The sequence below is a fragment of the Haloferax sp. ATCC BAA-644 genome (assembly GCF_000336975.1).
Classification (GTDB): domain Archaea; phylum Halobacteriota; class Halobacteria; order Halobacteriales; family Haloferacaceae; genus Haloferax; species Haloferax volcanii.
This window is the reverse complement of record NZ_AOLF01000034.1, coordinates 1-55983: the sequence shown is the minus strand read 5'-3', so window position 1 is coordinate 55983 and position 55983 is coordinate 1. Positions and strand designations below refer to the sequence as shown.

The following is a 55983-nucleotide window of genomic DNA, read 5'->3' as shown; positions in this document are numbered from 1 at the left end:
GACGAGCTCCTCACGTTCGGCCTCGGCCTCTTCAACGATGTCGTCGGCCTCCTGCTCGGCCGTTTTGATTCGTTCGAGAACCTCTTGTCTCGGCATACTCGTATCACAGGAACGTTGCACAAGCGCTGTATAAGGTGTTTGCGGAAAGTCTGTGACAGACGCTCGGAAAACGCGACGATTTACCCCCTCGAACGCCGACCGGCGCGGCGAATCCGCACCGTTATCATCGGCGAGTTCTAATCCCGGCGCGATGGGAGTCCTCGAAAACAAAGCGCGGGCCCGCCTGTTCTACAAGTACCTCTCGAAGGTGTACGACCGGGTGAACCCGTTCATCTGGAACGAGGAGATGCGCGACGAGGCGCTGGAGATGCTCGACATCCAGCAGGGCGACCGCGTCCTCGACGTGGGCTGTGGCACCGGCTTCGGAACCGAGGGACTGCTCCGCTACACCGACGACGTCCACGGTCTCGACCAGAGCATCCACCAGATGCAGAAGGCGTGGGAGAAGTTCGGCAAGCGCGACGAGGTCCGGTTCTACCGCGGGGACGCCGAGCGGCTCCCCTTCGCTGAGGACTCGTTCGACGTTATCTGGTCGTCCGGCTCCATCGAGTACTGGCCGAACCCGGTCACCGCGCTCGAAGAGTTCCGCCGCGTGGTGAAACCGGGGAGCAAGGTGCTCGTCGTCGGCCCCGACGACCCGAAATCCGGCGTCTTCCAGAAGCTTGCGGACGCCATCATGCTGTTTTACGACGAGGAGGAGGCCGACCGGATGTTCGAGGCCGCCGGCTTCGTCGACATCGAACACCACATCCTCCAACGCCAGCCGGGGAGCCCGCGGGCCATCGTCACCATCGCGCGCGCACCCGAGGAATAATCGCTGACCGCCGCGGTCGGCTCGTCGTCGCGACCGACTCACGACGCCGTCGCTTCGAGCGCCGCGACCGGCGTGTCGCCGTCGAAGACGCGGACGGTCACCGTCGCACCCGGCTCGATAGTCGGGTCGTTCGTCCCCGCGAGTTCGAGGGTCGCCGTCTCACCGACGGTCCACCGGGGGTCGGCCGCGGCGTTGAACGGGCCGGTCGGACCGGGTTGGAACCCGCTGGCCGAGAAGAATGGCACGGGCGGTTGGTGCGCGAGCGACTCACCGTCCACCGAGATACGAACCGCGAGCGAGTCCACGTCGAGCGGCGCGCCGCCCTCGTGAGTCAGCGACAGCGTGTCACCCGAGACCCCGAGCGACAGCGCCGTGGGTCGAGTCGGCGTCGGCGAGGCGTCGGCCGCGTCGAACGCCGCCGCGCCAACAGCGGCCGCGATGACGACCACGAGACCGATGAGGAGCACGCTCCCGATGAGTACTGACGAGCCGCGGGTCGAGCGGCGGAACTGACGAGGCATCGAGACGGGGTGGTCCCGTCATGGGATAAGAAGCTCCGGTCAGCTGACCGTCGGAGAACCGACCGTTGGCGAGTCGCCGGGTGCGCCTTGCGGGACCCTCCGGGAGGGGCCGGGCGACTCGGTCGATTCGGTCGGCGTCGACGTGACCGTCGGGGACGTGTCGTTTTCCGTGGCGGTTGGGTTCGCCGCGAGGGGGGGCGTGGGCGTCGGATCAGCCGTGAGCACGACCGCCGAGTTGCCCTTGATGACCGTGACGGTGTAGGGCGCTGACGGCGAGACGGTCCAGAGCGTCCCGTCGGAGCCGGTGTGACCCAACAGCGTGCTCTCCTGGCTGGCTTCGAGTCCAATCGTGACGTTCGCGTCGACCGGGTCGCCCGTCTCGCTTTCGTTCAACTGGATGCGGAGCGGTCCGCCGGGGTAGGTCCGGTCGACGGTGAGCGCCAGCCCGTCTCTGACCCCGGTGGCGGTGGCGGTGGTCGAAATCGACCTGAGGGGACGCGTCTGGGACTCCTTGAACACGCGTCCGCTTCCGGTGTCAACGTACGCCGTCAACTGTCCGTAGTTGTAGTTGATTCGCACGCGGTGGCTGTCGCCGGCACTGATGACGTTGGTCCCGTTCTGTGCGGTGCGGCTGGAGTAGATGGTCGGGTAGTTCTCCGCGACGATGTCGAGCGCCTCCTCGTAGGTGACCGTGCGCTGGTCGCGGTCGCGGAGGTCCGCGCGGTAGGCCTCGCGGACGTACTCGCCGTCGGCGACGACGCTGAGGACGACCCCGGTCTCGCTCGTCCGCACGGAGAACCGCGCGGCGTCGGCCTCGCCGGTCATGACCGCGACCGCGTGCGTCCGAACGGGGCCGGTGAACGTGTCGAGTTCGCGTTCGAGCGCCGCGAGCCGCCCGGAGCTAATCGAGAAGTCCGACGTTCGGCTCGTGACGTCACGGAGGGCGACGCGCCGCTCGTTGAGCGCCCGCGCCTCGGCGTCGATTCGCGCGAGTTCGATGAGGAGCTCTCGCGCGGTGAGGTTGTCGTCGTTGAACCGTTCGATGACGGAGCGCTGTGCGCTCTGGAGCGCGATTGCGCGCTGCTCGATGCCGTTTAGCTCGTCGAGGATGAGCTGTTGTCGGGTGCTGTCGTCGCTCGCGGACTCGATGCGCTCGATAGACGCCCCCGTCTGAATCCGCCCGCCGGCCCTGAGCGCGGAGAAGTCGAGAGAGGGACCGAGGTCGACGTGGTGGGCTTCGACCGTCGACCGGACCAGCTCCGACGACGGGATATCGAGGACGTGAATCGTCTCGTTGGACGGCGACTCGACCTGTGCGTGGGTCGCCCCATCGAGCGCCGGCGAGTGGGACGAGCCGTCGGTCGGACCGACCGCGCCGAGCACCGGCGACGCCACGAGGAGCATGACGACGACGAGTGGGAGGGCCTTCATCGCCGTGAGGGTACACGGGGGCAGTACTAAAATGACCCTCTTGCTGCTGTCGACGACGGCGACGACGGGGGCGTCTCTCGACGGCGTCTGACGCTGTTGAATCGATGGAAAGCGTTTTCATCGCCGGACGAAACGGATTTACGTATATGCGGAGCGCCGCCCTCATCGTTGCCCTCCTCACCATCGTCGCCGGCGTCGCAGTCCCAGTGACGGCCACGGACGTGGCCGCGGCCGGCACGCAGAGCGCGGACGCGGTCGCCGGCGTTCCCGACACCGATGTCACCGATTCGAGCGCGGACGCGGACGAGACAGCGACGCTCGCGAAGCTCGGCCGCGGACCGCTCGCCGCCCAACAGACGACGCTCGAACGGTCACCGGAGACGGAGATCTCGATTCAACTACGCGCTGATCGCTCCGCGAACTGGCGGGTCGAGACGCGCTACGAGCTCGAGACGCAAAACGAGACCGCGGCGTTCGAGGAGTTCGCACGGGAGTACGAGCAGGGAACCGCCGACGCCGGTCCCGACGCGGCGTTCTTCGAACGCGTCAGTCAGACGGCCGCCGGGCAGACCGGCCGGTCGATGGCGGTTCAGAACGCGACGACGAGAGGCTACGTCGAAAACGAGACCGGCGTCCTCGTGTTGACGTTCACGTGGACGGACTTCGCGGAACAGACCAGCGAGGGGCTGCGCGTCGGCGACGCCTTCTCGGCCGGTGACGACGGGACGTGGCTCACGTCGCTTCGGTCGAATCAGAACCTCACGATTCAGACGCCGCCGGGGTACGCCGTCAGCGACACGGACATCCCGCTCGAGAACAACGCCGTCGTCGTCGAGGGGCCGCGAACCTTCGAGTCGACCGAGCAGTTGAGCGTGACGTACGTCTCGACGGGCCCGGAACAGACGATTCCGTGGACGCTCGTCGGCGGCGGTGCGGTCGTCCTCGCGGTGCTCGTGGCCGGCGTCGTCCTGTTCACACGGCGGGGGCCGAGCGGGGCGGAGCCGGCCGGAGCGTCGGTGAGCTCCGAACCGCGACGGGAGCCGACGCCGGAGCCGGCCGACGAGTCCGCACCGGACGACGACGACGGTGAGGAGCGCGACGAGGTCGACGTCGACCTCGACCTGCTTTCGGACGAAGAGCGGGTCGAACTCCTCTTGGAACGGAGCGGCGGGCGGATGAAGCAGGCGAACATCGTCAAGGAGACCGGCTGGTCCGACGCCAAGGTCTCACAGCTCCTGTCGGCGATGGCCGACGAGGAGCGCGTCGAGAAGCTGCGTCTCGGCCGCGAGAACCTCATCTCGCTGCCCGACGAGGACGAAGACGAGGAGTAATCGGGCGACGGCGTCGCGGACGGCCGCGGTGCGAAAACGTTTATTCGCCCCGGTCGGTAGTGAACGTTGATGAAAATTCTCGTAACCGTCAAGGAGGTAGCCGAGGTCGAAGAGGACTTCGAGCTCGACGGGCTCCGCGTGGCGGACCAGTACCTCGACTACGACCTCAACGAGTGGGACGAGTACGCGGTCGAGGAAGCCGTCCAAATCGCCGAGGAGAGCGACGACGACGTGGAGGTCGTCGCCGTCACCATCGGCCCCGAGCGGTCCGAAGAGACCATCCGCATGGCGCTCGCCAAGGGCGTCGACCGCGCGGTCCGCGTGTGGGACGACGCGCTCGACGGTGTGGACCTGCTCGACGTGGCCGCGAAGACGCGCCTCCTCTCGGCGGTCGTCGAAGACGAGGACCCCGACCTCGTCCTGACGGGCGTGCAGGCCAACGACGACAGCTTCGGCGCGACCGGCGTCTCGCTCGCCTCGGCAATCGGCTTCGAGTGGGCCGCGGTCGTGAACGCCCTCGACCTCGACGCCGACGGCGGCGTGGCGAACGTCCGCCGCGAACTCGAAGGCGGCGTGGAGGAGCTCACCGAGGTCGACCTCCCCGCGGTCCTCACCATCCAGACGGGTATCAACGAACCCCGGTACGCGAGTCTGCGCGGGATTCGACAGGCCCAATCGAAAGAAATCAAGCCGCTCGCGCTCTCCGACCTCGGCCTCGACGCCGCGGCGGTCGAATCCGACCTCGTCCTGACGGACGTGTACGAGCCGGAGACCGAGTCCGACGCGACCTACTTCGAGGGTGACGCCGGGGAGCAGGCCGCCGACCTTGCGACCGTCCTCCGCGAGAAGGGGGTGGGCGCGCAATGAGCGACGTGCTCGCCGTCGTCGAGCACCGCCGCGGAAGCCTCCGCGACGTGTCGTTCGAACTCGTGACGGCCGGGAGCGACCTCGTCAGCGACACCGGCGGCGACCTCCACCTCGCAATCATCGGCGGCGACGTGGACGCCTTCGCCGAGGAGCTTTCGCTCGCCGGCGTGGACGCGATTCACACCGTCGCCGAGGGCGACGAGTTCAACCACGACGTGTCCGTGCAGGCCGTCGAAGCGCTCGCCGGGGAACTCGACCCCACGTACGTCCTCATGGGCAACACGGTCAACGGTCTCGACTACGCCCCCGCGGTCGCAGAGCGCCTCGGCCGCCCGCTCGTGACCGACGCCATCGGGCTGGAGAACGACGGCGGTCTCGTCGTCACCCGCGAGATGTACGCCTCGAAGGTCGAATCGACCGTGGAAGTCGACGCCGACCGCGCCGCGGTCACCGTCCGTCCGGGCGAGTGGGACGCCGCCGAGGAGCCGGGCGAGCCCGCCATCGAGGCGTTCTCGTTCGACCTCGATGAGTCTCGCGTGCGCTCGCGCGTGACCGGGTTCGAAGAGGTCGGCAGCGGCGACGTGGACATCGCCGACGCCGACGTGCTCGTCTCGGTCGGCCGCGGCATCGAAGAAGAAGAGAACATCGAGCTCGTGCAGGACCTCGCCGACGCGCTCGGCGCGACGCTGTCGTCGTCGCGGCCCATCGTCGACAACGGCTGGCTCCCCAAGGACCGGCAGGTCGGCCAGTCCGGGAAGGTCGTCACGCCGAAGTTCTACATCGCAGTCGGCATCTCCGGCGCGGTCCAGCACGTCGCCGGGATGAAGGGCGCCGAGAACATCGTCGCCATCAACACCGACCCCGACGCGCCCATCTTCGACATCGCCGACTACGGCATCGTCGGTGACCTCTTCGACGTGGTACCGGAGCTCATCGAGCAGTTCGAGTAAGTACCCGGCCGTTTTTTGGTCCAGATTTTTGCGGACGCGAACTCGTGAGCGTCCGGAAAAAGGTGGTCGTACGTGGTACCGGAGCTCATCGAGCAGTTCGAATAGAACCGTTTGCGCTGCGGGCGGCCCGAGGCCGCCCTCGGCAAAAGCGTCACCAAAAACGCTCCTCGCTCACGGCACGGGACAGCGTGGACGAACGTGAAACGCCCGGCGTGAGAGAACGCGAAAGGGCACACAATCTCGACCTCGCTGACGGGTCAGGAACCGCCGACGGCGACCGCCTCCGCGCTCGGTTTTCGGAAATCCGGTACGTACTTCCCTACCCAACCCTACGAACCGACAATGGAATACCTGGAGCGCCGGGTCACGATGGTAAACGACCGCCTCGAGGAGGTCGTCTCGGCGGTCGAGCCGTCGGAACTCGCCGACCAACTCGACCACGTCGCTCTCGCGGGGGGCAAGCGCGTCCGCCCCGCCGTGACCATCCTCGCCTGCGAGGCCGTCGGTGGCACCCCCGAAGACGCCGTCGACTTCGCGGTCGGCGTCGAACTCGTCCACAACGCCTCGCTCGTCGTCGACGACATCATCGACCGGTCTGACATCCGCCGCGGCACGCCGAGCGCGTGGGCCGAGTACGGCTACGGCCCGGCCATCATCGCCTCCGACGGCCTGCTCGGGGAGGCGTTCGCCCTCCTGTCGTCGTCCGACCGCGCCACCCGCATCGTCGCCGAATCGATGGTCGAACTCGGCGAGGGCGAGGCGACCGAACTGGTCGCGGTCCCCTCGAACGAAGCCGAGTACATGCAGCTCGCTCACCGCAAGACGGGCGCGCTGTTCCGCGCTGCCGCCGAACTCGGCGCGGTCGCCGCGGGCGGCGACGCCCACGTCGTCGAGGCGTTCGGTGACTACGCGGCCCGCGTCGGCGTCGCCTTCCAGATTCGCGACGACGTGCTCGACGCCACCGCCGACGCGGAAGAACTGGGCAAGCCCACGGGACAGGACGCCGAGATGGGCCGGCCGTCGCTCGTGCAGGTGACCGACCTGACCCCCGAGGAAGCGAACCGCCGGGCCCGCAAGCAGGCCGACGAGGCGCTTTCGGCCCTCGAGTCCTCGGGCGTCGACGACTCGGAGCCCCTGGAGTACCTCCGCGACCTCGCGGAGTTCGTCATCGTCCGCGAGAGCTGAGGAGTCGAGCGGAAACACAGTCTGCGGGGAACGCCGATTACGCCGGTTGCTCGTTTTCGCCGTCGGAGCCGGTCGGGTAGCGCGACTCCGCCACCGCGAACGTGAGCGTGCTCAGCACGCCGAGGAGCGTGCCGACCGTGAGCGCGACGGCGAGCCCGGGGAGGTAGAACTTCTGGACGCCGACGACGCCCTCGGGGAGGAAAAACCCGGAGAGCGCGTACAGTACGATGGCGATGGCGAGCACGTAGAACGGCGCGTTGAGATAGCGCCACTTGAAGCGGTCGTGGAGGTACTCGTCCGTCACCTGCCCGAGGCTGCTGGTGATGCCGGCGGCGGCGAACCACTCGACCGCGCCGTGGACGAGCGTGGCGAGGACGAGCCCCGCCGGGGGGTCGCCCGCGACGCTCTCCGAGACGGTTTCGAGGAGTTCGACCCCGCGGACGCCGCCGACGACGAGGAGCGCCGCGGCGGCGACGTAGGTGATGATGGTGACGCGGCCGGCGTAGAGGACGTTCCGCGCGCGGTTGGCCGCCTCGTCGACGGCTGATTCGAGGCCGAGCCCGCGAAACAGCGTGTACAGCCCGAGGAGCGCCGAGATGAGGCCGAGGACGACCGCGCCGGGCACGTCGAAGAAGCTGGCGATGGTGACGAAGGGGTAGATGAGAAGCAGGATGCCGAGCGGGACGAGGATGGTCCCGCGGGTCTCGGGGTCGGCGAGCACCTGCTTCATCGTGTAGTACATCGATTCGAGGTTCTGGGCCTGCCTGACGACGACCCGGCGAACCCCGTCGATGGGGACGCGCGAGCGGATGACCGGCAGGACCGACTCGTCCTGTGCGCCGTCGGTGATGACGATGGCGTGGACTGGCTCGCCGGTCGAGAGGCTCGCGAGGACGGTGTCTATCTCGTCGCCGATGGCGCGGTTCGCCTTCACGTCGCTGCCTTCCAACCCGGTGACCGCCGCGACTTCGACCTCCTCGTCCTCCGATTCGAGGAGTTCGTCGTGGACCTGAATGCCCTGAAAGAGGACGTTCACGTCGGAGTCCTCCGGGTCCGCGGTGGCCAGCGCCACCGCGGCGTCCTCGACGCGCTGTCGGCCGACGACGGGCGTCGACAGACCCGTCTTGCGGCCGAGGTCGTCGTCGAGGTCGACACAGAGGACCAAGAGCATCGTTGACTCCTATGCCACGGGGATATATCTGCTTTCGGGGGAGCGGTCGCGGTGGCGCGGTCCGTCGGTCTCACCGAGCGAGCGGTCGGCCTCGGGCGCGCGGTCGCGACCCGCCCGTGAGCCGCGGCGCTCACTCCGCCGCGCCGGCCTCACCGACGGGGTCGAAAAGCACCTCGAAGCGCGCGCCGGCCGCGCCGTCGACGGCCCGAACCGCCCAGCCGTGGGAGTCGGCAATCTGCCGGACGATGCCGAGTCCGAGGCCGTTTCCGTCGCCGTCTTTGGTCGAAAAGCCGGCGTCGAAGACGCGGTCGCGAATCGACGCCGGGATGCCGGGCCCGTTGTCCTCGACGAAAAAGCCGCGGCGCGACGGAAGCGCGCCGACGCGAATCACGAGGTCGGTCGGCTCGTCGCCGCGGTCGGCCGCGCCGGCGCGGCCGTTTCGAGCGTGCTGCAGCGCGTTCCGAAACAGGTTCTCGAAGAGGCGCGTCGTCCGGCTCTCGTCGGCTTCGACCACCGGAAGCTCGCCGATTTCACAGCGGACGCGGTCGGCGTTCGACGAGCACATTTCCCAGCCGGTGGCCGCGGCGTCGGCCAGCGAGACCTCCGTCGCGTCGAGGACGGAGCGTTCGTCGCGGGCGAGAGACAGCACGTCTTCGACCACGTCGGTGATGCGTCGGTGGGCGCGCTCGACGTGGTCGAGGTGGCTGTCGTCGTCGAGTTCGCGGGCGAGTTCGAGCCGGCCCTGTGCGACCGCCAGCGGCCCGCGGATGTCGTGCGAGAGGACGCGGGCGAAGGCGTCGAGCCGGGCGTTCTGCTGGGCGAGTTCGCGCTCGTGGCTGATGCGTTCCGTGAGGTCGGAAATCACGCCGAGGATGTTCGTCACGTCGCCGTTCTCACCGAGGAGCGGGACCGCGCGGGCGGTGGCCCAGTGGATACGCTCGCTCCCCTCGGGAACGAAACGGAACTCGAACTCGTACTGGTCGTCGACGGCACCGTCTCGGATGTCGACGAACATCTCGTCGATAGCCCGCGTCAGTTGGTCTCGGTCGTCGACGTGGATGAGGTCGAGGAACGAGTTCGGGTCATCGTAGAGAAGCGACACGTCGCGTCCCCAGACGCTCTCGAACTGGTCGTTGATGTAGACGATGTCGAACTCGGTGGGCTCCGAGATGAACACCATATCCGGGAGCGACGAGATGATTTGGCTGGTGAGGCGCTCGGACCGTCTGAGGAGTCGTTCGGACTCCAGTCGGGCCGTGACGTCCATCGCGGTCCCGACGACGACCGGCTCGCCGTCGACCGTCGTCCGCTGGCCGGTGATTTCCAGCGCGGTCAGCTCGTCGGCGTAATCCCGGACGCGGACGGTGTACGACATCGATTCGACGCTGCCGTGGGACCTGTTTCGCAGGCTCTCTTCGACGATGGCGCGGTCTTCTTCGACGACGAACTCGGTGATGGGTCGGCCGACCACCTCGTCCGTGTCGTAGCCGAGCAAGTTCGAGAGATACTCGTTGACGAACGCGACCCGGCCGTCGCGTATCACGTACAGGCCGACGAGCGACTGCTCGGCGACGACGCGGAGCCACGCGTGCAGTTCGTCGAGTTCGGTCGACTGGCGGGCCGCGGCGACCGCCTTCGAGATGCGGTGGGCGAGCACCGCGATTTGAGCGTCGGTCGGTCGCTTGTCGACCACGTCGGCGACGCCGGCGGCGACCGCCTCGCGGACCGCCTTCTCGGAGTCGAGCCGGGTGAACAGAATCACGGGCGGCGGGTTCGGCAGCTCGCGGACGCGGAGCAGCGTATCGAGACCGGCGGTGTCGTCGAACTCGGTGACGATACAGTCGAACGGCGTCTCGGCGTGCATCGCGAGCGCCACGGTCGGCGCGTCGACCGCCGCGACATCGAGGCGGTCGCGGGCGTCGAGCGCCGACGCCGTGTCCGCGGCCGTCTCGGTGTCGTCGACGAGGAGCACCCGTACTGGGGGCTCAACACGAACGACGGGACCGAGAGACATGAGATGGTGTCAGTCACAGACAATAATAATCGTACCGGCGAATCCGGGGAGCAACCGACCGAAGTCGGACGCCTTTTGACGATGCGCCAAGTAGGTGTCCGTAATCGAATGATCTCGAAGGGATGCGAACAGTGCGCCATGGGCGGGAAGATGGTCCTGTTCGTCTACGGGTACTGCGACCAGCGCGATTGTTTCTACTGCCCGCTCGGCGAGAATCGCAAGAACGTCACCGACGTGTACGCCAACGAGCGGAAAGTCGAGTCCGACGCCGACGTCATCGAGGAGGCGAAACGCATGGACGCGCTCGGGTCGTCCATCACCGGCGGCGAACCGCAGGAGGCGCTCGACAAGACCTGCCGATACATCTCGCTTCTCAAAGACGAGTTCGGTGAGGACCACCACATCCACCTCTATACGGGAATCACGGGCGGCCGCGAGAACATGCGTCGTCTCGCCGAGGCCGGTCTCGACGAGATTCGCTTCCATCCGCCGCTCGAGCTCTGGGGCGATATGCACGGCACCGAGTGGGAAGATATCCTCTACATCGCCCGCGAGGAGGGCCTCACCCCGGCGTTCGAGATTCCGGGCATCCGCGCCGAACGGGAGTTCCTCGAGTTCCTCGACGAGGGGGCCGCGGAGTTCTGCAACATCAACGAGTTCGAGATGTCCGACGGGAACTACCGCCGGATGCAGGAGAAGGGCTACGAACTGCAAGACGGTCACATGTCGGCGGTCGACGGCTCGAAGGAGGCCATCCTCGACGAGATGGGCGACCACGAGCGCGTCTACTTCTGCACCTCCGTGTTCAAGGACGCCGCCCAGCACAGAAATCGCCTGAAGCGCATGGCCCGCAACCTCCGCCGCCCCTTCGACGAGGTGACGGACGACGGCACGCTCGTCTACGGCAAGACCTACACGCCCGCCGAGCGGTTCATCGAACTCGGCGTCCCCGACGAGTTCTACAGCATCAAGTCGAACCACGTCGAGGTCGCGTGGTGGCTCCTCGAAGAGATGATCGAAGACGGCGACGTGGACGACGGCGAAATCGTCGAGCAGTACCCGACCTACGACGGCACGGTCGTCGAGCGGACGCCGCTGGCCTGAGTTCCGGTGTTTTTGGTCCAGATTTTTGCGGAGTGAGCGAACGCGAACTCCGGAAAAAGGTGGGATGGAACCGTGGTCGAGCGGACGCCGCTGGCCTGAAGTCTGCGTCGTTTTTCCAGATATGTCCGGAGGTTCACGCGCCCGTCACGACCGAAAGCGGTGAGGCTGCCCCCGGTTTCTCGCGAGCGCGACGGACAGACTCGGCGTGAGTGCCGCGGCGACAGCCGCGGCCGTGGTCGGCCCGAGAGGGAGACCCGTCGCGACGCCGGCGGCCGCGACCGCGACGCCGACGAACACGCCCGCGGCGATGCCGGCGCGCTGTTGGCGGTGTGTCGGCCTGAATCCGCGGGCGTCGGCGTAGAGCGCGCCCGAGAGTCCGAGAACGAACCCGAGGAGCGCGCTCGTCGTCCCGAGGCGCGGGGCGAGCGCGAGAAACGCCGCGCCGACGACCGCGCAGCAGGCGAGTGACTGGACCGGAGACAGGGGGTTCACGTCCGCGCCGAACCGGACCGCGTAGGCGACGGGCGGAAGCGACACCACGACGGCGGCGAACACGCCGTCGAGCGGTTCGACCGTCGCGCGTTCGAGGACGGCGGTCGCCGCGGTCAGGAGGCCGATGGCTACGCCGAGGCCGAGGACGACCCGCGGCGGCAGCGCCTCGGAGGGGTCGTCAGACCGGAGGACGCCGAAGGCGGCGAAGGGGTAACAGACGGCGGCACCGAACAGGAGCGGGCGAAACAGCGCGCCCGAGAGAACCGCCGCGGAGACGGTCGCAGAGAGGCCGAGGAAGACGCCGATAAGGAGTGCGAACTCGGGGACGCGTGCTGCCATACCGCGGGGTTCGAGCGCGCGACGGAAAGCGTTTCGGCGGGCGACGGGCTACCCGCAAGCGTTTAGAGTGCCCCTAGTGTACCTCCCCGCATGTCCGACTGTCCACTCGCGGACGACTGCCCGAGCTTCTCAGAACGAATCGCGGGCATGGGGTGCCAGTACTACGGCGACCGCGGCGGCGCGGAGTGGTGCGACCACTACGAGCGCCCCATCTCCGAGCTCAAACAGCAGCCGGTCAAGCCGGGCGAGGAGGTCATCGTCACCGTCGAGGACATCCACGAGAGCGGTGCCGGCGTCGGGCGGACCGAAGACGGCTTCATCGTCTTCGTGGACGGGCTCCTGCCGGACGCGCGCGCCATCGTCCGCATCGACCGGGTGAAGGGGAGCCACGCCCGCGCGAAGAAAATCGTCGAGCGCCTGCCGCTCGACCCCGAAGCCGAGGGGAACGAGGCGGGCGAGACGAGCGGGACGGGCGAGTCAACCGGCGCGGACGCCAAATCGAAGGGAAGCGGTCGCGACGGTCCGAAGCGCCCCGAGGCGCTCGGCAGCCGAGACAACTTCTGGGGCGAGTAACGCCGAGTCGGCGGCGGCGTCCCGTGGACAGTCAGCCTGCTGTATCTTTTTTCACCCCCGAGACCTACCCCGAGGTATGAGCGACGCCGGACGCGACGACGAGACGGTCCCCGACGTAGACCAACTGCTCGACAGGGCGGGGTTCGACCCGGACGCGAGCGTCCTCACGCGAAGGCAAGCGGAGGTGCTCGCGCTGCGCGAGCGTGGGGTCCGCCAGTCGACTATCGCTGACTTCCTCGGCACCTCGCGCGCGAACGTCTCCAGCATCGAAGCCAGCGCCCGCGCCAACGTCGAGAAGGCCCGCGAGACGGTGACGTTCGTGGACGCGCTCACCGCGCCGGTCCGCGTCGAGGTCCCGACCGGAAGCGACCTCTACGACGTTCCCAAGCAGGTGTACGACGCCTGCGACGAGGCGGGCGTGAAGGTGAACCAGACCGCGCCGGACCTGATGAAAATCGTCTCCGACGCGGCCGGCGACGCGGTGGAGGGGAGAGAAATCAAAGAACAGCTGTTCGTCGGCGTCACGAGCGACGGCCGCGTCCGCGTCCGCAGACACGCCGACGGTGTCTGAGCCGTACAGCGTACAGCGCGCAGCCGACCGCACCGACCCGCCGTTCTGACGGCCCCGGTTCGCCACACGTCGTGCCGCGAGGCCCACGCTTTTGCTCGCGGCGGTCGTCGCCCCGGACATGGAACTCGGACTCGACGGCGACACGGTCGTCGTCACGGCGAGCTCGGCCGGTCTCGGGCGCGCGAGCGCCGCGGCGCTGGCCGACGAAGGAGCGAACGTCGTCGTCTGCGGGCGCGACTCCGAGCGCCTCGCGGCGACCGAATCGGAACTGAACGACCTCGACGGCGACGTGCTCGGCGTCGAGACCGACATCACGAACAAGGGAGACGTGGAGGCGCTAGTCGAGGCTGCCGTCGAGGAGTTCGGCGGCGTCGACCACGTCGTTACCTCGGCCGGCGGCGTGCCGCCGGGCGGCTTCGCCGACCTGACCGAACGGGAGTGGTACGGCGCGTTCGACATGCTCGTCATGAGCGCCGTCTGGACCGTGCGGGCGGCGCGGCCGCACCTCGAAGCGAGCGACGCGGGGACGATTACCTGCATCACCTCCACCTCCGTCAAGGAGGTCATCGACGACCTCATCCTCTCGAACGCGGTCCGCCGCGGCGTCATCGGCCTCGTGAAGTCGCTGTCGCGCGAACTCGCGCCGGGCGTGCGGGTGAACGCGGTGCTACCGGGCGCACACGAAACGAGCCGCATCGAGGAACTGGTCGAGGCGGCCGTCGAGCGCGGCGACCACGACACCTACGAGGAGGGCCTCGACTCGTGGTCCGACGGGATTCCGCTGGGCCGCGTCGGCGACCCGCGAGAACTCGGTGACGTGGTCGCGTTCCTCGCCAGCGACCGCGCGAGTTTCGTCACCGGGGCCTGCGTCCCGGTGGATGGCGGCCGACTGCGGAGCGCCTGACGCGGCGCTCGGCCCGTCTCAGAACGCGTCGCGGTCGCGGAGGACCGAGACCGCGTCGCGGACTCTCTGCGCTTGTTCTTTCGGCACGACGAGCACCCGGTCGTCCCACGCGACGACCGCGAGGTCGGAGACGCCGACGAGCGAGACGGTCGCGCCGTCGGTGGCGACGACGTTGTCCGCGGCGTCCACGAACACCGGGTCGTCCCCGAGCGCGACGTTGCCGTCCCCGTCGGCGGCGACGATTCGTTCGAGGGCGTCCCACGAGCCGAGGTCGTCCCACTCGAAGCCGACCGGCACGACCGCCGCGTCGGCGGCGCGCTCCATCACCGCGTAGTCGATGCTGACGCCCTCGACCGCTTCGAAGCCGGCGTCCGCGTCGCCGTCGTCGAGGGCGTCGAGGAGGGGCGCGAGCGGCGAGTCGCGCGCGGCGGAACACAGCGCCTCGGGCGTCCACGCGAACATCCCGGCGTTCCAGAGGTAGCCCTCGTCGACGTAGCGGGCGGCCGTCTCGGCGTCCGGTTTCTCGTGGAACGCGGCGAGGTCACGGGCGTCGCCGCGGTTCGCGCCGGGTTCGATGTAGCCGTAGCCGGTCTCCGGGCGAGTGGGTTCGACGCCGAAGGCGACGAGGGAGTCGGTGTCGGCGGCGACGCGCGCCCCGCGGGTCATCGCCTCCGCGAAGCCGTCGCCGACGTGGTGGTCGCTCGGGAGGACGACCACGACTGGGTCGTCGTACGATGCGGCGATGCGGTGGGTCGCGTAGACGAGCGCCGGGCCGGTGTCCTTGGCCGCGGGCTCGACCACGACCTCGGCGTCGGGCGCGTGGTCAGCGATGTCGTCCGCGAACGCCGGCCGCGTCGAGACGACGACGTGGTCGGCGAAGTCGGCGCGGGTGACGGTCTCCGCGAGCAGCGAGCGGTCGCCGCCGAGCGGGAGGAACTGCTTGGGCCGGTCGCTCCGGCTCGCGGGGTACAGGCGGGTGCCGGTGCCGCCGGCGAGGACGAGCGCGACGAGTGGGCGGTCCATACGGGCCGGTGGCGCCACAGCCTCAAAACCGTACCACGTCGCGCTCGCCTCGCTCCCCCGCGTCGCCTACCACGTCTCGACCATCCCCTCGCGGATGTCCTCGACGCAGCCCTGACAGTCGGGGTGGTCGGGGTCGAAGCAGGCGGGCCGGCCCTTCCCGTCGACGGCGACGGCGCGGCGCTCGGCGTGGCGGCGACAGACGAGTTTCGCACGGCCCTCGGCGTCCCGCGGGAGCGACTTCGCCGGGGGCGAGTCACGACCGTCTCGGTAGGCGCGCTTGGCCTCCTCGTAGCGCTTGCCGGCCGAGCGGGCGGCGCTGCGGATGATGCTTTCGAGGCGGTCGTCCATGGTGTCGAATGCGTCCCCGCGGCTATCAATTCCTCGCTCGGTGCGACGGTTCTGGCGCGCTCTCCGGCGTGACGTTCACTTTCACTCCGGCTCAGACATTTTTATATGAATACGCATCCAACCTCGATATGCCTCCCAATGGAAACCAAGGTGGAGGCGAGGTAGACCATGACTGATTTGCGAACCCACGCGGCTGAGATAGCCGACCAGTTCTCGGACCACCTAGACGTGTCCGCGGACGAAGTCGAAGAACGATTAGAGAGCCTCGTCAGCGAGTACCGCGTCCCCGTCGACGAAGCGCGGCGGAGCGTCGTCAACAGTTACCTCGACGAGGCCGGTATCGAGCGCGACGAGCTCGCCGGCGGCGCCGGCGGGAACGAACAGACCCTGCTCAACGACATCGACGAGGACGAGCAGTGGGTCGACGTCCGCGCGAAGGTCGTCGAACTCTGGGAACCCCGGAGCGAGTCCGTCGCGCAGGTCGGCCTGCTCGGCGACGACTCCGGGCGGATGAAGTTCATCGCCTTCACCACGTCCGAACTCCCCGAACTCGAAGAGGGGAAGTCGTACGCGCTCGGCAACGTCGTCACCGACGAGTACCAGGGCAACTTCTCCGTGAAGCTCAACCGGACGACGAGCATCACCGAACTCGACGAAGAAATCGAAGTCGGCGACGACTCGACCAGCGTCGAGGGCGCGCTCGTGGACATCCAGTCGGGGAGCGGCCTCATCAAGCGCTGTCCGGAGGAGGGCTGTACGCGCGTCCTCCAGAACGGGCGCTGTTCCGAACACGGCAGCGTCGAAGGCGAGTTCGACCTCCGAATCAAGGCCGTCGTCGACGACGGCGACGAGGTCCACGAAGTCATCTTCAACCGGGAGATGACGGAGGAGCTGACCGGTATCGAACTGGACGAGGCGAAGCAGATGGCCATGGACGCCCTCGACACCACCATCGTCGAAGAGGAGATGCGCGGTGACCTCGTGGGGTTCTACTACCGCGTCACCGGCCCGACGCTGGGTCGGTACGTGCTCGCCAACGAAGTCGAGCGGCTGCGCGAGCCGGCGGACGCAGAAGAACTGCTCATCAAAGCGAGGTCGATGTAAATGAGTTCCAACGAAATCCCCACCCGAGAGGTCGCCCGGCGCGTCTTCGCACAGGAGTTCAACGACGCCGGTTACACGTTCAAAGAGTCGGACGACGAGCGCGCGCCCGTCTATCTGCTGCTTCCGACGGGCGAGAGCGCCAACCGCGTCTTCCTCGTCGGCACGCTGACCGAGAAGGAAGACGTCGGCGAGGACAACGAGTACTGGCGCGGTCGCATCGTCGACCCGACGGGGACGTTCTTCGTCTACGCCGGTCAGTACCAGCCCGAGGCCGCCAGCGCGCTTCGCGACCTCGACGCGCCCGCCTACGTCGCGGTCGTCGGCAAGCCGCGGACGTACGAGACCGACGACGGCAGTATCAACGTCTCCGTCCGACCCGAGTCCATCACCGAGGTCGACGCCGCCACGCGCGACCGCTGGGTGACCGAGACCGCGGACAAGACGCTCGACCGCATCGCGGCGTTCGACGACGAGGGCGACGAGTACGCGCGGATGGCCCGCGAGCACTACGACCTCGACCCCGAGGAGTACAAGCGCGCCGCCATCGCCGCGCTCGAGAGCCTCGAACAGGCCGACGAACTGAGCGCGTAAGCGGGCGTCTCGCTCCGTTTCGTGCGCGTCGGCACTGAACGACGACCGACGACGACCGACGGCCGAGTTCCACCGTCACACGCCCCTTTTTGCGACGACTCACGACGCCCGGGACCCCTCGTCTGACGAACCATTAAGTGGCCTCACCACGGACCGACCAATATCATGGGCAACAAGAACAAGACCATCTCGTTTCGCGTCAACGAGGACGCGTTCGAGACCCTTCGGGAGATAGCCGAGGAGCGGGACATCTCCCTGTCCGCCGTCTTCCGCGACTACGTGGACACGTTAGTTGCCCACGACGGTCAGGTGCAGGTCGTCCCCAAACACGAACTCGAAAAGCTGCGCGAGGGCGAAGACGAGTCGTTCCCCCCGACCGTGGAGGTCCCCAAGAGCTTCATCCGCGAGCACGAGCGCCTCGAACTGGAGGCCGAACACCTCCGCGAGCAGCTCGAAGAGCACAAGGGCTACGTGAACTACCTGCGCGAGCAGGTCGAAAACGACCACGACGACGTGGAGGAGGTCATCCAACTGGAAGACCTCGATACGGGCGACGAGCCGTCGTTCCGCCTCGGCTAAGCGCCGTCGTCTCCGCCGCGGCGTCCGCGCCCACCGAGTTCAGCGAGGACCGACGAGGTCCTGCTTCGCCCGCCGCGCCTCGTCCTGCATCTCTCTGTCTCCTTCCACGTCCGCGAGCGCCTCGACCGATTCGAGCGTCCGGACCGAGTCGTCGAGGAACGAAAGCACGTCGCCGGGGTAGGCGTACACCATGTAGTCGTCTGTCATCACGTCCACGATGGCGTCGGGGCCGAGGCCCTGCGCGCGGAGTTCGAGCAGGTACTCGATGAACTGGCGCTCGGGGTAGCCGGTGTAGATGTCGTCGGAGTTCTCGCAGTCGAGGAAGTCCTGCGCGAAGTCGAGCAGGCGGTCGCGGGTGGCGTCGTCCACCTTGGCGAGTCCCTCGCCGGAGTAGAGGATTTCGAGGGTCGCACCGCTGAAGACGCGCTTGGGGATGTTCGTATCCAGTTGCGAGACGATTTGGCGGTGGTTTTTGAGATAGATCTTGTCGGTGATAGCCACTGCTATCCGCGACTTCGGGCCACCGCGGCAAAAGCGTCCCGCTCGCCGTCGCGGAGGGGCCGATGGGGATGACCTCTGTTACGTACTGTCATTCCGAGGCCGTAGCGTAACGTATTTTAGTCGTAGCGGATTAGGAAGGATTGCAGCGTGTCCGGGTTGGGGTAGTGGACTATCCTTCAGCCTTGTGGAGGCTGAGACGCGGGTTCAATTCTCGCACCTGGACCTCTTCTTTACATTTCGACCGGTGAGCGCCGCGTCGCGTGCGCGAACCTGTATCTCGAAATGTACTGTGACGGGCGACTGCGAGAATTGAGCCAGGGAGCAACTTGTTGCGACCGAGGTTCAATTCTCGCACCTGGACCTCTTCTTTACATTCTCACTCTTTCGAGCTGTGCTCGCGCCAGCGAGCACCGCGAGTACCATCGAGAATGTGCGAAGTCGAACCCGAGAGAATTGAACCGGGGAGCGAAGTGAGCGAGAGCGAACGAAGCGACCGAGGTTCACGCGAGCGAAGCGAGCGTGAGCACGTGAGGGGCCACCTCGCGCCGTTCAGTCCTCACACTTGGACCGCTTCTCTCAATTTCGACCGGTGAGCGACGTAATCGAGACGTGAGCATCTCCAATCGCCCACCAGACCCAAGTGTGTCACACACTAACATCAATTGTGGGATGAGAACCCAACTCCGCGCGGACAACTCGGTGTTCGACCGCATCCGCGACGCGATACTCAACCGCGGCGACCCGGAGGACAACGAAGACCCCGTCGGTCCCACGGTTCCGGCGGGTTGACCAGCCGGCCCACGGGTCGTCGCCGGTCCACCTCGCTTTTCCGCGCTCGAACCGCCGAGAGCGACGCGACGCGACCCGTCGTGACTGCGCCCGTCGCCGACATCCCGAAGGGAACGCCGGAAACGGGCAGGTCTTTCGTCTGGAAGTACTAGCACTCAGCCATGCAGATCGCCATCCTCACCGTGGGCAACGAACTGCTGGCGGGAGACATCGAGAACACGAACGCGACGTGGTTAGCTCGGCGGCTCAGCGAGGGTGGGGCGACGGTGGCGCGGATTCAGACGGTCCCCGACGACCACGGGGTCATCGCCGAGACGGTCGCTGACTGGGCGGCCGCCTTCGACGCGGTCCTCGTCACGGGCGGCCTCGGCGGGACGCCGGACGACATCACGATGGAGGCCGTCGCCGCCGGTCTCGACCGGGCGTTCGTCGTCAACGAGGAGGCCGCGGCGCAGGTCGAATCGACCATCGCTGCGATTCTCGAACACCGGTCCGACATCGACTTCGACCTCGAACCGGAGTGGTACGCCTCGATGCCCGCCGACGCCGAGGTGCTCCCGAACGAGGAGGGGCTCGCGCCCGGCTGTCGGGCGGGGAACGTCTACGTCTTACCGGGCATCCCCACGGAGATGAAGCCGATGTTCGAGTCCATCGCCGAGCGATTCGCCGGCGACGTTCGGTCACGGGTGGTCTACGCCGACGCGCCGGAGGGGGCCGTCGCCCGCGAACTCGGCGTCGTCACCGAGCGCTTCGGCGTGGGCGTCGGGAGCTATCCCAACAGCGGCGGGCCGACGCGAATCAAGCTCACCGGCGGCGACCCGGCGGCGCTCGACGAGGCAATGGCGTGGTTCCGGGCGAACGCGACGGTCGACCTCTACGAGAGCGAAGCCGCGGTCGAGGCGGCGCGCGAGGCGGAGACGGGCGGCGAAGAACGAAGTCAAATCGGCCGCGACGACGGGCGGTTGGGCAGCCACGACGGCGAGTAATCGAGCCAGCGATGCGGGTCAGCGAAGCTGTGCGAGGCCGGCGTCGGAGCGGGGCATGGCGTCGAGCGACCCGCGACTGCGGATGATGTTGAAGGCGGTGACGAGGTCCGACCGGGAGACGAGGCCGACGAGTTCCCCCGCCTCGTCGACGACCGGGAGGCGGCCCACGCCGCGTTCCTGCATGAGGGCGATGGCGTCCATCGCGTCGGCGTCGGGGGTGATGGTCGCCAGTTCGTCGCTCATGATGTCGTCGACGCGGAAGGCGTCGCGTTCGACCTCCTTGACGCCGCGGGCGTCGTCGAGGGTGACCATGCCGACGAGGTCGCCGTTTCTGAGCACCGGGTAGCCCGTGTGGCGCTCGACGAACATGCGTTCGAGGAGTTCCGCGACGGAGGTCTTCTCGTCGACCACGTCGAGGTTATCGCGGCCGGTCATGATGTCGCGGACGACCACGTCTTGGAACGTCGCCTTGAGGACCGTCTGTTGGGCCTCGCCGGACGCGCCCATGTAGATGAAGAAGGCGAGCGCGACGAGAAACAGGTTGAAAAACAGGCCGAACAGGCCGAGCAGGAACGCGAACACCTTGCCGACCTCGGCGGCCATCTGCGTCGCTTTCGCGTGCGGGCGGTTCCGTGCGAGGAGCGCCCGGAGGACGCGCCCGCCGTCCATCGGGAAGCCGGGGAGCATGTTGAACACGGCGAGAGAAACGTTCACCAGCGCGAGGTAGCCGAGGACGAACTGCGCGGGGGCCTGCGACTCGGGGAGCAACAGGAAGCCGGCGTAGGAGACGACGCCGATGGCGACCGAGACGACCGGGCCGGCGACGGCGATGGTGAACTCCTGTTTCCAGTCCTCGGGTATCTCCTTGAACCGGGCGACGCCGCCGAAGAGCCAGAGCGTGATGGACTCGATTTCGTAGCCGTAGCGCATGGCGACGAGCGAGTGGCCGAACTCGTGGAGCAGGACGCCGGCGAACAGCCCGATGGCGGCCGCGCTCCCGAGTACCCACTGCATCGACCCCGCGGAGATGGCCGCGCCGTCGATGGTCGAGCCGAAGAGGTCGTTGACGATGAGCGCGAGATTCGTCACGTCCGAGCCGATGAGCCACGCGAAAAGCGGGAGAACGATGAGGAACGTGAGGTCCAACTTTATCGGGATGCCGAAGACGCTACCGATGCGGATTCCTCGCATACCCGTAGTAGCCGCGGGGGGGCCTTAAGCAGTCAGGGCGGAGAGACGGGGAAATGCTTACGCGGGCGGGCAATCGACGGGGAGATATGAGCGATTCCCGACCGGAGCCGGTGGTCAAGCGGGGCGCGGACATCGAGTACGAGGCGGTCGGCGCGGCCGACGGGATGTCGAAGGGCGTCCTCGTCTCCGAGGCCGACGGCGCGCCGAACTTCGCCATCCGGCGGTTCGTCCTCGATTCGGGCGCGTCGGTGCCGAAACACACCAACGAGGTCGAACACGAGCAGTACGTCCTCTCGGGCCGGTACGTCGTCGGCATCGGGGACGAGGAGTACGAGGTCGAAGCCGGCGACTCGCTTCTGATTCCCGCCGGCGTCGTCCACTGGTACCGAAACGAGTCCGACGAGGAAGGGGCGTTCCTCTGTGCGGTCCCCAACGGCGACGACGCCATCGAACTCGCCGACGACGCCGACGCCTGAGCGCGGTTGGAGACTGGTGGTCGCAGAGGCCGAGGCAACGAGGCCGCGTGCGGGTCGCTGTCGAACCCGAGCGGTCGCAGGCGAATCCCTGAAATACCACGTCGCCGTAGCAGCCACCGTGTCTAAACAGGTCACCCGCGTCGACACGCTGTTTCTCCACCAGACGGGAGACGACTACCTCGTCGTCGCCCGCCGGGACGGAAAGCGGGTGCTCCGCGGCAAGCTCGAACTCAAAGAGACGAACGCGGGGCCCCGCCCCCTGCGCTTTCTGGTGACGCGGAAGGGAGAGGATTCGCCGCGCGACCCGAGCCAGTTCGTCGAACTCGCCCGGTCGGCCGCCCGCATCCGCATCTCGCAGCAGACGCCGAAGGACGGCCGCGACGAGCTAAAGGAGATGCTCGACGGCTACCAGCTTGAGGCGCTGACGGTGCGGACCTGCCGCCGCTGCGCCGTCAACGGCCGGTACTCGCCCATCACCGACGACACGGCCATCAAGGCCGAACACGAGCACATCTGCCGCGACTGTGCCGTCCAAGAGCTGGAGGGCGAGCTCTCATTCGCGGGCGGCCTCACGCAGGCGGCCCAAGAGCGCCTGGAGGAACTCCTGTACGAGACGGGCGACCTGACCCGTATCACGAACCTACTGCAAGGCGAGTTGGACCCCGACCTGACGAAGTTCGACACTATCAGCGCGACGACGGAGGACGTGGAGTTGGTCGAGACGAGCACGCTCGACCTCCACCCGAACCTGAAGTCGATGCTGACCGAGCGCTTCGACACCCTGCTCCCCGTCCAGAGCCTCGCCATCGACAACGGCCTGCTCGACGGCGACGACCAACTCGTGGTGAGCGCGACGGCGACCGGGAAGACGCTCGTCGGCGAACTCGCCGGTATCAACCGGATGCTGAACGACGACGGGAAGATGCTGTTTCTCGTCCCGCTCGTCGCGCTCGCCAACCAGAAACACGAGGACTTCAAGGAGCGCTACGGCCACCTCGGCAAGGTGACCATCCGCGTCGGCGCGAGCCGAATCAACGACGACGGCAACCGCTTCGACCCGAACGCCGACGTCATCGTCGGCACCTACGAGGGCATCGACCACGCGCTCCGGACCGGGAAGGACCTCGGGGACATCGGCACGGTCGTCATCGACGAGGTCCACACCCTGAAAGAAGAAGAGCGGGGCCACCGCCTCGACGGGATGATAGCCCGCCTGAAACACTACTGCGAGTCCCGCGCGAAGCGCCGCGAGGGCTACGGCGGCGCGCAGTGGATTTACCTCTCTGCGACCGTCGGCAACCCGAAGTGGCTCGCACAGAACCTCCGGGCGAACCTCGTCGAGTACGAGGACCGCCCCGTCCCCATCGAGCGCCACGTCACCTTCGCCGACGGCCAAGAGAAGCCGCGCATCGAGAACCGCCTCGTGCGACAGGCGTTCGACTCGAAGTCCTCGAAGGGCTACCGCGGCCAGACCATCATCTTCACCAACTCGCGGCGGCGGTGTCACGAAATCGCCCGGAAGATGGACTACAACGCCGCCGCGTACCACGCCGGCCTCGACTACGGCCAGCGAAAGCGCGTGGAGCGGCAGTTCGCCAATCAGGACCTCGCGGCCGTCGTGACGACCGCCGCGCTCGCCGCCGGCGTCGACTTCCCGGCGTCGCAGGTCATCTTCGACACGCTGGCGATGGGCATCGAGTGGCTCTCCGTCCAGGAGTTCAGCCAGATGCTCGGCCGCGCCGGCCGACCCGACTACCACGACAAGGGCGTCGTCTACCTGCTCGTCGAACCCGACGCGAGCTATCACAACACGATGGAGATGACCGAGGACGAGGTGGCGTTCAAGCTCCTCAAAGGCGAGATGGAGGAGGTCAGGACGGTGTACGACCAGTCGTCGGCGGTCGAGGAGACGCTGGCGAACATCGTCGTCGCCGGCACGAAGGCCAAGGCGCTCAACAACCGCATGCTCGGGGAGTTGCCGACGACCCACGCGGTCGGGAAGCTCTTGGAGTGGGGCTTCATCGACGGCCTCGACCCGACGCCGCTCGGCCTCGCCGTGACCCGGCAGTTCCTCTCGCCGAAGGAGGCGTTCGCCATCCTCGACGGCATCCGAAAGGGGTCGTCGCCGTACGAAATCGTCGCCGACCTCGAACTCGACGAGGAAGGCCGGTAGCGACGACGTGCTCGGCCGAGAGACAGTCCGAATCCCGCACGCTTTTTGGCCGCCGACGCGTCGGTGACCGCGTGGTAGCGATAACGCCGGACATCCTCGTCGTCTTCGCCGTCATCCTCGTCGCGTTGGCGTTCTTCGCGACCGAGCCCGTCCCGGTCGACGTGACGGCCATCGGCGTGATGGTGTCGCTGATGCTGATTCAGCCCGCCTCCGAGGCGCTCGCCTCGGCGGGGCTGCTCGGCGCGCCGATCATCCTGTTCGAGTCGTACCCCGGCGACGCCCTCTCGGGGTTCGCCAACACGGCGACGCTGACCGTCCTGGCGATGTTCATCCTCAGCGAGGGCGTCCAGCGGACCGGTATCATCCAACTGCTGGGCGCGAAGATATCGACGTTCACCGGCGACAGCGAACTCCGACAGCTCGGCGCGACCGTCGGCGTCGTCGGCCCCATCTCCGGCTTCATCAACAACACCGCCGCGGTCGCCATCCTGCTCCCGATGGTGACCGACCTCGCGGAGCGCGGGCGGACCTCGCCGTCGAAGCTGCTCTTGCCGCTGTCGTACGCCTCGATGTTCGGCGGCATGCTGACGCTCATCGGTACGTCGACCAACATCCTCGCCAGCGACGTCTACTCGCGCATCACGGGCGAAGCGCCCTTCTCGATGTTCGAGTTCACCGCGCTCGGCGCGGTGGTCATGGCCGTCGGCGTCGTCTACCTCATGACAATCGGCCGGCGGCTCACCCCGGAACGAATCGAACCCCGACGCGACCTCACCGAGGAGTTCGAGATGGCGGAGTACCTGACCGAGGTCGTCGTCCGCGAGGACTCTCCGCTCGTCGGCCAGCAGGTCCAGCGGGCGCTCGTCGAGACGGAGTTCGACGTCGACCTCCTCCAACTCATCCGCGGCGAGAGCGTCTTCCTCGAACCGCTCGGCCCGAAGGAGATTCAGCCGGGCGACGTGTTCACCCTGCGAACTGACCGCAACACGCTCGTCGAACTGCTCGACGTGGAGGGGCTCGACCTCGTGCCGGCGACCGTCACCGAAGACGAACTCGAACTCGCCGACCGCGGCCAGAACCTCGTCGAAGTCGTCGTCGCGCCGGGGTCGGCGCTGGTCGGTGAGTCGCTCGCCTCGGCGAGTTTCAGACAGCGGTACGACGCGACCGTGCTCGCGCTCCGCCGCGGCGGCGAACTCATCCGCCGGCGGATGGACAACCTCCCCCTCCGCGTCGGCGACACGCTGCTCGTGCAGGCGACCGTCGAGAGCATCGAGCGCCTCGACAACAACCGCAACTTCATCGTCGCCCAGGAAATCGAGCGCCACGACTACCGCGAGTCGAAGATTCCGGTGGCCGTCGGCATCGTCGCCGGCGTCGTCGCGCTCGCCGCGCTCGGCTTCCTGCCCATCGTCGTCGCCGCGCTCCTCGGCGCGCTCGCCATGGTCGCCACGAAATGTCTCCGCCCGACCGAACTGTACGACGCCGTCCAGTGGGACGTTATCTTCCTGCTCGCCGGCGTCATCCCGCTCGGCATCGCCATGGAGAACTCCGGGGCCGCCGGACTCCTCGCCGAACTGGTCGTGATGACCGGCGACTACCTCCCGCTTATCGCGGTCCTCGGCGTGTTCTACTTCGTGACGGCGCTCCTGACGAACGTCATCTCGAACAACGCGAGCGTCGTGCTCATGATTCCGGTCGCCATCGAGGCCGCGACGACGCTCGGCGCCGACCCGTTCTCGTTCGTCCTCGCGGTCATGTTCGCGGCGTCGACGGCCTTTATGACCCCCGTCGGCTACCAGACGAACCTGTTCGTCTACGGTCCCGGCGGCTACAAGTTCACGGACTACATCCGCGTCGGCGGCCCGCTCCAGTTGCTTCTCGGCGTGGTGACGACTATCGGCGTCGCGTACTTCTTCCCCCTGACCTGACGGGGCGGAACGAAACCCTTTACTCCGCGACGGGGAGAGTCGTATGTGCGGGACCGTGGGTTAGCCTGGTATACTTCGGGCCTTGGGTGCCCGTGACCCCGGTTCAAATCCGGGCGGTCCCATACCCATTAAGGCTGAATCGGCCGTTCTTGCCGGTTCTAACGGCCGTTTGAGGTGGTTGGCATGATGCTACTCGAGNCCGGGCGGTCCCATACCCATTAAGGCTGAATCGGCCGTTCTTGCCGGTTCTAACGGCCGTTTGAGGTGGTTGGCATGATGCTACTCGAGTCCCAGAGCGACGCGAGTAGCTGTCGGTACTGCGGGTCACACGTCACCCGCGACTTCCGTCGAGTCTACGGCGATTCCGACAACCACGTTCACCGCTGTCGCGAGTGTGACACGCTCATTCGTCTGCAAGGCGGGTCGGCCGCTGGTCTCTCCGTCTCTGTTCCAGACCCACAGCAGGCGTGCGGTCGTCACGGCGGTAATCTGGAGCGGTGGCAATGACGGTTCTCTGTCCGTCCTGCAGTCGTGAGAGTGACTGCATCTTCCGCTGTGAGTACTGCGGCCACGATCTCGCAGAGGAGGACCGGCGGTGAGTTCCGTTGCGAGCGCGCCCCACGAGACGCGCGGTAATCTCCTCTATGGTGAGTACGGGTCATCACCGTACTGGGCAGTCCGCCAGCTGTACAACCACATCGACGGCGGTATCTCGAAGATCGAAGTAGAGGTGCCCCGCCTCGAGGAGGATGGAACCGAGACGTGGGAAGTCTCGATGGGCTTCCACCAGTCGGGGCTCTCTCCACGCGAAGCAGACACGGTGAACTCGCTTCTCGAGTACGACATCAACGCCTACGGCAAGGGAGAGCGGAAGCTTCCGGTCTGCGTACAGCCGCGCCTCGCGTGGTCCGACGAGAACCGACCGGATAGCGTCCCTGCGGCGCTCGGTCCCGCGACGAACGTGAAACTGCAGAACGTCGTCAACCTCGAGTTAGACGAGATTCCGCACGTCTTCAAGTGGGTGATGCGGCGGGTGTGCGAGAAAGTCGGCTTCGACTGGTCACGCAAGTACTTCGCCGAAGAACCGCACGAGTTCTCGACGATAACTCAGCACGAGCGCTACCTGCGAATCGACCGCGATCAGGCGAAGAAACTCATCAGGCGCGACGGCGTCTTCATGCGTCTGTTCATGCTCTCGGCCGATATCGAAGGCTCACACGTCGTCTACGATTCGAACAACGAGGACGTAGTCGGCTACAACCACCAGCTCCGACTCGACCGCTCGGCTATTGCTGATCTCTTCCCGAACAGCCAGCACCGTCCTCGAGGGCTTCAGCTGAAGCACTATCACCCGAAGCACGTTCGCGAGAGCGCTAACGGTGACCCGCTGTACCACCCGAAACTCGGTGCGCTGTACAAGAAAAATCTGAATCGAGATCAGGCTGTCGCGTGGAGCGACCGGCACGATCTGGTTGGCGACCTGGAAGAGAAATTGCTGAACGTCCTGGCGTGGGCGGACATCCCGACTCGGCCGGGGATGTGGTTCGTCTCGGACGACCACTTCAACGCGGTCGCGTCCGACCGGACTATCGCGCTGTGGGATGACCCGACGCCGCAGATCGAAGCGTCCCAAGAGTCGATCATCATGCGCACACTCTCGAGACTCGCTGATTCAGACAGGGACGTACTCAAGCACCTCGCAGTAACCGATGGAGGCACGCCTGTCGGAGAACTCGAGGATGGGACCGGTTGGTCTTCCACGACGATCTACCGCGTCCTCCGACGACTCTCGGGACTCCTCGAGAACGACGGCGGAGTCGTGAAGTGGGTCTCTTCGAAGATCGCGCAGGAAGTGCGCGAGCTGGTGTCCATCGCGGACGACGTGGTAGACTCGGTCGCCGGGCGGATCGAGAACGTTCTGAACGTCGACCCACGCGACCTGGAGCGGTCTGGTCGTGCCCTGCAGAACTGGCTGAACCGCTACGGCGCGGAAGTCGTCGCCAGAATGGACGACCGCGACGACCGCGTGCGGATTCGTATCCGGACGGTACTCACTCAGTCAAAGAACTCCGCGGCGACGGGCGAGTACCTGCCCGACGTGCTCGAGGAAGGATACAGCGCGTGGTGTGACGCCGGACTCGACTCTCGGCGGTTCCTTAACGCGATCATCACCTACGACCGAGCGTACGGTCCTGTCCAGAACACGGTCGCTCAGAAGCACCTGTAGCAGGTGGCCTTCTGAGTGGCAACGCTCTCGGTCGGGTCCCTCTTTTATATACTACTCTCCGATTTTCGCCCGAACCCTGTTTTCGGGTGGAGTCTCGATTCTCCGCGAGCGGCCGCGCTCGAGGAGATCGGGCGGGTGCTGTTTTCGTCCGGTGGGACAGCCCCCTTAGGTAGTGTGACTAACGTCACAACTGTAGAAAAATAACCCTCCGTCTCCGCAACTCCAGGTGATGCAGATGAAATGTCGCTCCGTTTTTGGAATCAAATGAGACTACAGTACTTCAGGGTATATCCGGAAGTTATCGAGATACTTGTCTCTGATAATAGTATGTAGTTCGCGACCATGGTCAAGGTCCTCAATGTTCTCAACTTTCACATACCCTAGACGGCTGTTACCAGAAACAGTCACTTTGTACACGCGTTTTTTATACTCAAACTTTCCAGTTATCCCACGAGTGAACCAGCCCTCATCACGGAGTTCGTTTACTTGATCATCATCGAAGATATCTGTAATCCCCTCGAAGTCTGCTCTTTTGATTGGATGTTCGTCATCAGTTTGAGGGTTATACATCTGTACTTCGGTGATTTCGATCAGGACTGGATCTTCAGAACTCTTACTCATCGTAATCCCTCTCTGTTTTGAATGAGTCGATGAAGGACCGGACGATCTCTTCAGCATCGTCTTCGACAAGGTTCAGATTGCCAGTTGTGTCTACATCAAGAACAGTTAATTCATCAATTGTTTTCTTAGCCTTGCCAACTAGTGCTGGTTGTGTGGTCCGAATGATGACTAACCTTCGTTCGGGAACGAAAGTCATCGGGATTCTCTTTTGGTTTGGCAAATCTTCGATCTCAAGGTCTTCAGTAATAGTGACATCTGATGTGTAATAATAGTAAGATGCACGAACATGCCCTTTCTTGTCAATCCGATACTGAAAGCCTTCCCGCCGGCTAGAGTCGTCACTTACAACTAGATTAGAGTCTAAGCTGCCAGTAATCAGATCTGTTGTTATCTCTTCTGGCTCCAAAATATCAAGATACGCCTCAGATATCTCCTCGATATCTCCCTCTACTGCTTCCTTTGTGATTCTGAGAAATTCTTCAAAGGAGGTGTCATCCCATTCTTGCTGACCATATTCCTCCTGCCCCCTCTCCCACCGAGAGAATTTCTTGGACTCACCGGTAAAGTCAGAGTGAATCTTTTTCATGGTCTCCAGAGTGCAATTTGGCTTAATGTAGTTACCAATCACCCTGATCGCTTTTGGCCCATATGATGTCATTCTCTCTAACTGAGCGAGGAATCCGCACCATATAAATCATGTCACTCAAGAGTATACATATTGTGGAGATATTGAATAGACTACCTATCGGTGGGAGTACCCAAACCACGGATGAGATCAAGGTAGAGCTGACAAATAAATTAGATAGCGAGGATCTAAAGCGGATTGAAAATATACAATTAGCTACAGCGACACTAATATTATCTGGCTACATCGCTACTCTAAACAAGAATATCCAACTGATAACAGAATATGAGACGTATATTAGACTATTTGTCTTACTCTCTTCGTTATTTCTATTGTTAAAAATAATATCTACCACATTGTCACCATTTATTGACAGAGATATAATTGAGATACTTGACAAGATTATATTGCCATTCACATTCATGTTTGTTATCTCGGGGGGTGCGTTGATCATCATCCTTTCTTGGCTCCCACAGATTATTCTTAATTTTATATCTCCAATTACTATTATTATGCCAAAAGTTGTCAGCGGATTGCAAAGCACAATGTTCAATATTGGCCTACTACTACTATCTGCTATAGCGAGCGTATGCTATGCGTACAAAGCTGCTACCAAAATGTCTGCACTCAATTCGAAGGTACCAGACGTTGAATTCACCCTCACTAGCGGAGGTAGTGGCGATCAGATTCCGATTCGGATCACTAACAATACCAGTAGCCCGATCTCAAAGTCAGACATCAAGCTCCGAGCAATCGCTGGTGCAGAATTGGAATTAGATATTGAAGGTGCGAAACGTCTTGAGGAGAATATTTGGGAACCCCGACTAGGGTTGATGCCCGGGAAAAGTTCTAACCTAAACCTATCTATTAGTAAATCAGACTCCGACAGAAGTATAACAGAAAGAGAGGCCATTGTAGAGATATTATTCCACGGGGACGTAGAACAAACGCATCACATTAGGCTGAAAGGCTGAGAAGACCTTCCAGACCGAACATATGCAATAATAAGGCTTGGTTGAAGCCGATCTTTTCTTAATCGTAACAGGCGCAATAGTGAACGAGGTGAGGCACGACAGGATAACAACTAACGAAAAATTAGACGTGGATGGATCTTCACCTGTTTCGATCCACGGTGCCCACCTGCACTATAGAAGTTGAGTCGCAGATTCCCTGCTTCAACCGACCGAGTATCCACAACCTGTATCCCACGCCCACGCGCCTTGTATGGTACGAAAACATAGAGCCCGTCTGCTTGGACGAGTCGCTTGTGATACTGCTCGAAGATTCTGAACCGACCTTCCGTTCCATCCCCACGGTTCAGCATCGTCGCTTTCGTTTCCACCGGGCGGCCGTCTGATGTTCTGGCATCGTGCCAGCTCGTATGTGTCGACTTGAGGCCGTAACGACGAACTGCCACCTCTTCCGCAAGTCGGCCATAGTGTGCCGCCTTTCGAGAACGATTCATCGGACAACCATCTCGGTGAACATCTGACGAACCACCGCGATAGCAGCGACCGACCCTACCGAAAGAGTAAGCAAGTCAAGATTCGTTTTGCTTGGCCTTTGACCCACCACGTCTTCGCGCCGATCTCCTCGAGGACCGAGAGCAATTTTCTGGTTCAACCGGGACCGGACCACCACCGGGGGCAGCCAGCGGCGCATCAGTAGATAAGTAATTATACGCCGTTCGGGGGGTCGATGGTGGTGGCGACTACCCAAAGTCACCGCCGTCACTCGAAATCGCCTTCCGGACCGCTTACGATGTCTCGATGATCGCCACGTTTCCACTCGCGGACGCGATTCCCAACCCATGAATCTCCGAAGCTGACGAGTTCGGCCGCGTCAGGATAGCTCATCCCGTTTTCTTCATCCCACGGCTTGCACGCTTTGATCACGGTCGCCACGGCAGACTCCCATCGAATCTGGTTCGGGTCTGGCGAGTCGTCCTGGTCGTCACCGTCGTCGTCGAGCGTCACCGAGAAGTGAGACGCTTCGTGTTCATCGTACTTCTCGCGCGTATCCGTGACGCCGGTGAACTCGGCGGCTTCCTCGAACGAGTCTGCACCACCCTCGGAATCGAGGAAGACAACGCGGCCGGGGTCGCTCCGAGTCGGTTTGACGAACGCGCCCGATGCCAGTCGACGAATCTCGGCGGCGGTGTCCTTTCTCGTGTGTCCGATCAACAGAACCGAGCCGCGTTTCGCGTAGGTATCGCCGTCTTCCTTCTTGCGGACGTACTTCAGCGATTTCACGAACTCGTCGGTGATCGCTGCTTCAGCCCCTCGAGACGTGAGCGACTGCCCCGCCTCGTCAATGAGCTGTAGCACTTGTCCATCAGTCGAACCCATCGCGTCGAGCATCGAACCGGAAGATGTCGTCACTCGGTCTGCGCCGTCCCACGCGACATTAGCGAGGACGGTGCCGCCCGTGAGGGAACCGAACACGCGCGCCACGTCGAGCGCGAATGCGGTCTTCCCTGCGCCCGGCGGACCGAGAACGAGATAGATCGCTCCTTCGTCGGCGAGTCGTTTCGCCGCCTCGACGATAGCCTCGGAGCCGTCCCGTTTCTGGTTAGTGAGCCCGACCATACCCTGCAGTTGCGAGACGTTCCCCTCGCGGTACGCACGGTCGGCCATCGACGTTGCGGCCGACCGGACGACGTGCCGACCGACGTGAGTCTCGAGAAAGTTCTTGCCGCGCTCCTCGTAGATCGAGCAGTAGCGATTCAGAAAGTCGAGCACATCGGGATCGTCGATCATCCCGGCGAACTCACGAATGTACTCGTTGCTCTTGTCGCGAAGCGCGCCCCGAAGGAACTCGCGGCCCTGTGCCGCTGCGTAGACCGCCGAATCACCCTGCTTGCGTCCGCTCATCGGTGACCACCGTCGTTAACGAGCGGGTCAGTAGGAACGGGCTCGAGCGCATCATCGGGGAGGTCGTCGTCAAGAACCATCCCGAGACCATCGCCCCAGTCACCCTGATTGTCGTCCTGGTCGCTCGCGGCCTCGAGGAGATCACGGAGGTCACCGTTCTGCAGTCGGCCGGGACGGAGTTCTTCGGGGAGTTCGGAGGTGATGATCTCGTCGACCGTCGGCTGGTCGGTGATCATCGGTGCCGATGGGTCGAGCGCGGCGTTCTGTGCCTCCATCGTATCGTGCTTCACTCTCCTGACGATAGCCGGAAGCGCCTGTCTGAGTTCTTGACCTCTCCGCGCCGCCGGTTCGAGATCGCCGCGAAGCTCTCCAACTACGTCGAGAACGTCGTCCGTATCGTGCCGCCCCACGAGTGACGAACCGGGGAGGGAACGCCGCCACGTACCAACTGCGACGTTCGAGGATGCATCATACGCGTAGCACTCGTACACATCGCCGTGAGCCTGCTCGTGTGGATACAGCGGTCCCCATTCGACCTGCATCTCTGCGAACTTGTCCGGAGACAGAGACCAGCACGCCAACGGATCGTCGTTGTTCGCGTTCACCTGTACGAGACGCACCCGAGGTGGGTCGGGGAGGAGATCGTTGATCTTCCCCGTCGCGAACAACGCACCGATTCCAGCGATGACGAGACCGGACGCGGCGAGTGGTGCCCACGCGGGGAATTGATACCCGCCGAAGTAGGCGAGGACAGCGCCCACAGCACCGAGCTTCACCCAGTCGTTCACCATTCCCGCTCAACCTCCAACTGCTTCTCGTCGCGCTTCTTGCGAACCCACAGGAAGGTTCCACCGGCCGCGGCGACCGCCGTCGACGCGAGGAGCGTCTGGACCGTTCCGTACTCAACGGGCGGGTTTCCAGTCTTGATCGCGTCGGAGCGGATAGCAACGATTCCGTCTGCGTTCGACGAAGAGACGGTGATTGCCGACGCGTCGCCGACCGATTCGGCACGGAACGTGACGGTCGTTGTTCCGGGGGTCAAGGTCATGTGTCGGACGCGGGCTTTCCCGGCTGCCGCTCCCTCTCCCTCGGAGAGGATTCGAGAGAGTTCACCAGCGTCAGTGATGGCGATCCGCGTCGGGACGTCAGCCTCGACGACGAGTGAGAACGTCCCGTTCGAGAACGACCACGATTTGATTCGCGTCGTCGGAGAGAGTTCGATAGTCTGAGTTGCTTTGGGCGTAGTCGACGGCGCGGTGGTCGTCGTGGAGTTCGTTGATTCTTGCGCGGCAACCGTGCCGACGAGTGCGGGCGATACAACTGCCATGAGAGTGATAAGCGCGATGATGGTTCTGCGCATGAGTGTGAAAGGTTGGGAGAGTAGTCGGAGCGGTCAGTTCCGGGTAGCGACGAGGATGAGCGCAACGATCGCGCCGGCGATGATAAGGCGGTCCTCGGTTCCGATTCCGATTCCACCGCCACCACCGGCATCGCCGGCCTGTTCGTACTCTTGGCGAAGGTCACGAAGCCGGTCAATTTCGTCCGCGAGGGCGCTCGCGTTCGTCGAGTCGTAGGTGTACGTCTCGACTTGCGTCGCGTTCAACTCCTCGCCGGTCTGCGTGTTGACCGCCTGCGTGATGGTGAATGTCTCACCGTAATCCGCGAGATTGACGATACTGCCGTTCCCGTCGGTCTGCTGGACGGCCATATAGAACGCACCCGTGAAGTTCGAGACGGTGTACGTCTGACCGGTGACCCAGCCACCAGCAGGCGCGTCGTCGCCTGTGTAGTAGAGCGTCCCGTTCAGCGTCGTCCCGTCACCCGTCTCGATAGTGTGCGAGGCATTGATGTCTCCCGACGCACCGAGCGACGCGAGTTGCACAGCGGCAAACGAGTAGTACCCCGTCGAGTTGTAGTCGGTCGCCGCTTGCGAGGCAATCGTCGTCGGGTCGAGGATGTCGCTCGTGTTGATGTCGCCCGCTTGGTACTGCGCGTACGCGTCATCAGCGTACTGGCCGACATTCGCCTGAATCTGGTCGGATTGGTTGTACGTGTTGTCGAGGATGTCGGCGTAGGCATTCGCACTGAGAACGTGAGTCGTCGACCCGGTATCCGGGTCTTCGGCCTGAATAGACCCCATAGTAGTGATACCGGGGTCGGCCGTCGAGCGTGGCATAATCGTCGTCTCAGGGGCCACGTGGTAATCTCCATTCGACGAGTAGTCCATCGCTCGCAACGTCATCGACGACCCGTCTGAGAGCGTGTACGTCTTGTTGTCCCACTCTTTGATGTACGCGTAGCCGTCTGGAGTGAGGGCAAGTCCGCTTTCCGTGTGGAGGTAGCCGAGCGTGTACGTCTTCGCGTTCCAATCAGCAATCACGTTCCGCTGAACGCCGGTGTAGTAGTCCGCGATTGTCTGATTGGCCGCGACTTTCGCCTGACTGACCGTCGAGCCGTTGTTAAGCTCGTTAACGATAGTGATTTTCGCCTTCGACCACGCGACCGACCGCGTGTCTTCGAGGAAGTTACTCGTCGTCGTCGTGTACGATTCGGAGGCGTCCTTAACACCGAGAGCCGACGCGTACGCGTCCGTCTTCGAGATGTTTTCATAGTCGATTTGGTCACCAGACTCCCAGCGACAGCCGGTATCAGCACCGGTCAGCGTGTTGAACGCCGCGCCGAGCAGAGGGTTGGTGAGGTTACAGTCTACCCACTCCGCCGAGGCATCGCCGACAGGCGACGCGCCCGGCACAACGCCGGTTGTGGCCGCGGTCGTGACCAGCAGGCCGACAGCGATGAGAGTCGAACCCTTCCGACACACGATCTTGACCCGACCAGTGTCGAGCGTGCCGAGCCGAACAACATCGCCGAACGAGAGCCGAAGCGCGACGAAGAAGACGGAGAGCACGGCGAGAACCGAGGCCACGGGCACGTCGCCGTGGACCCCGGCGAGGTAGGCAGAGCCGACGCCGAGACCGACGGCGGCGTAAGTCGTTGCGAGTCGGAGCATCGGTTAGTCCTCCTTGAGAGCAAGATAGCCGCCGATTCCGACGACTGCAATCGCACCGATTCCGATACCACCGGACGAGCCACCGAGGAAGCCACCACCGGACGAGACCGCCGCGACCGTCCCCACGTCGAGGGCAGACGAGTCAGTCGCCGATACAGTTCCGAGCACTTCGACGCGGTAGGTCGAGACGTTCGTCGGGTCGAGGGCGTCGAACTCGTAGAGTTCGGTCGTCCCGTCCGCTGCAGAGATCTGCACGCGGTCGACTTCGGTCTCGTTACCGTCAGCGTCGACTTCGAAGACCGCGACTTCGACGGGTTCGGAGGCGGTCGCGGTGTCGTTGTCCAACTCGACGTAGAGGCTCCGCGTGTCGTTGGTCACGTCGATGGTCTGGTTTGCGAGCGTGTCGTTGCCGACGCTCGTGAAGTTGGCCGAGTCAGTCGTCACGGTCGCCGCGCCGAGACCCACGAAGGCGATTGCAGCGACGGCCACGACCAGGAGGCCGACGAGCGCGAGGGTTGCGCGACCGCGCCTCACGACTCGAACACCTCAACGAGGCCGAGCTTGTCCGCGATGACGACACCACCGGCCGCACCGACGGCGATAAGTCCGGTTTCGAGGCTTCCACCGAGCAGATCCGACAAAAGTGTGATGTCAGTCGCGGCCGACAGGCCGGCATCGAGCGAACCGACGCCCGCACCGATGATTGCGACCGTTTCGAGATCGAAGTCGTCGAGATCAAGGTTCATAGCATCCACCCGATCGCCATCTGCGCGGTGAGACTCACAGCGACGTAGCCGACGCCCCAGAGGTCCTGCGACTGCACGAACGAGCTCACGTCACCGAAGAAAACCCACCCGACCAGCAGACCGACCGAGGCGACGATGCTGTAGTAGTAGTAGTTGTCGAGCTCCTGCGCCTGCTGGTGCAGGTTGGACAACTCGGCGTTGTCGTTCGTGAGGATGGTGACGCCGAGCGCGACCAACGTGAGAAGCGTCGCCAACGTCACGTCGTTGCCCGCGAGTTGGAACGCCACGTCCGAGAGCGTCACGTCGAACAGCGACCACGATGCGATTCCTGCCATTGCCGTCGTCCCGATGAACGTCGCGACGAGTGCCGCGGCGTCTTCCGGGTCGAACTCCATTACGGACATGATACGAAGACGGCGGCTACCCGTCGTGCAATAACATTCAGGAATTCCGGAGGATTTGGTGCGTGGTCCTATTGAGATTCTCACCCCGTCCGAAGGATTAAGTACAGGCGGGTGGCCGACCGCGGTAGCGATGTTCAGAAAACTTCGAAATCACGACGGGACACCGCTGATCGCGCTGGATAAAAATGAGTTAGAGATGGGTGGTGTTCTCGAGGACGGTACAGCACCGGAGGGGAAACAGATGCACGTACAGCGTCTCGACGAAGGCGTGTACGTGGTTCGGAACGTGACGGACGGCGGAATCGCAGAGCTCCCTGAATCGATTCCACACCGATGACGGTTACAGCGTCCGTTCGATCCACTCGCACCACGAGTGGAAGTCCTTCGCGCCGGACTGCTTGGCGATGGACTGGAGCGTTCCGGTCGGGATGTCTGACTTCATCGGTACGGTTACCGTTCGAACTTCGTCAGTCTCGGGATGTTCGTACCGCAGCTGAACGTGGCTCCCGGTTCGGCCAGCGGGTTCGAAGTCATGACGGGTTAACGCCTTCACGACTTCCCGGCCGGAGAAGGTCGTTCGCGCCACGTTACTGCATGAAGTCCGGAAGCTCTCGGTCGTCGAACTCGTCAGGATCGAGTCCCAACTCCTCGAGGTCTTCGTCCGTGACGGGTTCGCCACCCCCCTCGTGCAGCAGAAGTGCCTCCGAGAGCATCCGAAGTGCCTCAGACTTCGTCTCGCCGAAGGATGCGATCCCCGTCTCGATGTCTCGGGCGGTGATACTGCCGTCATCCTCGTGGATGAACTCGACGCCCTCCTCGCCGTTATCATCACGGGTCGCACTAGCCATACTGAATTCGAATCGGTCTCAGAGGATAAGCGTTCGGACGGCGAGTAGCCCCGTGCAGACCCCTTCTCAATCTCGCCCCCACGGGGTCAGGCGTGAATGTATACGGCATCCTCGATGTATGCACCTTCACCGCCGTCAACGGCGAGTACCGTGCATAGATTCAGACCGATTCAACCAGGTGCCTGACGCGGTCGCAGTCACGGGTCACCCAGAGTATAAGAAGAATCGACGCTCGTTCACTCGAGATGCACGCAAATCGACCCCCGGAGCATACGGTAGTTCATAAATGACCAAGCGTACCAGCCTGAAGTTGACCGACGAACGGCAGCTGTTGTTCGACAAAGCGAGCGAGATCGTGGCGCGAGATGCGTCGGACGACCCGCCGCGGAGTGACGTGATCGACGCGGCGCTCACACACTTGATCGAGAGCTACGAAAATCTCGAGGACGTTCGGGATTCGTACCCGCCGCAGACGGTGAAGGACTGTTGCAATACGTCGGTGTTGGGGATGCGGTATCGGACGAGTTTGGAGAGTCAGTGGCGATAATTCACTAATCACCAAGTTGCTCTTCTTCCCAGCACAAAGACCAACAATGCCAATAACGAGGCACCAATAAACGCCTCAGATGCGGCTACGTAACGAGAGAAACCGTGTGGTTGTAAATCCCCGTACCCTAGTGTCGTGAAAGTAACTACACTAAAGTATAGACTTGTGAGCCAACTATCGACTGGAACAGCTGGTGTTAGTGTAAACAGTGTCTCTAACTTCCATTCATACTTCATCACACCATTCGAAGTCTTGATCCCCCATATCGGATATATCAATGTATAGAATAATGTTACAAAAGCCAATGAAAAGATCACATTCCAGGGTCCTTCTCCGTATCCAATAACCAATCTCGACATCTCTGACTTTATTGTCTCACGCCGGTTCATTTTTGATAAGTCAGTTTGACTACCCTCAGCCATGTCGTTTCGAGCGCTTAATTCTGAGTACTCTCCTTCACTTTCCGTATTCTCTCGGCCCAAAACATAGGATCCGGATATTAACCGAATCAGGTATTTCAATTTTGTTTCTAAGAACGCAGAGATACCAGAACGTTCTGAGTTAACGATACCACAGTACTGGATCCAACGTGATCTTCTTTGAATGTCTTTTTCTTTGATATAGTATTCCTGAGCATCGTCCGTCAGTGCATTATTTTCACAGAGTCGAGAAAGTGTTCGATAAACCCAGGCAGCTTTCTGAGCGATTTCGGCGGCGTTTCTTTGGTGGTTCGTTCCTTTTAGCCTCTTCTCATAGAGACATTCATCATCAAACTCTGTCCCGTGGTCGACTATTGCATCTGCCAAAACTGCTGAGTGTATTTCTGAGTTCTCTAACTTTGCTTCTTGTAGATTTGCTTTTGAAAAAGATGCCCGTTCAAAATTTGAATCAAAAATGTCTGCATCAAATAGATATGAGTTTTCAAAATCTGCGTTTTCGAACTCAATATTCTCCCACTTAATATGGCCTAGGTCTGAATTTGTGAAATCACTCCCATGGAGCATGAGACCTCTAAACTCGGTTTCACTAAGATCTGCGAAACTGAAATCTGCCCCAATCAGCGATTTACAAAGACGGCTATTATTATTGAACTTGGACCCACTAAAATTTGCTTCCTCAAAGTTAGCCCCAACGAAATTCGCCCCCGAACAGTCAGATTTAGCGAAGTTGGTAAGCTCCCCAAGAGGCGAATTGATGTCAATGTCGGCATCGACAAATCTCGTGTGATGTAGTCTTGATTTACTAAAATCGACGTTATTTAATTCAGCGTTTGAAAAATCGCATCCGACTAGTATTCCTCTTTCAAAAGTTGAATTGTCTATTCTTGACTCATGAAAACTCGAGAAATAGATTTCATAGCCATCAAGATCCAAATCCCTGAAAGTGTAACCTCCAATTTTTGCTTCGAATATTGGAATTTCTTTTGAAAATGTAAGCTCTTCTCTGATTATTTTTGTATTGTAGTTAGACTCAGAATGTAGTGGACAGAATTTGTCATCTCCTTTTGTGGGTCTGCAGCAAGAATGCTCTCCAATTAATTTTCCGTTGAACACTGCTACTTTGAACTCATCACCATCTGGCGTTCTATGTCGATTGAGTTCACCAATCGATTGGAATTCCTCAGAGAATTGGTCTTGCCATGTAAACGAGTAACAACAACGCTGTCCAGTCATGTTTTCACTACCTGATCCCAGAGGGACATCCCACGGTGACCTGTGTGTTAACTATAGCATATGTTTATAAAATCACCCTTACTGTTGGCTTTGTGAAGGCTTATTATGGATGGAGAGTCAATCTGGGAGTAGAGTGAGTGCTCTCAGCTACGTGAATTCAAGGCGGGATCTTAAAGACGCCCTCCATGAGCGAATGGTGAATTCATATGGTTCTGTTGCTGAAGAAAAGCAACTGGAAGAGGGCCAGAATTATCTAAAAACCTATCTAATTGAATCTAACCGCGATATCTATGCACCGGGGTCAAAAGAGATTGGTGATACAAAGTTCATTGTTGAGGACACGCGAGACCACGGATTCCTGAAATTAAAAACACATGGGGAACAAAACACCGCCTATCTGTTTGTAGATCGTCTTTCGGACCGATTTTGGGCGATTCACAGTTTAGAAAAGTCGACCACAACCGACTCACTAGTTGATAGCCTCATATTTCCACGATTTACGGATTTAGACCACCCTTGGCTTTCCAACCAATTCTTGGAGAACTTCATTAACTTACCCAAAAACAATTTCAGATCTTTTTCTCTAAAATATGAAGACGAATTCCATGAAATTGTTGGAAATCAGTCCGGTGTGAAAGGCTTGTCAATGCGTCTTTGGGGAGATACAGCCAATCAAGTACTCTCTACTTTGAGAGCTGATGAGAATATTAGTGGATCTACTACTCTATCTAATGTTGGGGTCGAGAGAGACTTTGGCGGACGCACCCTAATTAGTGATATCACTTACCAGTCAAAATTCACGGCCAGAGGTGAATCCGTGGAGGGCCATTTCAAACAGGTCAGGGAGGTAATGGATCGATACCAAAAACTACTAGATACTATTGAACAAGACTACAGCATCTCATATGAGAGTCGTGGGGGAGGGCTGCATATCTCAGGCCGCCCGATAGTTTTAGATTTTGGTAGAGAAATAACGAACTTGGACGGATTTGTTGATGAGTTATTCTCGTCGAAAAAACCATTTCGGCTTTGGGGAATCAAATCGAAGAAAGAAGAAGATTACTACACTATCGCAGGTGTCGATATGCATACCGGCGACAAAATAAATTTCGAGATATCTCCTCATTGGATGAGGATTTATCTCCCAGAGGAAAGTTGTGGTAATGTTGTCCTCAGATTGTATACAAATATTCAACATTACTTCGACTCAAAAGCCGAGCTGAAGGGAGGGGACAATGATCGAATTATCTGAAAAAACTCGTCTGATAAATATCTGTCTCGGATTTGTGAGAGATATTGGTCACTGGCCTTCATTCTTGAAGGACTCAACATATGATTTAGAGATCATACATCCCGAATTTTTGAATGAGTCTGGTGACACCGTTCGCCCCGACTTACTTCTGTCGTCTGGATACGACCAACATGTTTTAGTGACAGAAGTCGCCGAAAATGGGATCTCTGATGACTTGCAAGAAAAGTACTCCAAAATAGCTTCTGAAGATCTTCTGATGGAGGTTGAGAACCTCCGCCCGGATTCTCTTTCGCATGAGATATTCTATCTTGGCGGTGAGTCTGCAGAACAGAGCTTAGCGAACCAGGATCTCAATGATGCCGTCTTAATTGTCGTTGGCAATCGATATGAAAGACATAACAAATTTGATCAATCCGGATTGAATAACAATGTGAAATCAGGGAGACTACCAAATAACAAGCCCCCAGAGCACTTCTATCCATTCTCGCCAGATGACGATCGATACTACATTGCAAAGTTTTTGAGTCAAGAGCTAGTTCACTTTGCATCTCGAAACCCCAGAGACGGAATTGAATTTGATGTTGATGAGTTATTGGAAAATAGTTGTAAATCATGGGACTACATACGGGACAAAGAAAAAGAAAAGCTGAGAAGAAAAGCAAACGGCGTTTTAAAAATGTTTGATGAAATGAATCTTGATGAAAATATAAAGAAGCTTGACGATAGGCGGTATTTTGTTAGGAGTAGTCAGGCTCTACAAGAAAAATGTCAGAAGGTTGTCTCAAAGCTTGAGAACGATGCGACCTTAGATGACTATAACGGTATCTCTTCCACTAAGTAAATCAGACAACTCCTGACCAATAATCTGGTCTCACTTTGTCTGGCGGCCTCGGCTTCGGATTCGGCCGAATCAACCCGGCATTCACCTTCCCTTCAAGATACAACTGCCCCCAGACCGTGATTTCGAACATATCGGCGCTCCGCTCGTCGATGAACGGCGACGCCAACCCCGCATGGCACAGTACACGACACCGTTCTCGAATCTGGTGAAGCGTCGTCTCACGGCCGATCTCCCAATGGATCGTCTCCGGGGATCCCCAGCCGTGCTCGTGGAGATACTCAAGGATTCGGTCATCCCAGATCGTCATCCAGTCACCTGACTTCCGCATCTCAGAGTGAGTCACGCGGACGCAGAGCCCTCTTCACCATTCTCGCCGTTCAGTTCTTCAGCGCTGAGTTCTCCTTCGAGATAGCTTTCGCCGGTGGCTGTGATGACGTAGACGCCATTCCCGAGGTGCTGGAGTAGCCCTTTCTCGTTGAGCTTCGAGAGCCGCCGTGAGAGCGACGAACGAGACACCTGGAAGTACTCGGTGTCTTTCATCGCGGCGGCGCTCGCCGACTCGTGTTCCCGTGCCCACTCGAGGATTCGGTCGTCCCATATCGTCATCCACGATGCAGACTTTCTCATTACGTGTACGTATACGCTGGTTCGGTCTATTGCCGACGAATCGTGCTTTAGCAATCCAAACATCTGTTCTCAAACTAACGGTGCATTTATGCACAGTTAGTGTTATGGTAGACTCACGGAACCCTGAGAGAGACCGTCGGCTAGAGATGATTTTTGTAGGCCCTGAGGGCGGTGGGTCCAGCACCGCTCTCAGGAAGGGTCCGTCAATAGCCATGACGGAAACCAAAGTCGCGGGTGTTACCACCCGCATAGCGACCGATGCAGCACAGTTTGATAAGGGCGACGAGTCCACGTGTGAGATCTGTCTCCTCCGCCCGGCGGTCGGCGTCGATGCCGAGACTCGCCTGAGCGTCTGCCGGGAGTGCGCGGCGCTGGAGGTCGACAGATGAGCCACTCCGCGTGCAGGCGTCCCTGCCGCGCGTGTGACAGACTCCGCGATCTCGACGACGATGGTCATTGTTCTGAGTGCCGCCGCGTCGAACGTCAGCTCGTGACCGACGGCGGGCAAGCCGATTCTAATCGTCCTGCGTTCATCGACCCACTAACCGAGTGGGTTGAGTGTCACTTCTGCGGGCGGGTTCTGGAGCCGACACAGTACGACGGCTTCGATCTCTCGACCGAAGACGAGTATTATCCGCGAATGGTTCCGGTCTGTCCTGAACACAGCGGAGGATGCAGATGACGTACTACCCGACGTGTGCGGTCTGTCGGATGGAAGTCGACCCGTCTGAAGACTACGTCTCTGTCGAAGCCGAATATCGGTTCACGGCCGACCGGAACGATGTCGACGACTACTACCTGCACCAGCGATGCGCCATGTCAATCTTCGATGGATGGAGTGAGCCATGAACGGACCCTCGGAACTCAAACCACGTGAGGCCGTGCGTCGGTATCTTGACCGTCGCGGGACGGAACTCTCGGAGTCGAGCATCAAGACCTACAAGTACCGTCTGAAGCTCTGGGTCGAATGGTGTGAGGACCGGAATATCGAGCGCGTCTCTGACCTAAACGGGTGGACGTTCGAGCAGTTCGAGGCCTTTCGCGCCGGTCAGGGTATCGCCTCACCCACTCTCCACGGCGAGATGGAGACGCTGCTCGGGTTCATCGAGTACCTCGAGCGCATCGAGGCGGTCGAGGACGGTCTCTCGAAGAAGGTCCACGTACCGAGTGTCCCGATGTCGGAGCGGTCGCGAGACACGATGTTGGTTCCCGACGACGCGCTTCGATTGCTTCGGTACTACCGGTCACACAGTAGCGTCCGCGGGACTCGGTTCCACGCGGTTCTCGAACTCGCGTGGCATACCGGCGCTCGTCTTGGTGCCCTTCGCGGGCTCGATCTGCGCGACTACTACCCCGATGAGCAGTACGTCGAGTTCGTCCACCGGCCGGAGTCCGAGACGCCGCTGAAGAATCAGATGAATGGTGAACGTACGGTTTCGCTTTTGCCGGAGGTCGTCGAGTCGCTGAACACCTACATCGAGAAGTTCCGGCCGGCCGGCCACGACGACTTCGGTCGCTCGCCGTTGTTCGTGACGCATCACGGGACTCGTATCTCGAAGAACGGCTTTCGGGGGTGGATGTATCAGGCGACCCAGCCGTGTGTTGCTGGTCCGTGCCCGCACGAGTACGAGAAAGATTCCTGCGAGTTCGCGGGGTCATACACGCAGGGTAGCAAGTGTCCGTCTTCTCGATCACCACACCACATTCGGACGGGTTCAATTACGTGGCACAGAGATCGCGGATTCCCTGCAGAGGTGACTGCGGAGCGCGTGAATGCGTCTCAGGAAGTTATTGAACAACATTACGACAAAGCGTCCCAGCGCGAACGGATGGAGCTGCGCCGCCGTCCTCACCTGGACAAACTACGGATTGAATGAGTCATGAGTAGGAATATCTCAGTTCGACCGATAGAGGTAGTGGAGAGTCGGCTACTGATGGGTAAGGACAGCCCGGGCGGTCCCATNATTGAATGAGTCATGAGTAGGAATATCTCAGTTCGACCGATAGAGGTAGTGGAGAGTCGGCTACTGATGGGTAAGGACAGCCCGGGCGGTCCCATCCTCTTATAAAAGAATCAGCCCCTGAGAGACCGGTATTCGGGGGTATCGTCCCGCACCTAGTGAGCGGTTGCTGGGGGTGGTCGCGAGGAGCCGCACCATCGAACTCGAACCGCCGATCTGCGAGTTCTGTGGGTGCTACACCACCGACCTCGATCAGCAGTGCCCGGCTCTGGACGGGGGGAGGTGCTACCCATGAGCCGAGAAGGGCCACGGCTCGACTGGGATTCTCTGTTATGGGAAACCCGCGGGTATCTCGGTATCGGTGACGACGACCCAGTCTTACTCGACGAGCTTCGCGAGACAGCCGAGGCAAACGGATGGTCGGAGCGGGAGTTCCGCGAGGCGCATCGCGACAGCGAGCAGTTGGTAAACGTCGGGACACTCGACGAGCCGCGAGTCGTACTCGACGATACGGTCAGCGATACTAACGGCGAGGAACCCAATACCGGGAACGATACCTCAGGGGTCGATACCGAGAAACCCGCCACGAATAGGGCAAACAATGGCGAGATACCCGAGAACGTCGAACTCGACACGCCACCCGAGATCGAGCCAGGCGTATTCCCCGAAGACCTGAAAGCTGTCGCGCAGTGGCTGACGTGGCTGGCCAACCACTGACGAAGCTCGCAACCGCCTCCGAAATCGCATCTTCCAGGCGATGCGTCGCGGAGAGGAAGTCGTCATCGACGCTCCGACCGCCCTTGGCAAGACGTACACAGTCGCCACCGAGCCGTGGTTGGACCACAGCGATGTCACTGATGACTCTCCCGTCGTACATTTCTCCGAGACACGAGAGGCCCGTGATGACGCAGCCGAGAGCAGTCGAAACGTGAATAGCGTCACCGAAGCAACGCTGAAAAGGCGAAAAGAACGGTGTCCCGTCGCCCGGGGAGATCACGACCCAGCCGAAGATGACGACGAGGAAGATCCGGGGGTCGTCATTACGATGGACGGCACTCCTGCCTCGGCATGGTTCGATGCGGTGTGTGATGGACGCGGCGTCCCGTTCTCGACTGTACACGCCTACCTCACTGAGCGGAACGACCAAGGCACTGAGCCGCCGTGCTGTGAGGGCGACGCTGAGTGTCCGGCCAAGAGCCAGTGGAACGGCGTACCTCGCGAGGACGAAGCCGGTGAGACGACCGTCGACGTCGTCCACGCGACGCAACCCAAGAGAAACTCGACTACAAACCGAGTCGGGAGTAGTACCTGGAGAACGCCGATGCACACACCGTCGCGCCAGCTCTCGCCGAGGCGATTTGGTACGCGCTTCGCGACGAGCCAGACGCTAACGGTCGACGGTCAGCCAGCGTCTCCCACAATCCCCCGCGCCTTGACGGGAGCGTCCACGAGGACGATGGCTGGAATCAGGTGTGGGTAACCGTGGTTCTCGGCGAGGACAACCGTGTGCGTACCGTCCGTGCTGCGCCGGATCTCTCGCTCGCCCGGTGTGTGATCGGTCTCGATGCTCATCTGAGCGCACCGCTGTGGCAGCGGAACACGAGGCCCGGGTTGAAATCCCGGCGTAAAGGTGATCACGGTCAGCGGGACTGTCTCTGGTTCCAGACCGATCCTCGTGGGACTGAAGCTGATTCACACGGCCGAGTGCCAGAACTATTTTAACTTTCAGGGCGGGGGGGTAGCTGACGGCCGAAAAGTCAAATTCATTCTCTCAATACGTGTGTGACCAAAACGGTTATGTGAGTCTGGGAAACAATATGGAAGTAGACAGGATGAGAAGATAATACCTTGCCCACGGGGGCCAGTTACTGGCATAACTGGCCCAGACCCTGGGTATGGCGGAGCACAACTCCGACAACAAATTCGAACGCAGATATACAATAGCAAGCCGTCGTGATAGAAACTTCGATCCAGACGAACGCACGGATGCGATTGCAGCATTCTGTCAATTGTGTGTACCAACACACGTTACAGCCGTACTCAATTGAGTTATCACGACGGCTGGTGCGGTCCCAGATTGTTCTGGGATCCAGTGTATTCCTGCATTCATGAAAACAACATAATCAAAAGGTGCGACTATTACTCCGGCTGCGAGCCCGTAGTGACGCAGCCTACGATAAGACGTATCACCACAAACTTCGAGGCCGAATCTGGGGCGCTCTGGAGGACTCGAAGTACGACAAGTACCACGACGCAAACCGCCCGGTGGGGTTCACCTACAGCAACCCATTCCCTCCGGGAGACATGCGGGAGAATGACGAGCGAACCCTCCTGATCGCAGCACCACAGGAGGATCTCCTCGCCGAAGTCGCACAGGATCTGATCGCCGATCGAGAACTAAACATCGGTGAAATGCCGTTCCACATCGACGAGCTGACCAGCCTTTCACCTGACGTTGGTGAGCCTGGTTCGGAGGGGACGATCGAGTCGGGAACCGGGATGCTTGTCCGCATTCCACCGTGGCGAGCAGAAGAGTACGGCATCGATCACGAGGGTGACGAGGCGACGTTTTGGCGGCCGAAGCACACGATGGAGCCGCTGAAGACCCAACTCGAGAACAATCTGGACCAGAAACACGATCTGTTCTGTCCAGAATACCTCCCGGGCCCCTCCGAGACGGACTACGATCTGTTCACCGACTATGAGCTGATCAAGACCTTCGCAATCCCGGTTACGGTCTCACAGAATCAAGAGATGACCTACGTGCTGAGCAAGTGGCGGCTCGGCTACACGGTGCGAGACGACGACCACCGTCGGCACCTGAACCTTGCCCTCGATACGGGTCTTGCCGAGCGCAATGCACTGGGATTCGGATTCATCAACATCAGGGACCATGACGGATAACGACGCCGCAGCCACTGCCGTGAGTAGGTTGCAGAGTCGCATCCCAGCGTCGCTATACGAGGTCGCGTGGCAGTACTCGCTGTTCGACTGGTACGATGCGACCCAGTCTGATGCGATCGACTGGGACCTCGCCCCGGAGCATCTAGCTTACCTGACGCCACGCGCCAAGAGCGGGCTCTTCGGAGAGGACGACAGCCTCGTCACGGTGTTCGTCGACCTGTCCGACCCGACGTCGCCAGCGCTCCGCGACGACGCCGACGGAGGGCCAGTCACGCTCGGGACATACACCGAATCCAAGCGGTTCCGAGTCGGTCATGCCTACCCTCAGAGCAAGACGAGCAACATGACAGACTACTCGATAACGACTCACAAGGGGGCAGACGCGCACCATATCGCGGGGCTTCGTGACGACGCGTGGGGGACGAACAACATTCAGGACCGGTTCACCAGCTGGGCCCAGAGCGAGTTCGCGGAAGCCGTCCGTAGCGAGGCAGACGACGAAGACGCAGCCATTCTCAAGGGGCTTGCAGCACTCGGTAACGACGACGACGCGATGGACAGCCTCGCAGACGCGTTCCTCGATTTGGTCGAGAGTGAAGACGAAGAGATTGATGCCCTGATCACCGTTGCCGTACTCTTTCCGGGCACTGACGACTACAAGTATCCCGGCGAGATCGGCGTGCTCAACGACGTGATGCGAGCGAAGAAGGCCGATCGTCTCGAGAGTATCTCGGTTGAGGAGGCAAGCGGTGAGGGAACTGGCTACGTCACCGGGAAGAGCAACACCGTAACTGGTGGTTCGCCCGGGCTCTTCGGGATGTACGGGAAGAAACAGCGGGAGCACTTCTCCAACCTCGACACGAAAGGTACCTCTGCCTGGCGCAGTCGACCACTGGAGTTCGACACGGCAGCGGCTGTGTCCGTTGCCCGTTCACTGTTTGCCGACTTCTACCGTGGACTGGGAGAGAGCCGACGGTTGTACGTACTTCCGTATCTCGCCGCACGCCAGGATGAGGTCGATCCAGGGGCGTTCGAATGGTTCTACGAACGCGTATACAAGCGAGTTCAGGAGGCTGATACCGGAAGCGACGGCGACTTCGATGAGACTCTCGACGAGTTGTTCACCGATACCAAGCGGAAACAGGCGAACTCGCCGACATCCAACGACGACAGCGACGCTACGAGTCTGTTCGGAGAGACCACGAACGACGCTTGGGACCAGATCCGGTTCGCTGTCGTCCATCAAGTAACCGGGAACCCCGACCGGGTGTTTTTCGACACACTCGACGGTGTTTCCCCAGTGCTCGAATTGGACGATGCCCACAGCGACGTCGTTGGGAGTGCGGTGTTCACTGGCGACGGTATCTTCCACGACAATCCTATCCCATCGTCCAGTCCGCTGCTGGGGCTCGGGCAAAACCGCACGCGATACATCCTGTACGGCGGATACTTCCGGCGGACGACCGAACCCACGCGGAGTAGTCGCCAAGCCAACTCAACACCCGGAGCCGGCTCTCTCGACGACAGTCGGATGAGCCGCGTTCGGAATCTCCTCACCGACACCCGGATCGACACAGACGAACTCCTCGAACAGTACCTGCACCAGCTCGTTCAAGACCAGAACGAGATGTTCAGCAACGACGACGGCTACGTGGAGTTCCCAAAGCGAAGCGTCGTTGAGCAGTACGCACAGCTTCGTGCACTGAGCAGTATCGGTGCACTCGACACGATCAACACACGGTCATTCACGGCTACGCAAATGACAGACCAGTACACAGATCGGAGCGACCGTCTCGATTCGTTCATCGAGACTCACGAAGCGCTCGACAGTGATCCCAAGGTTGCAGTGTTCACGCTTGGGGGGCTCATCGGACGAATATCGGCGTATCAGAGTTATAAAAACGTCTCATCGACGCTCATCCGGCGCTATCCCATCGACTACCTGACCAAGCAGACGGTCAAGGAGGTCACGAAGGAGGTGCTGCAGATGAACAACTCCTACGCGGAGGCTGACGACGAGCGGTCGTACCGAACGAACAGCCGATACACGGATCGTCTCACGGACACCATGCTCGCTGCAGACCCGGCGGACTGGCACCTTTCGGAGGCCGAATTGCAGTGGATCTACAGCCTCGGGATCGCCTACGGGCTGAGCGACCAGAGCATGTACACGGAAGAAGACAGCACGCAGACGGAACTCGAATCCACGGCCTAACGATGTCATCTGACACTACCACCGCAGACGTCGACGACGAGGACAGTGTGACCAACCGCTCCGAAATCGTCTTCGCGTACGACGCAGAAGACACGAACCCGAACGGGAACCCACTCTCGGCGAACGACAAGCCGCGAATCGACGAAACAACTGGAACAGCAGTCGTCACCGACGTCCGACTCAAGCGGTACCTTCGCGACCAACTCGACGACGACGGTTTCGGGATCTACATCCAGAACCCGTCGAAGAGCGATTCCGACTCGGTGCTCGACCGCGATGACCTGTTCACCAGCGTAACGGGGCTCGACGAGTCCGACTTGGAGGACATCTCTGGGAGTAGGGCAGCAGATAAGTTCCTGATGAACGCGGTCGACGTCCGCTACTTCGGTGCGACCGGGTCGTTCAGTCAGGACTTCCGAAAATCACTTGGTGACAGCTTCCCCGGGCAGTTCATCGGCCCCGTGCAGTTCAGCCACGCTCGAAGCCTGAATACCGTCGTCCAGAAAGGCGAGACGAAGCAACTCTCCACGGTCGTCTCCAGCGGGGGGGACGCAGAGCAGGGAACGTTCGCGACGGACAATCGCCTCCAGTACGCGTTCATTCCGTTCCACGGTATCGTCAACGAGGTTGGGGCATCAGACACGAATCTGAGTCAGACAGACGTCGAGCGGCTCGATACGCTCCTCTGGCGGGCCGTCAAGAACCAAACCCTCACGCGGTCGAAGATGGGGCATCAGCCTCGTCTCTACCTCCGCGTGGAGTACGAGACAGACGCGTTCCACATCGGTACACTCGACGACGGCCTCGAGCTAACACAGGAGACTCCGGACACCGAACTCCGAAACATCACCGACGTCGTGGTGGGTATCGACGAGCTCCTGACCGACCTCGAAACGTACAGTGACCATATCGCCTCGGTCAAGGTCACCGCCGACCGACACCTCACCGTCGAAGCGAACGGTGAGACTGGCGGTCCAGAACACCTTGTCGGGGCGCTGGAGGACGCAGTTGGTGCCGACACAGTCGACGAGGTCGACCCGTACGCCTGATGGTCACCACGGATATAGATGTCTCCGGTCGAGAGTGCCTCTCGTTCACGGTTGAGGGGCCGTGGGCACACTTCCGCCGGATCGACACGACGACGGAGAAGCTCACATACCGGGTGATGCCCCGGACGACAGTCGCGGGACTCATCGCCGCGATACTCGGCGAGCCACGGGACTCGTACTACGAGACGTTCGCACAAGACTCGTCCGCGATAGCCATCTCGCCGGAATGTGCGCTCGAAACACAGTCAATCCCGCAGCTCACACTGCCGACCAAGGCAGGGAACATCATGACGGCCGAAGGCGTCTCCGGGAAATCGGTGATCGATCCCGAGGTCATCGCGACCGAACGGAAGCGCCGGACCTTCGAGTACGTCGTCGACGCTGCCTACCGGATAGACGTCGTACTCGACGACACAGAGACCTTCGAGCAGCTACGTGACTTCCTCGAATCGGGGCGCTCAACCTACACGCCCGCACTTGGCAAAACCGAGTGTCTCGCTTCGATCACCGATGTAAGTCAGTCGACCGTGTCAGAAGGCGGTGACAGTGAAGCGATCAGCTCGACAGTCCCCGAACAGTATGTGGTTCCCGAGCCGGGAACACCGCTCCGAATGGAGCGGACACCAGCGTACATGAGCGCTGACGAGACCGGGCGAAAAACCACCGGGTTCGTGTCGTATGGATATGCACCAGCCGACGAGACACTTACCGCTCCGGATGCACCTGTGATGAACATCGGTGATCGTTCTGTCTGCTTCCTGTGACTGATCTCGATCCGCTTTTTTCGTACGACGCACGCCCGGGACAAACACTCGCAGTGCACATGACTGGCGTTGCCGATGTGGGACAACAGCTCGTCGAAAACGCGGGTGAAAATCCCTACGGAGATGACTGGTCAGCCGTCATCGAGACGTTAGCATGGACTCACGACATCGGCAAACTGACCGAGTACTTCCAGACCTATCTCGAGCACAAGACTCGAACATTGGCGCCGACCGAGGAGTTGACCTATCACGGAACGTTCGGGGGCTTCGTGACGGCCTGGGCGCTCGCTGTACGCGGAATGTCGCGACAGACAACAGCGGCCGGGTTCTACGCAGTGGCCAAGCACCACTCGGTGTTACCGAACATGCGGTCGGACTTCGCTGATTTTTGTCTCGACCGGCCCTACGTCGACCAACAGTACGAGCTCGCCCAGACACAACTCGATAGCATCGACGACACAGCGGCCGAAGCTGCTGATGTGGTGATTCGTCAGGCGACCAATGGTGCCTTCGGTTGGGACGACTACACTGCAAAGGGACTTGAGACTGTTCGAACAACGCTCAACGACATCCGCAAGAGCGGTCTGGACGCGGAGTTCTATGGATGTGCCCTGCGAGCCTGGTCGACGCTGGTCGCCGCCGACAAAGCGGATGCAAGTGGCCTGGGAGATAGCCCCCAACTACGGACGACGCCGCGCCCAGATAGTCGCGCACTCGATGCAGTCGTCAGTTCTCTCTCAGATACGGAGCTTCCCGATGGAACATCTGCCTCGGCGTATCTCGATGTCCCACAACGACCGCTTCCAGACGAGAATTGGCACTACTCTGACCGACTCGCTGCCCTCCGGACCGCCGCGAACGGCCGAGCGACATCGACGCTACTCGAACGCCACGCCGCAGGCGATCGCGTCTTCGAACTGACTTTGCCAACCGGGTTCGGGAAGACATTCAGCGGATTACGTGCCGGACTCAAGCTCGCAGACAAACTCGATAGCCGAGTGATCTACGCACTGCCGTACACCTCGATCATCGACCAAGTCGACGAGGAGGTCCAGAAGGTCTTCGGTGTGTCGCCACTCAACCCCGAGTACACGGTTCATCACCACCTTGCCGACACGCGGACATCCCTTTCAGGTACGGATGATCCCAGCAGTGGCCGGGACACTCTACATGCCGAGTCGTGGCGGTCAGGGCTCGTCCTAACGACGTTCACACAACTGTTCGAGAGCCTCGCTGGGCCGGGGAACGTCCAGTCGATGAAGTTGCCCGCGTTGCAGGATAGCGTCATCATTGTCGACGAACCGCAGGCCATCTCTCTCGACTGGTGGGGGCTCGTCGGGAGGGTGACGCAGCATCTGAGTGAGGAATATAACGCGACGACGGTGCTCATGACGGCGACTCAGCCACGGCTCCTCACACACCTTCCGAACGCACCGACACCGACCCCGCTGGTCGACATGCACACCACGTGTACGGGGCTACTTCGTGACGCCCCGCGCGTACAGTTCGACCTTCACGACAGCCTCACAGAGTACCTTGACGGCACGGATGCTACGCCACTCTCGTTGGTCGATGCAGCGGAAGCGATCGACACCAACCTCGGGAGCAGTACGAACGAACTTGCCATCGTGAACACAGTCAGCTGTGCCACGGCACTGTCCGAGTCACTCCTGGATGGACGTCTCGCGCTGGGTTCGGAACTCCTCGAATACCTCCGATCGACAGATGGGGAGGAATTCAACGCGGCTGCGTATCTCCAGCACCTCGCCACGAGGCATCCAGACGCGGAGGGAGTGGTCGCGTCACTCACGACTCGTCTCCGACCAGTTGATCGTCGAGCGCTGTTGCAGTGTCTCGACCTGATTCTCGACGACGAGACGACGACGCCGTTCGACGACGTACCGACAGTGACCGTTTCGACCCAACTGATCGAGGCAGGTGTTGACCTCAGTTTCGACCGGCTCTATCGTGACTACGGCCCGCTTCCGTCGATGGTGCAAGCGGCTGGGCGCTGCAACCGTCGGTTCGGTGGTCCCACCGCCTCGGTGACTGTCTGGCGACTCGATAGTCCGGCAGACGACAACTATGTTCCGAGTCAACTCATCTATGGTGACCGCTCGCTGTTGCGCCCGTCGAAGGTGGCCCTCGGAGAACTTCGATATGGGGATGGATCAGTCATCTCGGAGCAGGACATGCTCACCACGGGTGTGGAGACATACTACGAGGCCCTCCACACACAGCGGGATACGGCCGACCGCGCTGACGATCTCGTCACTGCCTTCGACCGTGCACAGGGTAAGAAGCTCAGGAACGAGTCGGTCGTCAGTCAGGACTACCCAACACAGGACGTGTTCGTCTTGGTCTCCGGAAACGACATGGAGGCACACGACGCGTACGCGCGTCACCGGAAAGACGAGAAGTGGTCAAGCGCTCGGTCGGCGTTCCACTCGCTCAAGCCGACTCTCGTTTCCGTCCCCGTGGACGAAGAGTCGGACGAGAAAACTCCTCTCGTGATTCGCGTTGACGAGGATAGCCAAGACTACGATCTCGAAACCGGAGGGGGTGTGGACCTCAGCGGTCGAATCGACGCGTTGGAGAAGTGACCTGCAAGCATCCTTCTTTGCCGTGATGATTGCGATAGCAGTACCGACAGAATGGACATCGGTCGTCCTTCTGATGTCGACCCCGGGGGGTTTGGAGGGTATTGAAGGTCGACGGAAACTTTGAGGTGTAGATGGTGTGTATGGGTACTCACGTGGCCGAATCGGCCATGGTTTCAGACGCACCCTTGTGGGGTTGAAGCGGACCACAGTCGTTCGATACGGTCGTGTTCGACCCACGTTTCAGACGCACCCTTGTGGGGTTGAAGCCGGTGGACGACTGTCTGGCCGGGTTCGAGCGCCTCGAGTTTCAGACGCACCCTTGTGGGGTTGAAGCGACTTGTCCGAACGGCATCGTCCCGAGGCAATGCTCGTTTCAGACGCACCCTTGTGGGGTTGAAGCGGACAGTCGCGCTTTGTGCGGCCTCTTCGCGCTCGTAGTTTCAGACGCACCCTTGTGGGGTTGAAGCAACGTCAGCATACCCGTCCCCTGACCTTTGATTATATCGTTTCAGACGCACCCTTGTGGGGTTGAAGCTTGCGGTCCCAGTTCTTCAGTCATGGTCTTCCTCTGTTTCAGACGCACCCTTGTGGGGTTGAAGCTGGATATGTTCGAGGGCAAATCCCCACGTTCGGGCGTTTCAGACGCACCCTTGTGGGGTTGAAGCACTGTCCCCACTTACCAGAGAGAACCCGAGAGATCGTTTCAGACGCACCCTTGTGGGGTTGAAGCCCCATCTCGTGACCCGAGTCGTCCCACCCGCCGAACGTTTCAGACGCACCCTTGTGGGGTTGAAGCCATCACCTCGGGGTTATGGTCGGCAAGGACGAGTCGGGTTTCAGACGCACCCTTGTGGGGTTGAAGCGATGACNCTTGTGGGGTTGAAGCCATCACCTCGGGGTTATGGTCGGCAAGGACGAGTCGGGTTTCAGACGCACCCTTGTGGGGTTGAAGCGATGACTACTGCCTCGCTCATCTCCCCGGACCCCGGTTTCAGACGCACCCTTGTGGGGTTGAAGCTCGAAGGTGCGGGATTCGGCGGCGGCGAAAAGACACTGTTTCAGACGCACCCTTGTGGGGTTGAAGCCAGCCAGTCGTCGTCTGCGTTTTCGGTGTGCTTGAGTTTCAGACGCACCCTTGTGGGGTTGAAGCGTCCTGCTCGACGAGAACGGGTCGCCGGTCGACCACCGGTTTCAGACGCACCCTTGTGGGGTTGAAGCAAGGACCACGTCGGATGGGTCGGTGACACGCCCGTTTCAGACGCNGAAGCGTCCTGCTCGACGAGAACGGGTCGCCGGTCGACCACCGGTTTCAGACGCACCCTTGTGGGGTTGAAGCAAGGACCACGTCGGATGGGTCGGTGACACGCCCGTTTCAGACGCACCCTTGTGGGGTTGAAGCTCGTGCCACGTAAGCGTCATCGTCGCACCTCGGGTTTCAGACGCACCCTTGTGGGGTTGAAGCGACGAACGTGTCAAGCACGCAGTTCAAGAACGAATCGTTTCAGACGCACCCTTGTGGGGTTGAAGCAACCTCTTGGACCTCACAGAGGGGACCGCAACGATTGTTTCAGACGCACCCTTGTGGGGTTGAAGCAGTCCCCGATAGTGACCCGGCAAACCCACCGGAATGTTTCAGACGCACCCTTGTGGGGTTGAAGCCTTCTTTCTTGAGACCGAAAATAGCGGTCTGACGGCGGTTTCAGACGCACCCTTGTGGGGTTGAAGCGGCCGTTTCGTCTCCAGCGTCGAGGTCGGACAGTAGTTTCAGACGCACCCTTGTGGGGTTGAAGCTCCGTCCAACAGTACCCGCTCGGCGTCGTGTAAGAACCGTTTCAGACGCACCCTTGTGGGGTTGAAGCGTTAGTGTTGGCCCCCGACCGGACGAAAGGCGGGTTTCAGACGCACCCTTGTGGGGTTGAAGCGATGACGATGTCGACCGATCCAGAGGTCTCGAACTGTTTCAGACGCACCCTTGTGGGGTTGAAGCACGGGGAGGAACCCGACTCTTCGGGCCACAACCCAGTTTCAGACGCACCCTTGTGGGGTTGAAGCCCCAGATCGTTGAGACAGAGAACGCGAGAGTGCCAGTTTCAGACGCACCCTTGTGGGGTTGAAGCGACCAGGAGTGGCTTGAGGAGGCCGACGACGACCACCGTTTCAGACGCACCCTTGTGGGG

Annotated in this window: 56 protein-coding genes, 2 tRNA genes and 2 CRISPR repeat arrays (1 of these 60 only partly in view); of the genes, 33 read left to right on the top strand and 25 right to left on the bottom strand. The window is 61.5% G+C overall.

Going from position 1 to position 55983, the window contains the following annotated elements:
• Window positions 1–96, bottom strand: partial view of an ATP synthase archaeal subunit H gene (ahaH, locus tag C458_RS15000; protein WP_004044613.1) — the 5' end (the start) only. The gene continues 237 nt to the left of window position 1, outside the view; only the first 96 of its 333 coding nucleotides appear in the window; it begins with the start codon at window positions 94–96; the stop codon falls past the left edge of the window.
• Between the two features lie 154 nt (window positions 97–250).
• On the opposite strand from ahaH, the gene C458_RS14995 reads away from it, so the two are divergent.
• Entirely contained in the window at window positions 251–874 is a 624-nt protein-coding gene (locus C458_RS14995; RefSeq protein ID WP_008576991.1) for a methyltransferase domain-containing protein, read from the top strand.
• A 38-nt stretch (window positions 875–912) separates the two neighbouring features.
• Here C458_RS14995 and C458_RS14990 read toward each other — a convergent pair whose 3' ends face one another.
• Window positions 913–1395 (bottom strand): type IV pilin, encoded by a 483-nt coding sequence (locus C458_RS14990; protein WP_008579688.1) that lies wholly within the window; start codon window positions 1393–1395, stop codon window positions 913–915.
• A gap of 39 nt (window positions 1396–1434) precedes the next feature.
• Window positions 1435–2826, bottom strand: a complete 1392-nt coding sequence (locus C458_RS14985) for a hypothetical protein (protein ID WP_008576988.1) — start codon at window positions 2824–2826, stop codon at window positions 1435–1437.
• A gap of 146 nt (window positions 2827–2972) precedes the next feature.
• On the opposite strand from C458_RS14985, the gene C458_RS14980 reads away from it, so the two are divergent.
• The 4 genes from C458_RS14980 (at window position 2973) to C458_RS14965 (ending at window position 7159) form a co-directional block, all read left to right on the top strand.
• Window positions 2973–4157, top strand: a complete 1185-nt coding sequence (locus C458_RS14980) for a hypothetical protein (RefSeq protein ID WP_049897074.1) — start codon at window positions 2973–2975, stop codon at window positions 4155–4157.
• Between the two features lie 69 nt (window positions 4158–4226).
• On the top strand, window positions 4227–5024 hold the full coding sequence (locus C458_RS14975) for an electron transfer flavoprotein subunit beta/FixA family protein (protein WP_004044618.1): 798 nt from the start codon (window positions 4227–4229) through the stop codon (window positions 5022–5024).
• Window positions 5021–5974, top strand: a complete 954-nt coding sequence (locus tag C458_RS14970; RefSeq protein WP_008576982.1) for an electron transfer flavoprotein subunit alpha/FixB family protein — start codon at window positions 5021–5023, stop codon at window positions 5972–5974. The genes C458_RS14975 and C458_RS14970 overlap by 4 nt, the downstream gene beginning before the upstream one ends.
• A gap of 342 nt (window positions 5975–6316) precedes the next feature.
• Window positions 6317–7159, top strand: coding sequence for a polyprenyl synthetase family protein (locus C458_RS14965; RefSeq protein WP_008576980.1), 843 nt, complete (start codon window positions 6317–6319; stop codon window positions 7157–7159).
• 37 nt (window positions 7160–7196) lie between these two features.
• Here the strand turns inward: C458_RS14965 and C458_RS14960 are convergent, their stop codons facing one another.
• Window positions 7197–8330 (bottom strand): DUF373 family protein, encoded by a 1134-nt coding sequence (locus C458_RS14960; protein WP_008576979.1) that lies wholly within the window; start codon window positions 8328–8330, stop codon window positions 7197–7199.
• A 130-nt stretch (window positions 8331–8460) separates the two neighbouring features.
• A complete protein-coding gene (locus C458_RS14955; protein WP_239638783.1) occupies window positions 8461–10344 on the bottom strand; it encodes a PAS domain S-box protein in 1884 nt (627 codons plus the stop codon).
• A 108-nt stretch (window positions 10345–10452) separates the two neighbouring features.
• Here C458_RS14955 and C458_RS14950 point away from each other — a divergent pair, with 108 nt between their 5' ends.
• Entirely contained in the window at window positions 10453–11448 is a 996-nt protein-coding gene (locus tag C458_RS14950) for a radical SAM protein (RefSeq protein ID WP_049897075.1), read from the top strand.
• A gap of 144 nt (window positions 11449–11592) precedes the next feature.
• On the opposite strand, the gene C458_RS14945 is transcribed toward C458_RS14950, so the two are convergent.
• Window positions 11593–12279, bottom strand: coding sequence for a hypothetical protein (locus C458_RS14945; protein WP_008576974.1), 687 nt, complete (start codon window positions 12277–12279; stop codon window positions 11593–11595).
• A 90-nt stretch (window positions 12280–12369) separates the two neighbouring features.
• Between C458_RS14945 and C458_RS14940 the strand changes: the two genes are divergently transcribed.
• The 3 genes from C458_RS14940 (at window position 12370) to C458_RS14930 (ending at window position 14327) form a co-directional block, all read left to right on the top strand.
• The gene (locus C458_RS14940; RefSeq protein WP_008578512.1) at window positions 12370–12852 is read left to right on the top strand and encodes a TRAM domain-containing protein; all 483 of its coding nucleotides are present in this window, start codon (window positions 12370–12372) and stop codon (window positions 12850–12852) included.
• A 76-nt stretch (window positions 12853–12928) separates the two neighbouring features.
• Complete coding sequence (locus tag C458_RS14935) at window positions 12929–13423, top strand: Tfx family DNA-binding protein (RefSeq protein WP_008576971.1); 495 nt, start codon at window positions 12929–12931, stop codon at window positions 13421–13423.
• Window positions 13424–13541: 118 nt separating this feature from the next.
• Entirely contained in the window at window positions 13542–14327 is a 786-nt protein-coding gene (locus C458_RS14930) for an SDR family oxidoreductase (RefSeq protein WP_008576969.1), read from the top strand.
• Between the two features lie 18 nt (window positions 14328–14345).
• Here the strand turns inward: C458_RS14930 and C458_RS14925 are convergent, their stop codons facing one another.
• Window positions 14346–15350, bottom strand: coding sequence for a mannose-1-phosphate guanylyltransferase (locus C458_RS14925; RefSeq protein ID WP_008576967.1), 1005 nt, complete (start codon window positions 15348–15350; stop codon window positions 14346–14348).
• A gap of 66 nt (window positions 15351–15416) precedes the next feature.
• Window positions 15417–15698 carry a hypothetical protein gene (locus tag C458_RS14920; RefSeq protein WP_008576965.1) on the bottom strand — a complete coding sequence of 94 codons (282 nt, stop codon included), beginning with the start codon at window positions 15696–15698 and terminating at the stop codon, window positions 15417–15419.
• A gap of 168 nt (window positions 15699–15866) precedes the next feature.
• Between C458_RS14920 and C458_RS14915 the strand changes: the two genes are divergently transcribed.
• From C458_RS14915 to C458_RS14905, 3 genes are all read left to right on the top strand, one after another.
• On the top strand, window positions 15867–16802 hold the full coding sequence (locus tag C458_RS14915) for a replication factor A (RefSeq protein WP_008576963.1): 936 nt from the start codon (window positions 15867–15869) through the stop codon (window positions 16800–16802).
• Window positions 16803–17393, top strand: coding sequence for an RPA family protein (locus C458_RS14910; RefSeq protein ID WP_004969002.1), 591 nt, complete (start codon window positions 16803–16805; stop codon window positions 17391–17393). It abuts the gene before it with no gap.
• A 165-nt stretch (window positions 17394–17558) separates the two neighbouring features.
• Window positions 17559–17972 carry a ribbon-helix-helix protein, CopG family gene (locus tag C458_RS14905; RefSeq protein WP_004044633.1) on the top strand — a complete coding sequence of 138 codons (414 nt, stop codon included), beginning with the start codon at window positions 17559–17561 and terminating at the stop codon, window positions 17970–17972.
• A 39-nt stretch (window positions 17973–18011) separates the two neighbouring features.
• On the opposite strand, the gene C458_RS14900 is transcribed toward C458_RS14905, so the two are convergent.
• Window positions 18012–18473: a DUF5814 domain-containing protein gene (locus tag C458_RS14900; RefSeq protein WP_008576960.1), complete on the bottom strand. Its 462-nt coding sequence runs from the start codon at window positions 18471–18473 to the stop codon at window positions 18012–18014.
• Between the two features lie 150 nt (window positions 18474–18623).
• Here C458_RS14900 and C458_RS14895 point away from each other — a divergent pair.
• Window positions 18624–18696: transfer RNA gene (locus C458_RS14895), tRNA-His, on the top strand.
• A 727-nt stretch (window positions 18697–19423) separates the two neighbouring features.
• Entirely contained in the window at window positions 19424–20248 is an 825-nt protein-coding gene (locus tag C458_RS14890; protein ID WP_008576957.1) for a molybdopterin-binding protein, read from the top strand.
• A gap of 18 nt (window positions 20249–20266) precedes the next feature.
• Here the strand turns inward: C458_RS14890 and C458_RS14885 are convergent, their stop codons facing one another.
• On the bottom strand, window positions 20267–21439 hold the full coding sequence (locus C458_RS14885) for a M50 family metallopeptidase (RefSeq protein ID WP_008576955.1): 1173 nt from the start codon (window positions 21437–21439) through the stop codon (window positions 20267–20269).
• Window positions 21440–21525: 86 nt separating this feature from the next.
• On the opposite strand from C458_RS14885, the gene C458_RS14880 reads away from it, so the two are divergent.
• The 5 genes from C458_RS14880 to C458_RS14860 all read left to right on the top strand — a co-directional run bounded on the left by C458_RS14880 (window position 21526) and on the right by C458_RS14860 (window position 28243).
• Window positions 21526–21915: a cupin domain-containing protein gene (locus C458_RS14880; protein ID WP_008576954.1), complete on the top strand. Its 390-nt coding sequence runs from the start codon at window positions 21526–21528 to the stop codon at window positions 21913–21915.
• A gap of 118 nt (window positions 21916–22033) precedes the next feature.
• Window positions 22034–24088 (top strand): DEAD/DEAH box helicase, encoded by a 2055-nt coding sequence (locus C458_RS14875; RefSeq protein ID WP_008576952.1) that lies wholly within the window; start codon window positions 22034–22036, stop codon window positions 24086–24088.
• Window positions 24089–24267: 179 nt separating this feature from the next.
• Complete coding sequence (locus C458_RS14870) at window positions 24268–26016, top strand: SLC13 family permease (RefSeq protein WP_394295458.1); 1749 nt, start codon at window positions 24268–24270, stop codon at window positions 26014–26016.
• A 49-nt stretch (window positions 26017–26065) separates the two neighbouring features.
• A tRNA-Pro gene (locus tag C458_RS14865) sits at window positions 26066–26138 on the top strand.
• 473 nt (window positions 26139–26611) lie between these two features.
• Complete coding sequence (locus C458_RS14860) at window positions 26612–28243, top strand: hypothetical protein (RefSeq protein ID WP_008579715.1); 1632 nt, start codon at window positions 26612–26614, stop codon at window positions 28241–28243.
• Window positions 28244–28513: 270 nt separating this feature from the next.
• Here the strand turns inward: C458_RS14860 and C458_RS18190 are convergent, their stop codons facing one another.
• Window positions 28514–28864, bottom strand: coding sequence for a hypothetical protein (locus C458_RS18190; RefSeq protein ID WP_152418143.1), 351 nt, complete (start codon window positions 28862–28864; stop codon window positions 28514–28516).
• Window positions 28857–29522 carry a hypothetical protein gene (locus C458_RS14855; RefSeq protein WP_152418142.1) on the bottom strand — a complete coding sequence of 222 codons (666 nt, stop codon included), beginning with the start codon at window positions 29520–29522 and terminating at the stop codon, window positions 28857–28859. Before C458_RS14855 ends, C458_RS18190 begins: the two co-directional genes overlap by 8 nt.
• Window positions 29523–29560: 38 nt before the next feature.
• On the opposite strand from C458_RS14855, the gene C458_RS18185 reads away from it, so the two are divergent.
• A complete protein-coding gene (locus C458_RS18185; RefSeq protein ID WP_152418141.1) occupies window positions 29561–30463 on the top strand; it encodes a hypothetical protein in 903 nt (300 codons plus the stop codon).
• A gap of 756 nt (window positions 30464–31219) precedes the next feature.
• Here the strand turns inward: C458_RS18185 and C458_RS14850 are convergent.
• The 7 genes from C458_RS14850 to C458_RS14820 are packed head-to-tail and all read right to left on the bottom strand — an operon-like array spanning window position 31220 to window position 36522.
• Window positions 31220–32362: an ATP-binding protein gene (locus C458_RS14850; protein ID WP_008576946.1), complete on the bottom strand. Its 1143-nt coding sequence runs from the start codon at window positions 32360–32362 to the stop codon at window positions 31220–31222.
• Window positions 32359–33153 (bottom strand): hypothetical protein, encoded by a 795-nt coding sequence (locus C458_RS14845; protein ID WP_008576944.1) that lies wholly within the window; start codon window positions 33151–33153, stop codon window positions 32359–32361. The genes C458_RS14850 and C458_RS14845 overlap by 4 nt, the downstream gene beginning before the upstream one ends.
• Window positions 33147–33722, bottom strand: coding sequence for a hypothetical protein (locus C458_RS14840; RefSeq protein WP_008576943.1), 576 nt, complete (start codon window positions 33720–33722; stop codon window positions 33147–33149). The genes C458_RS14845 and C458_RS14840 overlap by 7 nt, the downstream gene beginning before the upstream one ends.
• Before the next feature lie 33 nt (window positions 33723–33755).
• Window positions 33756–35372, bottom strand: a complete 1617-nt coding sequence (locus C458_RS14835; protein WP_008576942.1) for a hypothetical protein — start codon at window positions 35370–35372, stop codon at window positions 33756–33758.
• A 3-nt stretch (window positions 35373–35375) separates the two neighbouring features.
• Window positions 35376–35906, bottom strand: coding sequence for a hypothetical protein (locus C458_RS14830; RefSeq protein WP_008576940.1), 531 nt, complete (start codon window positions 35904–35906; stop codon window positions 35376–35378).
• Window positions 35903–36118, bottom strand: coding sequence for a hypothetical protein (locus tag C458_RS14825; RefSeq protein WP_008576939.1), 216 nt, complete (start codon window positions 36116–36118; stop codon window positions 35903–35905). The genes C458_RS14830 and C458_RS14825 overlap by 4 nt, the downstream gene beginning before the upstream one ends.
• On the bottom strand, window positions 36115–36522 hold the full coding sequence (locus C458_RS14820) for a hypothetical protein (protein WP_239638784.1): 408 nt from the start codon (window positions 36520–36522) through the stop codon (window positions 36115–36117). The genes C458_RS14825 and C458_RS14820 overlap by 4 nt, the downstream gene beginning before the upstream one ends.
• Before the next feature lie 130 nt (window positions 36523–36652).
• On the opposite strand from C458_RS14820, the gene C458_RS17960 reads away from it, so the two are divergent.
• Window positions 36653–36859, top strand: coding sequence for a hypothetical protein (locus tag C458_RS17960; RefSeq protein WP_081603278.1), 207 nt, complete (start codon window positions 36653–36655; stop codon window positions 36857–36859).
• A 3-nt stretch (window positions 36860–36862) separates the two neighbouring features.
• Here C458_RS17960 and C458_RS14815 read toward each other — a convergent pair whose 3' ends face one another.
• Entirely contained in the window at window positions 36863–37075 is a 213-nt protein-coding gene (locus C458_RS14815; RefSeq protein ID WP_394295485.1) for a type II toxin-antitoxin system HicA family toxin, read from the bottom strand.
• Between the two features lie 34 nt (window positions 37076–37109).
• Window positions 37110–37370 carry a hypothetical protein gene (locus C458_RS14810; protein WP_008576934.1) on the bottom strand — a complete coding sequence of 87 codons (261 nt, stop codon included), beginning with the start codon at window positions 37368–37370 and terminating at the stop codon, window positions 37110–37112.
• Between the two features lie 286 nt (window positions 37371–37656).
• Between C458_RS14810 and C458_RS14805 the strand changes: the two genes are divergently transcribed.
• Window positions 37657–37917 (top strand): hypothetical protein, encoded by a 261-nt coding sequence (locus C458_RS14805; protein ID WP_008576932.1) that lies wholly within the window; start codon window positions 37657–37659, stop codon window positions 37915–37917.
• Window positions 37918–37925: 8 nt separating this feature from the next.
• Here C458_RS14805 and C458_RS17955 read toward each other — a convergent pair whose 3' ends face one another.
• Window positions 37926–39590: a pentapeptide repeat-containing protein gene (locus tag C458_RS17955; protein ID WP_081603279.1), complete on the bottom strand. Its 1665-nt coding sequence runs from the start codon at window positions 39588–39590 to the stop codon at window positions 37926–37928.
• Window positions 39591–39723: 133 nt separating this feature from the next.
• On the opposite strand from C458_RS17955, the gene C458_RS18180 reads away from it, so the two are divergent.
• Together C458_RS18180 and C458_RS18175 are read left to right on the top strand one after the other, a co-directional pair.
• On the top strand, window positions 39724–40842 hold the full coding sequence (locus C458_RS18180) for a hypothetical protein (RefSeq protein ID WP_152418140.1): 1119 nt from the start codon (window positions 39724–39726) through the stop codon (window positions 40840–40842).
• Window positions 40843–41020: 178 nt separating this feature from the next.
• Entirely contained in the window at window positions 41021–41683 is a 663-nt protein-coding gene (locus C458_RS18175; RefSeq protein WP_152418139.1) for a hypothetical protein, read from the top strand.
• A gap of 1 nt (window position 41684) precedes the next feature.
• On the opposite strand, the gene C458_RS14800 is transcribed toward C458_RS18175, so the two are convergent.
• Together C458_RS14800 and C458_RS14795 are read right to left on the bottom strand one after the other, a co-directional pair.
• Entirely contained in the window at window positions 41685–41990 is a 306-nt protein-coding gene (locus tag C458_RS14800; protein ID WP_239638785.1) for a repressor phrH2, read from the bottom strand.
• 32 nt (window positions 41991–42022) lie between these two features.
• Window positions 42023–42310: a hypothetical protein gene (locus C458_RS14795; protein ID WP_013035412.1), complete on the bottom strand. Its 288-nt coding sequence runs from the start codon at window positions 42308–42310 to the stop codon at window positions 42023–42025.
• Window positions 42311–42522: 212 nt separating this feature from the next.
• Here C458_RS14795 and C458_RS14790 point away from each other — a divergent pair, with 212 nt between their 5' ends.
• The 4 genes from C458_RS14790 to C458_RS14780 all read left to right on the top strand — a co-directional run bounded on the left by C458_RS14790 (window position 42523) and on the right by C458_RS14780 (window position 44988).
• Window positions 42523–42699: a hypothetical protein gene (locus C458_RS14790; protein ID WP_239638786.1), complete on the top strand. Its 177-nt coding sequence runs from the start codon at window positions 42523–42525 to the stop codon at window positions 42697–42699.
• Between the two features lie 289 nt (window positions 42700–42988).
• A complete protein-coding gene (locus C458_RS18545) occupies window positions 42989–43159 on the top strand; it encodes a hypothetical protein (RefSeq protein ID WP_192815233.1) in 171 nt (56 codons plus the stop codon).
• Window positions 43156–44187 (top strand): tyrosine-type recombinase/integrase, encoded by a 1032-nt coding sequence (locus C458_RS14785; protein ID WP_008578518.1) that lies wholly within the window; start codon window positions 43156–43158, stop codon window positions 44185–44187. Before C458_RS18545 ends, C458_RS14785 begins: the two co-directional genes overlap by 4 nt.
• Before the next feature lie 375 nt (window positions 44188–44562).
• A complete protein-coding gene (locus C458_RS14780) occupies window positions 44563–44988 on the top strand; it encodes a hypothetical protein (RefSeq protein WP_008576921.1) in 426 nt (141 codons plus the stop codon).
• A gap of 684 nt (window positions 44989–45672) precedes the next feature.
• On the opposite strand, the gene C458_RS18285 is transcribed toward C458_RS14780, so the two are convergent.
• Complete coding sequence (locus C458_RS18285; protein WP_160162999.1) at window positions 45673–45843, bottom strand: hypothetical protein; 171 nt, start codon at window positions 45841–45843, stop codon at window positions 45673–45675.
• Between the two features lie 558 nt (window positions 45844–46401).
• Here C458_RS18285 and cas6 point away from each other — a divergent pair.
• The 5 genes from cas6 to C458_RS14755 are packed head-to-tail and all read left to right on the top strand — an operon-like array spanning window position 46402 to window position 53806.
• Window positions 46402–47175 carry a CRISPR-associated endoribonuclease Cas6 gene (gene cas6 / locus C458_RS14775; protein WP_081603280.1) on the top strand — a complete coding sequence of 258 codons (774 nt, stop codon included), beginning with the start codon at window positions 46402–46404 and terminating at the stop codon, window positions 47173–47175.
• Entirely contained in the window at window positions 47165–49390 is a 2226-nt protein-coding gene (locus C458_RS14770; RefSeq protein WP_008576917.1) for a TM1802 family CRISPR-associated protein, read from the top strand. The genes cas6 and C458_RS14770 overlap by 11 nt, the downstream gene beginning before the upstream one ends.
• Before the next feature lie 2 nt (window positions 49391–49392).
• Window positions 49393–50439, top strand: a complete 1047-nt coding sequence (cas7b, locus tag C458_RS14765) for a type I-B CRISPR-associated protein Cas7/Csh2 (protein ID WP_008576914.1) — start codon at window positions 49393–49395, stop codon at window positions 50437–50439.
• Window positions 50439–51203 carry a type I-B CRISPR-associated protein Cas5b gene (gene cas5b / locus C458_RS14760; RefSeq protein ID WP_008576913.1) on the top strand — a complete coding sequence of 255 codons (765 nt, stop codon included), beginning with the start codon at window positions 50439–50441 and terminating at the stop codon, window positions 51201–51203. The genes cas7b and cas5b overlap by 1 nt, the downstream gene beginning before the upstream one ends.
• Window positions 51200–53806, top strand: a complete 2607-nt coding sequence (locus tag C458_RS14755) for a CRISPR-associated endonuclease Cas3'' (protein WP_333782714.1) — start codon at window positions 51200–51202, stop codon at window positions 53804–53806. Before cas5b ends, C458_RS14755 begins: the two co-directional genes overlap by 4 nt.
• A 170-nt stretch (window positions 53807–53976) precedes the next feature.
• Window positions 53977–55087: direct repeats of the CRISPR family, unit length 30 nt; unit sequence GTTTCAGACGCACCCTTGTGGGGTTGAAGC.
• A gap of 25 nt (window positions 55088–55112) precedes the next feature.
• Window positions 55113–55983: direct repeats of the CRISPR family, unit length 23 nt; unit sequence GTTTCAGACGCACCCTTGTGGGG.

What these genes read in the sequence shown, in the direction of transcription:
- C458_RS14930 (WP_008576969.1), top strand. Translation starts at nt 13,542, where the DNA reads ATGGAACTCGGACTCGACGGCGACACGGTCGTCGTCACGGCGAGCTCG.
- C458_RS14965 (WP_008576980.1), top strand. Translation starts at nt 6,317, where the DNA reads ATGGAATACCTGGAGCGCCGGGTCACGATGGTAAACGACCGCCTCGAG.
- C458_RS14950 (WP_049897075.1), top strand. Translation starts at nt 10,453, where the DNA reads ATGATCTCGAAGGGATGCGAACAGTGCGCCATGGGCGGGAAGATGGTC.
- C458_RS18185 (WP_152418141.1), top strand. Translation starts at nt 29,561, where the DNA reads ATGTCACTCAAGAGTATACATATTGTGGAGATATTGAATAGACTACCT.
- C458_RS14785 (WP_008578518.1), top strand. Translation starts at nt 43,156, where the DNA reads ATGAACGGACCCTCGGAACTCAAACCACGTGAGGCCGTGCGTCGGTAT.
- C458_RS14855 (WP_152418142.1), bottom strand. Translation starts at nt 29,522, where the DNA reads ATGACATCATATGGGCCAAAAGCGATCAGGGTGATTGGTAACTACATT.
- C458_RS14790 (WP_239638786.1), top strand. Translation starts at nt 42,523, where the DNA reads ATGACGGAAACCAAAGTCGCGGGTGTTACCACCCGCATAGCGACCGAT.
- C458_RS14805 (WP_008576932.1), top strand. Translation starts at nt 37,657, where the DNA reads ATGACCAAGCGTACCAGCCTGAAGTTGACCGACGAACGGCAGCTGTTG.
- C458_RS14960 (WP_008576979.1), bottom strand. Translation starts at nt 8,330, where the DNA reads ATGCTCTTGGTCCTCTGTGTCGACCTCGACGACGACCTCGGCCGCAAG.
- C458_RS14825 (WP_008576939.1), bottom strand. Translation starts at nt 36,118, where the DNA reads ATGAACCTTGATCTCGACGACTTCGATCTCGAAACGGTCGCAATCATC.
- C458_RS14935 (WP_008576971.1), top strand. Translation starts at nt 12,929, where the DNA reads ATGAGCGACGCCGGACGCGACGACGAGACGGTCCCCGACGTAGACCAA.
- C458_RS14820 (WP_239638784.1), bottom strand. Translation starts at nt 36,522, where the DNA reads ATGTCCGTAATGGAGTTCGACCCGGAAGACGCCGCGGCACTCGTCGCG.
- C458_RS14970 (WP_008576982.1), top strand. Translation starts at nt 5,021, where the DNA reads ATGAGCGACGTGCTCGCCGTCGTCGAGCACCGCCGCGGAAGCCTCCGC.
- C458_RS18190 (WP_152418143.1), bottom strand. Translation starts at nt 28,864, where the DNA reads ATGAGTAAGAGTTCTGAAGATCCAGTCCTGATCGAAATCACCGAAGTA.
- C458_RS14780 (WP_008576921.1), top strand. Translation starts at nt 44,563, where the DNA reads ATGAGCCGAGAAGGGCCACGGCTCGACTGGGATTCTCTGTTATGGGAA.
- C458_RS17955 (WP_081603279.1), bottom strand. Translation starts at nt 39,590, where the DNA reads ATGACTGGACAGCGTTGTTGTTACTCGTTTACATGGCAAGACCAATTC.
- C458_RS14835 (WP_008576942.1), bottom strand. Translation starts at nt 35,372, where the DNA reads ATGCTCCGACTCGCAACGACTTACGCCGCCGTCGGTCTCGGCGTCGGC.
- C458_RS18545 (WP_192815233.1), top strand. Translation starts at nt 42,989, where the DNA reads ATGACGTACTACCCGACGTGTGCGGTCTGTCGGATGGAAGTCGACCCG.
- C458_RS17960 (WP_081603278.1), top strand. Translation starts at nt 36,653, where the DNA reads ATGTTCAGAAAACTTCGAAATCACGACGGGACACCGCTGATCGCGCTG.
- C458_RS14880 (WP_008576954.1), top strand. Translation starts at nt 21,526, where the DNA reads ATGAGCGATTCCCGACCGGAGCCGGTGGTCAAGCGGGGCGCGGACATC.
- C458_RS14990 (WP_008579688.1), bottom strand. Translation starts at nt 1,395, where the DNA reads ATGCCTCGTCAGTTCCGCCGCTCGACCCGCGGCTCGTCAGTACTCATC.
- C458_RS18285 (WP_160162999.1), bottom strand. Translation starts at nt 45,843, where the DNA reads ATGAGCATCGAGACCGATCACACACCGGGCGAGCGAGAGATCCGGCGC.
- C458_RS14925 (WP_008576967.1), bottom strand. Translation starts at nt 15,350, where the DNA reads ATGGACCGCCCACTCGTCGCGCTCGTCCTCGCCGGCGGCACCGGCACC.
- C458_RS14845 (WP_008576944.1), bottom strand. Translation starts at nt 33,153, where the DNA reads ATGGTGAACGACTGGGTGAAGCTCGGTGCTGTGGGCGCTGTCCTCGCC.
- C458_RS14890 (WP_008576957.1), top strand. Translation starts at nt 19,424, where the DNA reads ATGCAGATCGCCATCCTCACCGTGGGCAACGAACTGCTGGCGGGAGAC.
- C458_RS14910 (WP_004969002.1), top strand. Translation starts at nt 16,803, where the DNA reads ATGAGTTCCAACGAAATCCCCACCCGAGAGGTCGCCCGGCGCGTCTTC.
- C458_RS14955 (WP_239638783.1), bottom strand. Translation starts at nt 10,344, where the DNA reads ATGTCTCTCGGTCCCGTCGTTCGTGTTGAGCCCCCAGTACGGGTGCTC.
- C458_RS14985 (WP_008576988.1), bottom strand. Translation starts at nt 2,826, where the DNA reads ATGAAGGCCCTCCCACTCGTCGTCGTCATGCTCCTCGTGGCGTCGCCG.
- C458_RS14905 (WP_004044633.1), top strand. Translation starts at nt 17,559, where the DNA reads ATGGGCAACAAGAACAAGACCATCTCGTTTCGCGTCAACGAGGACGCG.
- C458_RS14810 (WP_008576934.1), bottom strand. Translation starts at nt 37,370, where the DNA reads ATGGCTAGTGCGACCCGTGATGATAACGGCGAGGAGGGCGTCGAGTTC.
- C458_RS14850 (WP_008576946.1), bottom strand. Translation starts at nt 32,362, where the DNA reads ATGAGCGGACGCAAGCAGGGTGATTCGGCGGTCTACGCAGCGGCACAG.
- C458_RS14795 (WP_013035412.1), bottom strand. Translation starts at nt 42,310, where the DNA reads ATGAGAAAGTCTGCATCGTGGATGACGATATGGGACGACCGAATCCTC.
- C458_RS14840 (WP_008576943.1), bottom strand. Translation starts at nt 33,722, where the DNA reads ATGCGCAGAACCATCATCGCGCTTATCACTCTCATGGCAGTTGTATCG.
- C458_RS14870 (WP_394295458.1), top strand. Translation starts at nt 24,268, where the DNA reads ATGGTGTCGCTGATGCTGATTCAGCCCGCCTCCGAGGCGCTCGCCTCG.
- C458_RS14915 (WP_008576963.1), top strand. Translation starts at nt 15,867, where the DNA reads ATGACTGATTTGCGAACCCACGCGGCTGAGATAGCCGACCAGTTCTCG.
- C458_RS14800 (WP_239638785.1), bottom strand. Translation starts at nt 41,990, where the DNA reads ATGACGATCTGGGATGACCGAATCCTTGAGTATCTCCACGAGCACGGC.
- C458_RS14770 (WP_008576917.1), top strand. Translation starts at nt 47,165, where the DNA reads ATGACGGATAACGACGCCGCAGCCACTGCCGTGAGTAGGTTGCAGAGT.
- C458_RS14980 (WP_049897074.1), top strand. Translation starts at nt 2,973, where the DNA reads ATGCGGAGCGCCGCCCTCATCGTTGCCCTCCTCACCATCGTCGCCGGC.
- C458_RS14975 (WP_004044618.1), top strand. Translation starts at nt 4,227, where the DNA reads ATGAAAATTCTCGTAACCGTCAAGGAGGTAGCCGAGGTCGAAGAGGAC.
- C458_RS14945 (WP_008576974.1), bottom strand. Translation starts at nt 12,279, where the DNA reads ATGGCAGCACGCGTCCCCGAGTTCGCACTCCTTATCGGCGTCTTCCTC.
- cas5b (WP_008576913.1), top strand. Translation starts at nt 50,439, where the DNA reads ATGGTCACCACGGATATAGATGTCTCCGGTCGAGAGTGCCTCTCGTTC.
- C458_RS14885 (WP_008576955.1), bottom strand. Translation starts at nt 21,439, where the DNA reads ATGCGAGGAATCCGCATCGGTAGCGTCTTCGGCATCCCGATAAAGTTG.
- C458_RS14995 (WP_008576991.1), top strand. Translation starts at nt 251, where the DNA reads ATGGGAGTCCTCGAAAACAAAGCGCGGGCCCGCCTGTTCTACAAGTAC.
- C458_RS14920 (WP_008576965.1), bottom strand. Translation starts at nt 15,698, where the DNA reads ATGGACGACCGCCTCGAAAGCATCATCCGCAGCGCCGCCCGCTCGGCC.
- cas7b (WP_008576914.1), top strand. Translation starts at nt 49,393, where the DNA reads ATGTCATCTGACACTACCACCGCAGACGTCGACGACGAGGACAGTGTG.
- C458_RS14940 (WP_008578512.1), top strand. Translation starts at nt 12,370, where the DNA reads ATGTCCGACTGTCCACTCGCGGACGACTGCCCGAGCTTCTCAGAACGA.